Annotated in this window: 38 protein-coding genes, 6 tRNA genes, 1 rRNA gene, 1 pseudogene and 1 riboswitch; of the genes and pseudogenes, 41 read left to right on the forward strand and 5 right to left on the reverse strand. The window is 36.8% G+C overall.

Going from position 1 to position 43,798, the window contains the following annotated elements; all coding sequences use genetic code 11:
• Positions 1–158 precede the first annotated feature (158 nt).
• The 9 genes from rrf (at position 159) to CD152_RS00715 (ending at position 3,058) form a co-directional block, all read left to right on the forward strand.
• Positions 159–273, forward strand: a 5S ribosomal RNA gene (rrf, locus tag CD152_RS00675).
• Between the two features lie 12 nt (positions 274–285).
• Positions 286–360: transfer RNA gene (locus CD152_RS00680), tRNA-Asn, on the forward strand.
• 4 nt (positions 361–364) lie between these two features.
• Positions 365–439: transfer RNA gene (locus CD152_RS00685), tRNA-Glu, on the forward strand.
• Between the two features lie 3 nt (positions 440–442).
• A tRNA-Val gene (locus CD152_RS00690) sits at positions 443–518 on the forward strand.
• 28 nt (positions 519–546) lie between these two features.
• Positions 547–630, forward strand: a tRNA-Tyr gene (locus tag CD152_RS00695).
• Positions 631–635: 5 nt separating this feature from the next.
• Positions 636–710, forward strand: a tRNA-Gln gene (locus CD152_RS00700).
• A gap of 6 nt (positions 711–716) precedes the next feature.
• A tRNA-Lys gene (locus CD152_RS00705) sits at positions 717–789 on the forward strand.
• A 263-nt stretch (positions 790–1,052) separates the two neighbouring features.
• Positions 1,053–1,958, forward strand: a complete 906-nt coding sequence (gene rocF, locus CD152_RS00710) for an arginase (RefSeq protein WP_086038052.1) — start codon at positions 1,053–1,055, stop codon at positions 1,956–1,958.
• A gap of 143 nt (positions 1,959–2,101) precedes the next feature.
• Positions 2,102–3,058 carry a cation diffusion facilitator family transporter gene (locus CD152_RS00715; RefSeq protein WP_086038054.1) on the forward strand — a complete coding sequence of 319 codons (957 nt, stop codon included), beginning with the start codon at positions 2,102–2,104 and terminating at the stop codon, positions 3,056–3,058.
• Between the two features lie 7 nt (positions 3,059–3,065).
• On the opposite strand, the gene CD152_RS00720 is transcribed toward CD152_RS00715, so the two are convergent.
• Positions 3,066–3,512, reverse strand: coding sequence for an ArsR/SmtB family transcription factor (locus CD152_RS00720; RefSeq protein ID WP_086038057.1), 447 nt, complete (start codon positions 3,510–3,512; stop codon positions 3,066–3,068).
• A gap of 338 nt (positions 3,513–3,850) precedes the next feature.
• Here CD152_RS00720 and cdaA point away from each other — a divergent pair, with 338 nt between their 5' ends.
• From cdaA to CD152_RS00750, 6 genes are all read left to right on the forward strand, one after another.
• Complete coding sequence (cdaA, locus tag CD152_RS00725) at positions 3,851–4,660, forward strand: diadenylate cyclase CdaA (RefSeq protein ID WP_012656229.1); 810 nt, start codon at positions 3,851–3,853, stop codon at positions 4,658–4,660.
• Positions 4,660–5,595, forward strand: coding sequence for a CdaR family protein (locus CD152_RS00730; protein WP_103214221.1), 936 nt, complete (start codon positions 4,660–4,662; stop codon positions 5,593–5,595). Before cdaA ends, CD152_RS00730 begins: the two co-directional genes overlap by 1 nt.
• Before the next feature lie 12 nt (positions 5,596–5,607).
• Entirely contained in the window at positions 5,608–6,954 is a 1,347-nt protein-coding gene (glmM, locus tag CD152_RS00735) for a phosphoglucosamine mutase (protein WP_101039707.1), read from the forward strand.
• A gap of 417 nt (positions 6,955–7,371) precedes the next feature.
• Positions 7,372–9,174, forward strand: coding sequence for a glutamine--fructose-6-phosphate transaminase (isomerizing) (gene glmS, locus CD152_RS00740; RefSeq protein WP_103214222.1), 1,803 nt, complete (start codon positions 7,372–7,374; stop codon positions 9,172–9,174).
• Between the two features lie 206 nt (positions 9,175–9,380).
• Entirely contained in the window at positions 9,381–10,118 is a 738-nt protein-coding gene (locus tag CD152_RS00745) for an alpha/beta hydrolase (RefSeq protein WP_103214223.1), read from the forward strand.
• A gap of 72 nt (positions 10,119–10,190) precedes the next feature.
• On the forward strand, positions 10,191–10,823 hold the full coding sequence (locus CD152_RS00750) for an endonuclease III domain-containing protein (RefSeq protein WP_103214224.1): 633 nt from the start codon (positions 10,191–10,193) through the stop codon (positions 10,821–10,823).
• On the opposite strand, the gene CD152_RS00755 is transcribed toward CD152_RS00750, so the two are convergent.
• Positions 10,818–12,905, reverse strand: coding sequence for a Z1 domain-containing protein (locus CD152_RS00755; protein ID WP_103214225.1), 2,088 nt, complete (start codon positions 12,903–12,905; stop codon positions 10,818–10,820). The genes CD152_RS00750 and CD152_RS00755 overlap by 6 nt on opposite strands.
• A gap of 73 nt (positions 12,906–12,978) precedes the next feature.
• Between CD152_RS00755 and CD152_RS00760 the strand changes: the two genes are divergently transcribed.
• The 14 genes from CD152_RS00760 to CD152_RS00825 all read left to right on the forward strand — a co-directional run bounded on the left by CD152_RS00760 (position 12,979) and on the right by CD152_RS00825 (position 27,349).
• Entirely contained in the window at positions 12,979–13,359 is a 381-nt protein-coding gene (locus CD152_RS00760; protein WP_101037239.1) for a hypothetical protein, read from the forward strand.
• 12 nt (positions 13,360–13,371) lie between these two features.
• Positions 13,372–13,656 (forward strand): DUF3784 domain-containing protein, encoded by a 285-nt coding sequence (locus CD152_RS00765; protein ID WP_101141485.1) that lies wholly within the window; start codon positions 13,372–13,374, stop codon positions 13,654–13,656.
• A 140-nt stretch (positions 13,657–13,796) separates the two neighbouring features.
• Positions 13,797–14,021 carry a hypothetical protein gene (locus CD152_RS00770; RefSeq protein ID WP_101037243.1) on the forward strand — a complete coding sequence of 75 codons (225 nt, stop codon included), beginning with the start codon at positions 13,797–13,799 and terminating at the stop codon, positions 14,019–14,021.
• Between the two features lie 67 nt (positions 14,022–14,088).
• Positions 14,089–14,187: riboswitch (SAM riboswitch) on the forward strand.
• Between the two features lie 53 nt (positions 14,188–14,240).
• A complete protein-coding gene (locus CD152_RS00775) occupies positions 14,241–15,581 on the forward strand; it encodes an amino acid permease (RefSeq protein ID WP_103214226.1) in 1,341 nt (446 codons plus the stop codon).
• Positions 15,565–16,452 carry a homocysteine S-methyltransferase gene (gene mmuM, locus CD152_RS00780; RefSeq protein WP_101144275.1) on the forward strand — a complete coding sequence of 296 codons (888 nt, stop codon included), beginning with the start codon at positions 15,565–15,567 and terminating at the stop codon, positions 16,450–16,452. The genes CD152_RS00775 and mmuM overlap by 17 nt, the downstream gene beginning before the upstream one ends.
• A gap of 107 nt (positions 16,453–16,559) precedes the next feature.
• Complete coding sequence (gene isaB, locus CD152_RS00785; protein WP_103214227.1) at positions 16,560–17,138, forward strand: immunodominant staphylococcal antigen IsaB family protein; 579 nt, start codon at positions 16,560–16,562, stop codon at positions 17,136–17,138.
• A 118-nt stretch (positions 17,139–17,256) separates the two neighbouring features.
• On the forward strand, positions 17,257–18,147 hold the full coding sequence (locus CD152_RS00790; RefSeq protein WP_103214228.1) for a carbohydrate kinase family protein: 891 nt from the start codon (positions 17,257–17,259) through the stop codon (positions 18,145–18,147).
• A 122-nt stretch (positions 18,148–18,269) separates the two neighbouring features.
• Entirely contained in the window at positions 18,270–19,913 is a 1,644-nt protein-coding gene (locus tag CD152_RS00795; RefSeq protein WP_103214229.1) for an N-6 DNA methylase, read from the forward strand.
• Positions 19,913–20,443: a hypothetical protein gene (locus tag CD152_RS00800; protein ID WP_101045052.1), complete on the forward strand. Its 531-nt coding sequence runs from the start codon at positions 19,913–19,915 to the stop codon at positions 20,441–20,443. Before CD152_RS00795 ends, CD152_RS00800 begins: the two co-directional genes overlap by 1 nt.
• A 92-nt stretch (positions 20,444–20,535) precedes the next feature.
• A complete protein-coding gene (locus tag CD152_RS00805) occupies positions 20,536–21,750 on the forward strand; it encodes a sigma-70 family RNA polymerase sigma factor (protein ID WP_101045054.1) in 1,215 nt (404 codons plus the stop codon).
• The gene (locus CD152_RS00810) at positions 21,750–24,968 is read left to right on the forward strand and encodes a DEAD/DEAH box helicase (RefSeq protein ID WP_103214230.1); all 3,219 of its coding nucleotides are present in this window, start codon (positions 21,750–21,752) and stop codon (positions 24,966–24,968) included. The genes CD152_RS00805 and CD152_RS00810 overlap by 1 nt, the downstream gene beginning before the upstream one ends.
• A 201-nt stretch (positions 24,969–25,169) precedes the next feature.
• The gene (locus tag CD152_RS00815) at positions 25,170–25,433 is read left to right on the forward strand and encodes a hypothetical protein (protein WP_103214231.1); all 264 of its coding nucleotides are present in this window, start codon (positions 25,170–25,172) and stop codon (positions 25,431–25,433) included.
• Positions 25,434–25,554: 121 nt separating this feature from the next.
• A complete protein-coding gene (locus CD152_RS00820) occupies positions 25,555–26,157 on the forward strand; it encodes a DUF6339 family protein (RefSeq protein WP_103214232.1) in 603 nt (200 codons plus the stop codon).
• A 397-nt stretch (positions 26,158–26,554) separates the two neighbouring features.
• A complete protein-coding gene (locus CD152_RS00825; protein WP_103214233.1) occupies positions 26,555–27,349 on the forward strand; it encodes a hypothetical protein in 795 nt (264 codons plus the stop codon).
• Here CD152_RS00825 and CD152_RS12220 read toward each other — a convergent pair.
• On the reverse strand, positions 27,290–27,496 hold the full coding sequence (locus tag CD152_RS12220; RefSeq protein WP_111626106.1) for an IS3 family transposase: 207 nt from the start codon (positions 27,494–27,496) through the stop codon (positions 27,290–27,292). The genes CD152_RS00825 and CD152_RS12220 overlap by 60 nt on opposite strands.
• A 140-nt stretch (positions 27,497–27,636) precedes the next feature.
• Here CD152_RS12220 and CD152_RS00830 point away from each other — a divergent pair, with 140 nt between their 5' ends.
• From CD152_RS00830 to CD152_RS00860, 7 genes are all read left to right on the forward strand, one after another.
• Entirely contained in the window at positions 27,637–27,969 is a 333-nt protein-coding gene (locus CD152_RS00830; protein WP_232237405.1) for a hypothetical protein, read from the forward strand.
• Positions 27,970–28,244: 275 nt separating this feature from the next.
• Positions 28,245–29,213, forward strand: a complete 969-nt coding sequence (locus CD152_RS00835; RefSeq protein ID WP_103214234.1) for a LacI family DNA-binding transcriptional regulator — start codon at positions 28,245–28,247, stop codon at positions 29,211–29,213.
• Between the two features lies 1 nt (position 29,214).
• Positions 29,215–30,084 (forward strand): ribokinase, encoded by an 870-nt coding sequence (gene rbsK / locus CD152_RS00840; RefSeq protein WP_101141609.1) that lies wholly within the window; start codon positions 29,215–29,217, stop codon positions 30,082–30,084.
• Positions 30,077–30,472: a D-ribose pyranase gene (rbsD, locus tag CD152_RS00845; protein WP_086038094.1), complete on the forward strand. Its 396-nt coding sequence runs from the start codon at positions 30,077–30,079 to the stop codon at positions 30,470–30,472. Before rbsK ends, rbsD begins: the two co-directional genes overlap by 8 nt.
• Before the next feature lie 14 nt (positions 30,473–30,486).
• Positions 30,487–31,971 (forward strand): sugar ABC transporter ATP-binding protein, encoded by a 1,485-nt coding sequence (locus CD152_RS00850; protein WP_103214235.1) that lies wholly within the window; start codon positions 30,487–30,489, stop codon positions 31,969–31,971.
• Positions 31,964–32,905 carry an ABC transporter permease gene (locus CD152_RS00855; RefSeq protein WP_099483868.1) on the forward strand — a complete coding sequence of 314 codons (942 nt, stop codon included), beginning with the start codon at positions 31,964–31,966 and terminating at the stop codon, positions 32,903–32,905. The genes CD152_RS00850 and CD152_RS00855 overlap by 8 nt, the downstream gene beginning before the upstream one ends.
• Before the next feature lie 18 nt (positions 32,906–32,923).
• Positions 32,924–33,832 carry a D-ribose ABC transporter substrate-binding protein gene (locus CD152_RS00860; RefSeq protein ID WP_103214236.1) on the forward strand — a complete coding sequence of 303 codons (909 nt, stop codon included), beginning with the start codon at positions 32,924–32,926 and terminating at the stop codon, positions 33,830–33,832.
• 383 nt (positions 33,833–34,215) lie between these two features.
• Here the strand turns inward: CD152_RS00860 and CD152_RS00865 are convergent, their stop codons facing one another.
• A complete protein-coding gene (locus tag CD152_RS00865; protein WP_083754247.1) occupies positions 34,216–34,317 on the reverse strand; it encodes an SE2200 family small protein in 102 nt (33 codons plus the stop codon).
• Between the two features lie 22 nt (positions 34,318–34,339).
• Positions 34,340–35,839 (reverse strand): L-lactate dehydrogenase (quinone), encoded by a 1,500-nt coding sequence (gene lqo, locus CD152_RS00870; RefSeq protein WP_103214237.1) that lies wholly within the window; start codon positions 35,837–35,839, stop codon positions 34,340–34,342.
• Between the two features lie 174 nt (positions 35,840–36,013).
• On the opposite strand from lqo, the pseudogene CD152_RS00875 reads away from it, so the two are divergent.
• From CD152_RS00875 to CD152_RS00895, 5 genes and pseudogenes are all read left to right on the forward strand, one after another.
• A pseudogene (locus CD152_RS00875) lies at positions 36,014–36,154 on the forward strand (PfkB family carbohydrate kinase); the annotation flags it as partial.
• A gap of 525 nt (positions 36,155–36,679) precedes the next feature.
• A complete protein-coding gene (locus CD152_RS00880) occupies positions 36,680–39,982 on the forward strand; it encodes a SpaA isopeptide-forming pilin-related protein (protein ID WP_169926139.1) in 3,303 nt (1,100 codons plus the stop codon).
• 51 nt (positions 39,983–40,033) lie between these two features.
• Positions 40,034–41,509 (forward strand): SpaH/EbpB family LPXTG-anchored major pilin, encoded by a 1,476-nt coding sequence (locus CD152_RS00885; RefSeq protein ID WP_101142982.1) that lies wholly within the window; start codon positions 40,034–40,036, stop codon positions 41,507–41,509.
• A 58-nt stretch (positions 41,510–41,567) separates the two neighbouring features.
• Positions 41,568–42,437, forward strand: a complete 870-nt coding sequence (locus CD152_RS00890; RefSeq protein ID WP_101152274.1) for a class C sortase — start codon at positions 41,568–41,570, stop codon at positions 42,435–42,437.
• Positions 42,434–43,246 (forward strand): class C sortase, encoded by an 813-nt coding sequence (locus CD152_RS00895; RefSeq protein ID WP_103214239.1) that lies wholly within the window; start codon positions 42,434–42,436, stop codon positions 43,244–43,246. Before CD152_RS00890 ends, CD152_RS00895 begins: the two co-directional genes overlap by 4 nt.
• Positions 43,247–43,798: the final 552 nt, after the last annotated feature.

The raw sequence follows: 43,798 nt of genomic DNA on the forward strand, positions 1-43,798 counted from the left end.
AGGTGGAAGTGCAGTAATGTATGGAGCTGACGAATACTAATCGATCGAAGACTTAATCAATTTTATAGATTTTTTATCCGGGATTGCCGGGTAGAACCTGATATATCTTACTTACTTTATCTAGTTTTGAAAGTATAATCTATTTATTCTTTCATTTGTCTGGTGACGATGGCAGAGAGGTCACACCTGTTCCCATACCGAACACAGAAGTTAAGCTCTCTAGCGCCGATGGTAGTTGGTCTTACGATCCGCGAGAGTAGGACGTTGCCGGGCAATATTTATTTATCCACAGTAGCTCAGTGGTAGAGCTATCGGCTGTTAACCGATCGGTCGTAGGTTCGAGTCCTACCTGTGGAGCCATTTAGGCCCCTTGGTCAAGCGGTTAAGACACCGCCCTTTCACGGCGGTAACACGGGTTCGAATCCCGTAGGGGTCACCATTTGGAGGATTAGCTCAGCTGGGAGAGCATCTGCCTTACAAGCAGAGGGTCGGCGGTTCGAGCCCGTCATCCTCCACCATTTATTCTAATAATGAACTTAATATAGCGGAGGGGTAGCGAAGTGGCTAAACGCGGCGGACTGTAAATCCGCTCCTTCGGGTTCGGCAGTTCGAATCTGCCCCCCTCCACCATCTATTGGGCTATAGCCAAGCGGTAAGGCAACGGACTTTGACTCCGTCACTCGTTGGTTCGAATCCAGCTAGCCCAGCCATTTTTAGAGCCATTAGCTCAGTTGGTAGAGCATTTGACTTTTAATCAAAGGGTCAGAGGTTCGAATCCTCTATGGCTCATCTGAAAGCATCCTGTATAGGATGCTTTTTTTGTTGTGTTTTTAATTTTTAATAAAGCTTCTATTAATAGATTATTAGTATTATACATAAATATCCATTTTATTCATTTATGCATAAAAATATTGAATATTCACTTTATAAACAGTAAACTATATTAGAGATAGATTTCTAAATAATCTGAAATTAATTCCACTATTTTTGTAAATTTTAATTTCGTTGATTTAGATATATTGATATATGAATTTTTTAAAGGGGAATGAATGATGAACAAGACAATTGAAATTATTGGTGCGCCAAGTGCGTTCGGGCAACGTAAGTTAGGGGTAAATATGGGACCGGATGCAATGCGTTATGCTGGTTTAGTAGAGCGCATAGAAGCAATTGGACATAAGGTAGTAGACAATGGAAATATTGAATCACCTGTAATTGATATGAAAGTATACAAAAGCGAACAGGACGGTGGTTTAAGAAATTTACCAGAAGTTACTACTTTTTGTGAGACTTTATGTGAGGCCGTTGATACATCAGTGCAAAATGGACATTATCCATTAGTTATTGGTGGCGATCATTCTATTGCGATGGGTACGATATCAGGGATTGCAAAGCATTATGATAATCTAGGAGTAATCTGGTATGATGCCCATGGTGACCTGAATGTCGCGGATTCATCACCTTCTGGCAATATTCACGGAATGCCGTTACGTGCATTAATTGGCGACGGCCATGAAGATTTAGTGAATATCGGTGGTTATGACAAGAAAGTTAAAGTTGAAAATATTGTCCTTATCGGTATGCGTGATCTTGATGAGGGAGAAAAGGCGTATATTAAAGAGGTAGGTATAAAAACCTATACGATGGCAGATATCGATCAACTCGGTATGAAGACAGTGATCGAACAGACATTAGAGCACTTATCAAATTGTGATGGTATCCATTTATCACTTGATGTAGATGCACTGGATCCAAATGAAACACCAGGGACAGGTACTACAGTTCCAGGTGGTATTACGTATCGCGAAAGTCACCTTGCAATGGAAATGCTAAATGACAGTGACAGAGTGACTTCGTTTGAAATCGTAGAAGTGAATCCATTGATAGATATTAATAATCAAACAGCAGAACAAGCGGTAGGGCTAACGGGTTCATTTTTTGGAGAGAAGTTGTTATAAGTTATACTGTGAATTAAAATATTCAAATACCAGACTTTTAAGGTCTGGTATTTTCTTTTTTTAATATAATTCATATTTTAAATTATATACTGATTTATAGTGTACAATACTTATATGAAAATAATTGATAGGAGAGATATTATATGAGAAGCATTAATTCCCCAGAATATTTCCATCACGTAGAGCATTTAAAGAAACAGAATCAATCGAGAAGAACGCTATGGGCGTCATTGCTGATTACGTTATTCTTCACGGTTGTAGAGGTCGTAGGGGGAATCCTGTCAAATTCACTTGCATTGCTTTCTGATTCAATGCATATGCTAAGTGATGTTCTTGCTCTTGGATTATCGATGATTGCGATATATTTTGCGAGTAAGAAACCAACTTCAAATCACACATTCGGCTTTTTAAGGCTGGAAATATTAGCTGCATTTCTAAATGGTCTTGCTTTAGTGGTCATTTCAATCGGCATCTGTTATGAAGGGATTATGCGTATGATTCATCCGCAAGCGGTAGATGTCAAGCTTATGCTTATCATCTCTACGATCGGTTTAATTGTCAATATCATCCTTACATTTATCTTGATGCGCTCACTTAAAGGTGAAGATAATATTAATGTGCAAAGCGCACTATGGCATTTTATTGGCGATCTACTGAATTCGGTAGGAGTAATTGTAGCTGTTGCAGTTATTTACTTTACAGGCTGGGTTTTGATAGACCCAATTTTAAGTATACTGATTTCGATCATCATCTTCCGTGGTGGATATAAGATTGTACGTAATGCCTGGGTCATCTTAATGGAGCGTGTACCAGAAGGGTATGATTCAGATGCGATTATTGCAGATATTAAAGCGTTTGACGGTGTACTGGATGTGCACGAATTCCATCTATGGGCTATTACGACAGAACATTACTCGATTACAGCACACATTGTTGTAGATAATTTAGACGGTGTACGAAACTATGAACTGATCAATGCAATTAGTAACATGCTTAAAGACAAATACAAACTTGGCCATAGTACGTTGCAAGTAGAACATTTACAGAAGAATCATCTCGATGATCCTTACTTTGATGATATTAAGAAAGAGATGGAATAAGCATTGCTTATTCTATCTCCTTCTTAATTGTCACCCTATAAGTTGTATTGCCATTTTTATCTGATGCTTTCTTAATATATTTCTTAAGTTCTTTTTTGAATTCTGTGAAAGATTTTTGGTCAAGCTTTAGATTAAACGTGTGTTCTTTTGACTGCTTTAAAGAATAATCACTGAATTTAAGTAAATCAGGGGAGGGTATTAATGTCTTTGCTACCGGTGCATAGAACTTCTGAATGATGCTATGTTTTTGTTCTGTTTTAACGATTTCAATTATTCCGTTCTTTTCAAGTTCTGCGAGATGATAGTGAATCTTTGCGCGAGGAATGTCCAGTTCATCAGCTAATTGCTGGCCTGTCTTAGGTTTAACTGCGATTAATTCAAGGAGTTTAATACGGAATGGATCGCTTACACATTTCAACTGAGGCAAATTATCAATCATTAAAGTTTCTAACATACGGTTGCTCCTTCATATGAATTCTTTTTTGAGATGATATCTTTTATTACATCATGCTGAAATCCATTACAAATGATGGTAAAATAATTAACTTTATTTTACCATCATTTATTTAATAAATAGCAACTTTATAACAATCTTTACATATACTTAATAGATTGTTTACAATAAATAATTTATACTAATAAACGTAGCTCCAGGTAAGAACGCAAAGATTTATCTGCTAAAAGGAAGTTATTAATAATCGAATGAATATTGAAAAAATGTATTAAACTATACGAGGAATTGCGCCTTAACATGATATAATATAGGTTAGTATGAATTATGGAGGAGATACAATGCAATTGACGCATGTTTTTGATAACTTAAGTACAATAAAAGTTATCACAGGCATCATTGACCTCTTAATTGTATGGTACGTTATCTACCTTATGATCAATGCAATCAAGGGTACGAAAGCAATACAATTATTAAAGGGTATCTTCTTTATTCTGATTGGTAAATTAATCAGTGACTCTTTAGGTTTAACAACCACTTCTAAGATATTTGATATGGTAATCGACTGGGGATTCCTGGCCATTATCGTTATTTTTCAGCCAGAATTAAGAAGAGCGCTCGAGCAGTTAGGTCGAGGAAGTTTGTTTAAACGTAACGCCGCAAATTTAAAGGTGAGTCAGGCTAAGCTGACAGATGCGATGGTGAAATCCATTCAGTATATGGCAAAGCGTCGTATAGGTGCTTTAATTGTCTTTGAAAAGGAAACAGGGCTACAAGATTACATAGAAACAGGGATACCAATTTATGCAGATATCTCTACAGAATTAATGATTAATATCTTTATTCCGAATACGCCGCTCCATGATGGTGCGATGATCATTAGAGGCGATAAGATTGCAGTTGCTGCGAGTTACCTGCCGTTATCAGATAGTCCTAAGATACAAAAGAGTCTTGGAACGAGACACCGTGCAGCTGTTGGTATATCAGAAGTATCTGATGCATTTACAGTTGTTGTCTCTGAGGAAACAGGCGATATATCTGTTACTTATAATGGTAGACTGCGCAAAGATGTATCTCTTGAAGTGCTGGAAGCACTGCTTACAGAACATTGGTTCGGCGCCCACTTATCTAAGAAAGGTGTGGTGAAATAATGTTAGAGAATAAATGGGGATTAAGACTCGTTGCATTTTTACTTGCACTCGGCATCTTTTTACAAGTGAATAATGTATTTGAAGTTATCAGCAATGATCAATTCTCACAGACACAGCAGACGGTCATTACCGATGTTCCCGTGAAAACAGTCTATGACGATGAAAACTTATATTTATCAGGAGCGCCGAAGACTGTCAACGTTAAAATAAGTGGTCCTCAATCTATCGTTAAGAAGACTCAGAGTTTAATGGACTTTACGGTTGAGCTGGATTTGTCTAACTCTAAAGTTGGGGATTACAAGAAGGCATTTAAAGTGACAGGCATCTCTGATAAATTAAAATACGAAGTTATTCCGAAAGAAGCAAACGTATCCTTGTCTGAAAAGATCAAAGATACGAGAAAAGTAGAAGCAGAAATTAGTTCTTCACGTATTGCCTCAGGATATGAGCTTGTCGGGCAGGAGGTTGATCCTTCACAAGTGACGATTATCGGAGGAGAAGATGAGATAAACAAGATTGCTTATGTAAAAGCGACGTTATCAGAATCTGAGAAATTAACAAAATCAACAACTTCTCAAGCTGAAGTTAACGTATTTGATGCAAACTTGAATAAACTTGATGTTACAGTAAAACCTAGCAAGGTTAAAGTTAACACAAAAGTTGTGCCGACATCAAAAGTAGTAGACATAGAAGCACAAGAGATAGGTAAGCTTTCTTCAGGGCTTAAGTTAAAGTCGCTGAAGCTATCTGAAGATAAAGTAGAACTCTTTGGTAAGCGTTCTGTTCTAGATGGGATAGGCAGTTTAACAATTGATGTAGACTTATCTAAAGTTACTGAAAGTACAACGATCAAGCAGAAACTAGCGTTACCTAAAGACGTTACAAGTTCTAATCCAGAAACTGTTGAAATTAAAATTGAAGTAACTAAAAATTAAAGGAGATTTATTATGGGTAAATATTTTGGGACAGATGGTGTAAGAGGCGTTGCAAACAGCGAATTAACACCAGAGCTAGCATTTAAACTAGGACGTTTTGGGGGATATGTACTTGCGCATAACGGTACAGAAAAACCGACTGTCGTTGTCGGTAGAGATACACGTATCTCAGGAGTGATGTTAGAGTCAGCACTTGTTGCAGGATTATTATCAACAGGAGCTGAAGTCATGCGTTTAGGCATTATTACAACGCCTGGAGTTGCGTACTTAACACGTGAGATGAATGCACAAGCAGGTGTTATGATCTCAGCGAGTCATAACCCTGTACAAGATAATGGTATCAAGTTCTTCGGTGCAGATGGGTTTAAGCTTAGTGATGCACAGGAAGCGGAGATTGAAGCACTGCTTGATGCTGAAGAAGACACGTTACCACGACCTGTCGGTGTAGAACTTGGACATACTTCAGATTATTTTGAAGGTGGACACCGTTATTTAAGCTACTTGAAATCAACGATTGAAGGTGACCTTGAAGGATTGAGGATCGCACTTGATGGTGCACATGGTTCTACGTATTCACTTGCACCATACTTATTTGGGGATCTAGAAGCGGATACAGTAACAATCGGATGTAATCCAGATGGTAATAATATCAATGACGGCGTTGGATCAACGCACCCAGAAAAACTAGCAGAATTAGTGTTAGATACTGATAGCGACTTTGGACTGGCATTCGATGGTGATGGTGACCGTCTTATTGCGGTTGATGAGAAAGGTCAGATCGTCGATGGTGACCAGATTATGTTCATCTTAGCACAGGATATGGATGCTAGAGGAGAACTTAAAGACCATATGGTCGTATCAACTGTTATGAGTAATCTAGGATTCTATAAAGGGTTAGAATCTTTAAATATTAAATCGGATAAGACGAAAGTCGGTGACCGTTACGTCGTAGAAGAAATGCGTCGTAGCTCATACAACTTAGGTGGCGAGCAGTCAGGACATATCGTAATGATGGATCATAATACGACAGGAGATGGATTGTTAACTGGAATTCATCTCGCAAGTATTGTGAAACGTTCTGGAAAGACTTTAAGTGAACTTGCAGGTCAAATGACAAAGTATCCACAACGTCTTGTAAATATTAAAGTATCAGATAAGCATGCTGTTGAACAAAACGAACACGTAGCAGCAGTGATTAAGGAAGTAGAAGACGAGATGAACGGAGAAGGTCGTGTATTAGTACGTCCATCTGGAACTGAGCCGTTAGTACGTGTAATGGTTGAAGCGAAGACAGATGAAGATGCAGAGCGCTTTGTTAATAAAATTAGTGATGTTGTAAGAGCACATATGGGATTATAAAAGGTCGTGACACGAGCGTTAACTCACGAATAAAATCATGAAAAGACGGACGAAATATTTTTGTTTCAACATCGTCGGTAAAGAAACATCTGGTGAAGCCAGGTGTTTCTTTATTGATGTTTGATAGAATACACTTGTATAAACAGACGCCTCTATAGTACAATAGTTTAAGTTTAGTAAACTATTTCATTCAAAAAGGAGGGTTGTAACAACTGAATATACAGCGCCAGAACAGGAAACTGTTGACGAGGACGGATGGTTATCGAATTTTCGGCGGATGCCATCCCGGATAAAGCGATTCGATAGCTGATGAACAAACCACCTGGGCAACTGGGTGAACAAAACGTATCAGCACCGCATAATAAGACTACTAAACAAAAATACAAATTGAATTGGAATTAGCAGGAGGAAATTATTATGTGTGGTATCGTAGGTTATATTGGAACAGAGGATGCAAAAGAGATCCTTTTAAAAGGTTTAGAAAAATTAGAATATCGTGGGTATGATTCAGCAGGGATCGCTGTACGTAACGGAGAAGATGTACGTGTCTACAAAGAGAAAGGCCGTATCGCAGAACTTCGTAAGGTTGTAGATTCAGACTTTGATACAACGACTGGTATTGGACATACACGTTGGGCAACACATGGTGTGCCTAATCACGAAAACTCTCATCCGCATCAATCTGAAAGCGAGCGTTTCACATTAGTGCATAACGGTGTGATTGAGAACTACGAGCAATTAAAGAACGAATATTTGTCAGGTGTGACTTTCAAATCAGATACTGATACAGAAATTATCGTTCAACTTATAGAACACTTCTCTAAGCAAGGATTAGAAACAGAAGCAGCTTTCGTTCAAGTATTAAAATTATTACATGGTTCATATGCTTTAGGTTTATTAGATACAGAGAATCCAGATGTTATCTACGTAGCGAAGAATAAATCACCTTTACTTGTAGGTTTAGGGGAAGGGTTCAACGTTATCGCATCAGACGCGATGGCGATGTTACAAGTAACAGACACTTATACAGAATTACACGATGGTGAAGTTGTTCTTATAACGAAAGAAAGCATCGAGATTAAAGACCTAGAAGGTAAGAAAGTGAAACGTAAACCTTACAAAGCTGAAATTGATGCATCAGATATCGAAAAAGGAACATACGCTCACTACATGCTTAAAGAAATTAACGAGCAGCCTGCTGCGATGCGTAACATCATCCAGGAATATCAAGATGAAAAAGGCAACTTAAAGATCGATAAAGATATCGTTAAAGCAGTACGTAAAGCGGATCGTATCCATATCATTGCCTGTGGTACATCTTATAATGCTGGTCTTGTTGGTAAAGAATACTTAGAGAAATGGGCAGGTATTCCAACAGAAGTACATGTTGCCTCTGAGTTTGTCTACAACATGCCATTACTTTCTAAGAAACCATTATTCATCTTTATCTCACAATCAGGTGAGACAGCGGATAGCCGTGCAGTATTAGTTGAAACGAAGAAATTAGGACATCCTGCACTGACAATTACAAACGTAGCAGGTTCAACATTATCACGTGAAGCGGATTATACATTGATTCTTCATGCAGGACCTGAGATTGCAGTGGCGTCTACAAAGGCTTACACTGCACAGATCGCAGTATTATCAATCTTAGCGCAAGTCGCTGCAGCAGATGCAGGTATTGATACTGGTATTGATCTATTACCAGAACTTGCAAAAGTGACTTCAGCGATTACAACAGTGATCGATGATGCTGAATTAATGGAGAAAATTGCAACGGACTTCTTAGCAACTACACGTAACTGCTTCTTCATCGGACGTACGATGGATTATTATGTAGGTGTTGAAGGTGCGTTAAAGCTTAAAGAGATCTCTTACATCCAAACAGAAGGATTTGCAGGTGGAGAGTTAAAGCACGGTACAATCGCATTAATTGAAGAAGGGACACCAGTTATCGCATTAGCAACTCAGGAACGTGTGAACCTATCAATTCGCGGTAACGTGAAAGAAGTTGTAGCACGTGGTGCACATCCATGTATCATTTCAATGGATGGATTAAACCAGGAAGGCGACACTTATGTGATTCCTCATGTGCATGAAATGCTAGCACCGTTAGTATCGGTTGTAACAACGCAGTTAATCGCATACTATGCAGCATTACACCGTGGAGCAGATGTAGATAAACCACGTAACTTAGCAAAATCTGTAACAGTTGAATAGAATAATGAAGCAGCAGTGAAACGCATTTGCGTTTCACTGTTTTTTTGTTTAGAAACAAGTAATATTGGATAGCGTTAAATAACGAATATTATTGTGTAAGGATTGCTGGACTACTATGCCCTTCAGGTCTTAACATTTTTTATAATTTTAATTGCTTAACATAAGATGATAAGATAGATATATTGATTATTGAAAGGAGTCTATGTATGACTGAAATAATGAAAGGTGCAGAAAGTTATTATCACCAGGGAAATAATATAGGGATATTGTTATCCCACGGTTTCACCGGGGCAACGTTCAGTATGTTGCCACTTGCAGAAGCGTACAGTGAGGCAGGATATACGGTATGTTTACCTCGACTTGCCGGTCACGGTACAAACTTAGAGGATATGGCGGCTTCAACATATGAAGACTGGATTGAAAGCATTGAAGAAGGACTAGCAAAGCTTAAAGAAACATGTGACACAATCATTATGTCAGGCTTATCGATGGGAGGGACGCTGACGCTTTATATGGCAGCGAAACATCCGGAGATTAAAGCGATTATTCCGATTAATGCAGCGGTTGTTATCCCGTATATGCACGCGGCAGCACATGTGGATCTCGATATTATACCGGGAAGCGGCAGTGATATTAAAAAGCAGGGTGTACCTGAAATCGGTTATAAAGATACACCGGTGAAAAGCATATTAGAGATTCGTAAGTTAATGCGTACTGTAGAAGAAAGTTTATTCCAGATTAAATGTCCTGCACTGATTTTCGTAAGCCCTGAAGATCATACTGTACCTGCATTTAATGCGGATCTAATCTATACGTCAATTCACAGTGAGTGTAAGCGCATCATTGAAACTCCGAATAGTTATCATATGTCTACACTTGATAACGACAAGGAATTCATTATAGAGCAATCACTTTCATTTGTAGAAACAATTATAAACGGCTGATTATTCAGCTGTTTTTTTGTCTGGAAGATTCATCTGACTGATTACCGGGTAATTTCAAATAGGAGGTAATATATGAAACTTACAGTACAGGAACTTTATGATTGTTTATATGATAATCTCGGGCCACAAGGATGGTGGCCGGCAGAAGATAATTTTGAAATTATCATTGGTGCGATTTTAGTTCAGAATACAAATTGGCGCAATGTAGAGCGCTCCTTATCGAATTTAAGAAACGCGACACAGTTCGATCCAGAACGCATATTAAATCTGCATATTTCTGAATTACAAAGTCTGATCAGACCAAGCGGTTTCTATACGAATAAATCTGCTGCAATTATAGCAGTATTAACTTGGCTGAAAAGTCATGAATACGACTTCAAAGCGATTGATAAGCTATATACAACAGAGCTTCGTAACGAGCTGCTAAAACTTCGTGGTATTGGATTTGAAACGGCAGATGTGTTACTCGTATATGTATTTGAACGCGTCGTATTTATCGCAGATACATATACGAGACGCTTATTCAATGCGCTTGGTGTTCAAAGTAAAAGTTACATGGACCTATATAATAAAGTCACTTTACCAGACACATTTACACCGCTTCATGCGCAGGAATTTCACGGACTACTGGATGAATTCGGTAAACGCTATTTAACTGCGAAAGGTGTGAAGGGTGCGACTTTTTTAGATGACTACTTCTTATGAGAATATCATCGTCTGCATATTACTTTGTGCAACAATCACAGGCCAGTAGAAGGGTGCGTCTTTCCAGCCGGAGTCACTGTGACCGTTCTGTCTGAGCAGTATAACGCTTGGATGTGTTTTACCAAGCTTATATGCCGTCTGCAATTCATCGTGACCCGTATCTGGTCTGTCAGCAAACCTTCCGTCACTACGAAGTCTGCTGATATTGCGATTCGTTCTGACGATGACCCATACGAGGTCATCTTCTAATAAGTATTCAATCATCTCAACGTAGCGTTCCATCTGAAATGGCAAATGTGTATAAATGAGTGTTTCATTGATCGCCATCAATATATCACGTACGTGCTGGACAGGGACGAGTACATTTTGGCCGGTATGACGTACAGCATGTTTTTCTAATGCGCTGACCATTTTATCGATGCGTTTCATCGCCTGGTTTAACTTCGTTTTGCTGACTGTTTCAAAACCAACTGGTAAGAATCGTTTACGAGGTCTCACTGTAATTAGTTCAGACATTAACAATTTATTAGGGTTACAAGGGATGATCTCTCCTTGTGCATCTTTCGTTAAGAATTTCACGGTATGATCCTGTTTCATAATTGCTTCGCGTAACCCTTCATCAAAGAAATGCATACGCTGCATCGCACTATAAATTCGGGGTGTCGTATAGAAACGAGTGACCTCGATATCTTCCATCGGACGAGCACCATACATACGTGAATGCTGCAGCACAGTGTCCTGCTGGAACTTACGTGGATCACGGCCATAATAGAAACCGATTAAGTTGCCGACAGTGATACCGCGATCTAATATTTGACCGCCGATGAAGAAGGTCATCGGCGTACGTAGTCTCAGCTCACCATTATAATCGAGCAGCTGAGTGACATCTTGTTCAGAATTGACGATTTCAATTAACAGCTCTTCATCAATTAGTGACGACTTCACAGATTCCAGAACATCAGTAAAATCTGGCATATGATTTACAGAATGCTTTAAATCTTCATAAGCGGTATGAACTAAATCACGAAATAATTGAGGGTTTTCTGTAATGCTTTCCTTTAACTTCGACTCCATACGACTGGCGACATCATATTGCCACACGTGTGCTTTTTTCGTCGTAATCGTATGCATGACAAAGCTGTATTTCGTAATGTGATCATTACTTAGATGTCTTACTTTCGCACCGACGATAAAGTTCATCAGTGCATGACGCAACCCTTCTAGGTTCTTCGATGTTAACAGATAATCATCTTTCACCCGTCTATTATCTGACTTACGTAATACTTCGAGTTCACTTTCATCGATTGCGTGATATAGGCTGCGCGCTCGAGGTGATTGTTCCTCAAAGTAAAACTTGCCACCAACATACTTATTATGCGTCGGGACGAGGACTGTAAACGCCGGACGCTTCGGCTGATAGCCACGTTCTGCAAGCACGTCAGCATCCGGCTGTAAGTATAACGAGTAAGGCGTTGCTGTAACTTGTAAGTATGCAGCAGTCGGTAACATCGCTTTAATATCATCCAGCTTTGTCGCGATTTTCTTCAGTTCTATTAAATTACGATCCTTATCTTCACTATAAACAACCGACGCATAATCCGCTTCATCATCGATAAACATTACTTTACGCATCTTCATCTCAGGATAACCGATAAAAAACTGTTCAAGTCGCGCGACATTCTTAATTTCTTTCTTCACGATGATGATCTGTTTCTGCTTCAGTTCATACTTACGTAGCTTCGGCAAACGTATAATATCGTGCACAATGACTTTATCCTCATCCATCGCACGTCGAAACTCTGCTGCGACACGCGCATACGTCTGACGGGCAAGCGCATTTGAATTCTTCGTTAATATTACGATACAGTCGAACACATCATCCAGCCCAAGTGCCATCGTACCGATGTAACTACGCGTCTTACCCGACTGGATACGCCCGAGCAGCATACCCGGACGAAACGTCTCCGTAGAATGCACCTTTAACTGTTCTTTCGTACGCTGCATAACTTCAATTTCTTCTTCGCTGTAATGATTCAGCTGATTTACACACCCAAAAAAATACCCATCTAATTTCAACTGCACTCAATCTCCTGTTTATTGTATAATTGTATATTCTACTATAAACTTAAACTAAAGACATGAAAGGAGTGTAATTATGAACAGAAAACCATTTTTCTATATTATGATATTCTTCCTGACATTCATATTTGCGAATGTCATTCGAAATATTATAAGCGGTGAACCGTTAGAAAACTATTTAATCTATGCACTCGTCGGACTGTTCATATTAGCTTCAATTATCTCAGACTTTATTAAGATCTTTATGGATGGAACAACGCGCACGCTTACAATGGGCAGCAGGATAATGGCACTTATGTATGCAGTTATCATCGCACTATCAATTAAAGGACTCACAATGTCTCACGAATCATTCGACCGTGCAATTTATATTGCATATATTATCTTCAGTGCGATCCTGCTCGTCTTAACACTTTATATGGACCGTGTGAGAAGAAAGTCAGAAACACTTAAATAAGGAGAGAGTCTTATGATCATCGTTATATTATTCTTACTGATTGGTATTTATATGTTAACCGGACGTGGAGGATTCCTGATTGCAGGCTATAATATGTTACCTAAAGAACAGAAACAGAAGTATGATGAGAAACGTCTATGTAGATTTGCAGGTGCTGTGTTCATTATAGCTACTATGTGCTTAGTACTTATCGAATATACAGAAGTCAATGAAGTGTTTGGTATCGCAGGATTTATCACTATAATATTGGCATTTGTCATCTTAGTGAATACATCTGATTATTTCAAAAAACGATAGTATGGTGGTTCAAATGAGATATTATTGGCACTGAAAATGGCACTCAAACTAAATTTGAGTGCCATTTTTTTAAGGATTCTTCGATTTAGCCATGAAATTGGCACTGAAACCTAAAGTAGGGAACTGTCATTAGAACATATATGTCTAACAGTTTCTTTACAGTGAAACAGCTACTGATAGAAGACCATTATGAATATACGAAACAACAGGACTATACATTGATGAGCGTGCTATCAGGCGAAGGAACGCTAACTGCTGACGGACAAGTCTATACAATCAGAAAAGGCAATCATTTTATTCTGACGACTGAAGATAAGGAAATTGAGTTCCAAGGTAAACTCGATATTATTGAGAGTTATGTATAGTAATTAGGCGTATAAATAATGCGTTGACCTTTTGAAAACACTAATGTATGATTAATATCAACTAAATAACTTATACAGAGAGATGGAGGGAATTGGCCCTGTGAAATCTCAGCAACCGGCGTTTGCACGGTGCTAAATCCAACAGGTGATTCCTGAAATATGAGTGTAGACTTTATACCCTTCTTTTTCAGAAGGGTATTTTTTTATGGAGGGATAGATATGTCAAATGGTTTCAGAAGAGGAATGGAAGCACGTCATGTGATGATGCTGAGTTTCGGAGGTGTCATCGGCACAGGGTTATTCTTAAGTACAGGGTACACATTACAGCAGGCAGGGCCTATCGGAACAGTGGTGAGCTATGTTATTGGTGCACTGCTTGTTTACATCGTGATGAAATGCATGGGTGCTCTAGCAGTAGCACACCCCGATGTTGGAGGGTTTCATACGTATGCGAATATTTATATTCATCAGTCGATAGGGCATGTCGTTGCCTGGAGCTACTGGCTATGCTGGACGATTGCACTGGGATCCGAAATAACTGCGGGTGGTATCTTATTTCAGAAATGGTTTCCGGATTTTCCGGTATGGTTGTTCAGTCTGATATTCATCCTCGTGATTGTCGGGATAAACTTTACGACAAGTAAGATGTATGGTGAAACAGAGTTCTGGCTATCACTGATTAAAGTAATTGCCATCATTGCATTTATTATTATTGGCTTATTAATATTATTCAATGTCGTACCGTCTGACTTAAAGCCGGTCACTTCAAGTGAGAAGCTATTTGACGTACCGAATGGATTATTCGGCATCTTTATTACGATGCTTGCGGTAAACTATGCGTTCAGTGGGACGGAACTCATTGCGATAGCAGCGGGAGAGACGAAGCATCCCGAGAACGTGATACCGAAAACCATTCGCTCGACAGTATGGAGACTCGGGTTACTATTTATCGGGACCATCGTGATCATGGTCTTACTCTTACCAACGGATCAAGCGAGCTTACTCGAAAGTCCATTTGTTTCGATACTGGATAGCGTCGGAATGCCTTACGCCGGAGATATTATGAACTTCGTTATATTGACGGCATTGCTGTCAGCAGCAAATTCAGGACTTTATGCATCCAGCAGAATGTTATGGAGCCTATCAAAGCAAGATAATGTATTACCAATCGCAAGAAAGCTGAACAAGAACGGTATGCCGGTTAACGCAACAATCATTAGTTTAGCTGGAGCGCTACTCAGCCTGCTATCAAGTGTGATTGCACCGACGACTGTCTATTTAGTACTAGTATCTGTTGCAGGATTTGCCGTAGTCGTTGTATGGATGAGCATCTGTGTGGCGAGGTTCAATCAATTAAGAAGAGAAGGTGTTACACAACGTACAGCATATATCCTACCGGTAGTAGGATTTACGTTATGTCTTATTTCTACAATCGGCGTACTCTTTGACCCGAACCAAAGACTTGCGACACTGTTTGGATTACCATTCTGTATTATCGTTGGATTAATTCATTATTTCCTGAAGAAGAAAGGAGCACATATTCATGCAGCTACGAGATAAGTTACAGCGAGACATCGTAATATTAGACGGAGGCTTTGGAACGACTGTAGAACAATTCGGATATGACGTGAAACACGAACTATGGTCATCGAATTTAATCCAGTCCAATCCGGAAGCGGTGTATAAGGTCCATAAAGCATTCGTTGATAGCGGTGCAGAGATTATACTGACCAATACGTATCAGGCATCTGTACAATCATTCTTAAATATTGGCATTGATAGAGCAACTGCACGCACATATTTAGCGACAGCGGTGGAACTCGCAACGCGCGCAGCAGGCAATCAAGCAATCGTTGCAGGATCACTTGGACCGTATGGTGCGATGCTCGGTAATGGCTCAGAGTATACAGGGGACTATGAAGAAACTGAAGCTGATTATATTCAGTATCATAAAGAGCGACTGGATATACTAATCGAAGCAGGTGTAAGTGTCTTTGCATTTGAGACAATCCCTAACATAGAAGAAATTAAAGCAGTGAGAACACTGCTGCTTGATTATCCACATATTGAGGCATGGATTTCAGTGACACTGAAAGATCATGATCATCTGTCAGATGGCACACCACTTGAAGCAGTGATTGAAGTAGTGAATGAAATTGAAAATGTATTAGCATTCGGTGTGAACTGTACGAGCGTGAACGTCATCGATGCAGCAGTGGATAAGTTGATCGCACTAAGTGCCAAGCCGTTAATACTCTACCCTAATAGTGGACGTCAATATGATGCGGTTCACAAAGTATGGATTGATCAGGAGGATGCATCGCTTGTTGAAGCGGCACCACGCTGGAAAGAAAAAGGAGTGAAGATCATCGGCGGATGCTGTCAGGTCGGGCCGGGGGAGATAAAGGAACTCGGAACTGCTTTAAAATAGAAGTTAATATATAAACAATTAAATATAATAAAGAAATAATAATAATGTATCTTGATAACCTTATTTTGTATATAATAATACAAAATATACAAAATAAGGAGAATGTCATGAAACGTTTGAGAAATTTATTCATTGCACTGATTGCTGTACTTTCAATAATCAGTATTTCAACACCGGCAAATGCTGCAGGATACTACTATAAGTACAATGGGTATAGTGGTAATAACTATCAATTTGTAAAGTCTAAGGCAATTATTAATGCGGTGAAGAAGGGGAAAGTCACTGTTAATGGAAAGACAGTTGTCAATAAGGTACCTATGGAATCAGTCGACAAATCATCAGAGACAATAATGACGTATAGTCTTGAGAACAAAAAGATTAAATCGAAATATATTCAAAGAAAGTATGATAGCGTATTCTTCCTGAATGATCATCTAAAGACGTACGCAATTATAATGCCCGTTAAAAAAGGTAAGATTACGAAACAACAATTTATCAAAATGTATGGTAAAAACTATGCGGAAGTGCAAGTAATCGATAATGAAATAAGTGTATATTATAAATTCAAAAATCATTACTTTGAAGGTGCTTTTAATAAAAAGAATCAACTGATTGCTGTCTCGATGAGTTCGCATATTGGCGGACAATTCGGCAAAGAATTTGAACAAATGATATTTGGGAAATAATATGAAAATGCTGCAGTGTCTATGCTATAGATCTGCAGCATTTTCACTATATCATTTGCAGACACCATCTTAAAATTTGATAAGTAGTATAATGAAAGAAAAACTTATGAGGTGTGCTATGGACAAATGCTTAATTATTGGATCAACAGTCTGTGACGTAGTGATTAATGTAGATCAGCTACCAACGACAGCAGGTGACGTACATATATCAAATCAGACGATGGCACTTGGTGGATGTGCATACAATGTAGTGTCAGTATTACATCATCTAGGTGTGCCTTATACATTTGTATCCCCTGTGGGCACAGGAATGTACGGGGAGTTTGTCGCATGTGAACTGGAGAAGCAAGGGATACAAACTGAAGTACGCGTTGATGGAGAGAACGGATGCTGCTATTGTTTCGTTGAACATCACGGCGAACGTACATTTATGTCACATCACGGTGTAGAGTATACGTTTAATCCACAGTGGTTAGATGGTTTGAATTTAGACGATTACAAGTATGTTTATATATGCGGGCTAGAAATTGAAGAACGTGATGGAGAACAGTTGATTGATACGTTAAGCGATGTTGATGCAACAATCATCTTCGCACCAGGACCACGCGGGAACTTGATTCCTCAAGAACGTATGGAACGCGTGTATCAACTCTCACCGATCGTACACTTGAATGAACAGGAGATTAAGGAGCAGACAGGTTGTGACACGGTTGAAGCGGCACTTGAAGTGTTGTATGAGAAGACACACAACAAGATTGTCGTAACACAAGGAGCGCAAGGTGCATTGATATATGATGGTGTGATTACAAATGTGCCGGGAGAAAGCGTGAGAGTTAAAGATACGATTGGTGCTGGAGACAGCCATGCAGGTGCATTTATATCTAGCCTTGCTAAAGGAATGGATGACAAATCTGCACTGACATTCGCAAACAAAGTCGCAGGGGAAGTAGTACAGGTGAGTGGGGTTAATTTAAGTTCAAATAAGTGGGCACTGTTGAAACAGCTATGACTTAGGCAAATTTAACTAAAAAATAAAAAGGTTAAAATAAACCAAATTCATTGACATTCAAAATATGCTGTATTATAGTTGTATTATAAAAGGTTAAAGTTAACCAAAAAGGAGTGTCTTATTTGAAATACGTAAATGAAGTTTGGTCTATATTGGACAGTACTAGAGGGGCTTCATCTATTAATTCGCTTGATATTATTGATATTTACGATAGATGGCTAAGCGATGGAGTATTTGATGTATCTAATCTCAATATTCGTGATGAAGCGACGAAAGAGAAACTCATCGGATTATTAAAACAAATGTCTAACCAAGAGTTAATTGACTTATTCTATATTGTTAAACAAAATGAACGCGTTTCTGATACGTACGAGTTTAGAGCGGGAGATAGATTAGCACTTGCTATTTTTAAACGATATGCGAATACAAAAGGGACTGTATTAGACATTGCTTCAGGGAGTGCGCAATTTATACGTACCCTGTATCAAGAAGAGGTTGGTAAATCTTATAGTGGCGAAGAGATAAATCCACATGTCGTCAAGATGGCCAGAGTTCTAACACAACTCAGTGGAATTAATAACATAGAGCTTCAGACGATGGACTCGCTTATTAACTGGAATAGCAAGAAGTATGACATGGTCTATTGTAATATGCCGTTTCTTGGCAACATCAAAAGAGAGCTACGTCAAAATTTAAATATTAAAACCGAATATAATCTTGAACGTATCTCGATTTCTGACTGGATCTTCACTTTGCGAGTATTGGAAGCGCTGAAAGAAGATGGCGTCGGTATCAGCATTGTCAGAGGAGCGGCATTGAATGCCATACGTGATAAAGAGATTAGAAAGCAACTTGTTCATAAGAAGTGTTTGAAGGCCGTTATTCAATTACCAGCTGGGTTGATGGAACATATACAGATGCCGACATACATGTTAGTGATGACGACAGAACAAAACGAAAAAATTCGTATTATAGATGCCAGCGAAGAATATATTGAAGGTACGAAGCGTAACAAAAAATCACTTAGTAACGATAATATCAATCGTATTGTTGAAGCTTTGGAGACCCATTCAGATATTGGAATTGATATTACAGAACAAGATTTAGAAAAAGTGGAATATAACCTGCACCCGCTTATACATTTAAAAAATGGAGAAAATATGCTTATTAATCCACAGCCTCTTTCTAAGTTAACATCTACATTATTGCGTGGAAGAGATATCAATAAGACAACACTTGATGAAGATAAAGACAAAGTCCCTGCAGGATACTTGTTAAACTTAAGTGATCTAAATGATATCTATATTGATGAGTTAAACCAACCGATCAGCCAGGAACTCTTAGATACTCATAGTAAGATGCTCGTACAAGAAAATGACCTTGTAATTACAAGCCGTGGATCTAAGATTAAAGTTGCTATTATTGAAAAAGCAGTTGCTGAGAAACAAGTCATTGTAAGCTCAAATATTACGATTATCAGACCAAATATGAATAAAATCAATCCTTACTATCTGTTAGCGTATATGAATAGTGAAACGGGAATGAACATGATTGAACGTATGAATACAGGAAGTGTCATCTTTACTATTACTAATAAGAAACTTGCAGATTACCTCATTCCAGTATTATCAGATGATGAGATGGAAATGATTGCAGATGAGATGAAATTAGAGTTAGCTGACTATAAAAGAATGGTAAAAAATATAAAGCGATTTAAAGAAAAACTGCCGACTATCTTTAATAAATTTAATAAGGAGGAATATTAATGCAACTGGAATATGACATGCTGATGGATATGCTGGATGGACTCTTCGAGAGAATTAAGCGTGAAGCCATCATGGAGAACCGTATTGGGAATATAGAATCATTCAAAATGAAATATGAACTTGAAACTGAGAAGGCACGAAATATCAGCTTTAATGAAAAATCTAAGATACTCATTATAGGTCTTAGCAATGGCTCCATTAAGAAGAAGGACATTGATGGTATATTCAAGGCAGCAAGTATTCCAGGACAATTTGAAGTCGTGGCATATGAAGAAGCTACAAACTTTGACCTAAGATTATTGGAGTATTCAACAAAATACTCCGATATCTTTATAGGTGCGATGCCGCATTCAGTTAAAGGCATGGGGGATGAGAGTAGTGGATTGAAGAAATTAAAGGATGGATCGGAAGTTATATATCCAAAGGTACATATCTTAAGAAAAGAAAATAAAGAGCTCGGTATCAATAAAACAAATCTAAAAACAGCGATACAAAAATCAGCATTATTTGAACTGGTGAATGTTGGATAACTTATTATAAATGCGCCAATTTTCTGGATAAAAAAGTGTATAATCAATGTAAGCGGATACATAAAGGAATTAATTGAATCGAGGAATATGATATGAATAAACATGAACTGAAATTGATTGAATTCTTAAATGGTAAATTTCCTGAAAAAAGTATTGATTTAACTTACGAAGAACTGAAAGCTGACTTGGATAAAAACGTTGTTGTAACTGCCTCCTATCTTTATGATAAATTATTCTCTGATTATGATAAAGGTAAAGAATTTATTAACAAATTTGGGTTTCAATTTATCGTTACGGATAATTGTGATATAGAGGAAGATAATACTAAGGAATTATACGTCGAAAAGCCAAATAAAGATCAAAATGAGAATTTTGATTTAGCTGCTGCTTTATTAGCAGAGGGTTATATCGCTGAAGATAGCGCTGAATTTATACATAGTAAAACCTTTGAAGATGATTTTAATAAACATAGTATTATATCTTTTGAAAATAATGAAGAATATTTTTCTCAACTTAAAGAGGATGGTGACGATGAAGCATTCGAAAGAATTGTCATCGCCAATCAGCAACTCGTAAAAAAGATAGCACTACAATATTATAATGCTATGCCTAAAGGAGGACTTGAACTAGACGATTTTATATCATTAGGACAGAAAGGACTTCTGAAGGCTATAGAAAGATTTGATATAGAGAGAGGCTATCAATTTTCAACATATGCGACACACTGGATTAAACAAGCGATTAGCCGCGGTTATGCCAATGAGAGTCGTATTATCCGTTTACCGGTACATGTTCATGATTCTTTGAATAAGATACGTAAATTGATACGTAAAAAAGACTATGATTCTATGCAGCTAATGATAGAAGATATTAAAGCACAAAGTGACTTGTCAGAAGAACAAATAGAAAAGCTTTTATTATATGACCATCTATTTAATAAAGCACAAGTGTCTTTATCTACAAATATAGGTGAAGATCAGGATTCTGAAATAGGGGATTTTATAATAGAACCTACTGAAGAAAATCATGCAATGTTTGGTGATGATCTAGTGGAAAATGAGATATTCCGAAAATCATTAACGCAATATATTGATGATTTAATACATAAAGATTTAAAGCCACGTGAGGCAGATGTTATTATCAAGAGATTTGGACTTAATGGAACGAACGTCATGACGCTAGAAGAAATCGGCGAAGAACATGGGGTTACACGTGAAAGAATAAGACAAATTGAGAAAAATGTTCTGAGAAAATTGAGCAGACATCAAGTGATAAATAATTTTAGAGATTATTGGGAGGCAAATTAATGATTAACCACGATTCTAGTTTAAAAAGTTTATACATATTAGAAGGATTTAGTATAAGTGATTTAGAGAAAGAAAGTAATAAGTTATTTGATTTTGAACTCAATGGTTTTTTAGATGAGCATTACGCGGTAGGTAGTGCTGAGAAAAGAAAAATCGTCAGAGAAGTTAGAAACTACGATAAAGAATATGCTTGGGTAACGCCAGAGGAATTCTTTATCTATGGAGAAGTAATACAATATGAATTTGATGAAATCATCATCTTAAAAAATAATATTTATCCTGGAATATATCCACATAACTACGCACTTAAAGATATACATAAGTTCTATGAAAATAATTTTACCAATCCTAAATATAGCGCCACAGATTTTGATGAATTTATTAATGCAATCTATGGTATGGTAATCGAGTTTAACCATCAATACTACGTAATCTATAACGAATTTCTAAGCGAGATTGAAGAGATGACAATTCGCACTGTCTATCATGGTCAACAACCCCTTGAAGTTACAGAAGATGTTAATGCAATCGAATCAAATCAACTCATTGATATTAGTACGGAGCAGTCGAAAGTAATAGAATTAATTGAGAAACTAAGAAATACTACACCAAATTATTATATCATGTTCGCAAATATGGATGAGTATAGTCAAATCCAAGATTACCTTGAAACATTGAATAATGAATTCGATGGACGTATTAAAGTTGTGATTAGTTCTTCTCAAAAGAGAATTATTGCGAGAGAAAATGATTATACACGAATCCTGAAACAATACTGGGGTTATGATGGATTCAAAGAACTGCCATTCTATAAAAATACTACAGCATCTAGAGAAGTAGTTAACATAAGCCAGGCTCAAATTATCGATGATATCGTGAGCCAAGCAGAAAAGGGTATGAATGGAGAACTGCCACGCGACATCTTTATTACGGCATCTACCGGAGCAGGAAAATCATTGATGTTCCAGATTCCAGCTCTGTATTTAGCCGAGCAGTATAAAGATAAAAATCCGATTACAATCGTCATTTCACCACTCATCGGTTTAATGAATGATCAGACAGAAAGCTTAAAGCGAAGAAATATCAAGAATGCTAAGACGATTAACTCTGGTATTTCTCCATTAGAAAAAGAAAAAATTAAAGCAGAGATTAAAGCGGGTAGTATTGACCTTCTTTACATTTCTTCTGAAACATTATTAAGTCGTGGTGATATCGCAAATTTAATAGGTGAACGACCAATTGGACTATTTATTGTAGATGAAGCGCATATTGTAACGACATGGGGTAAAAGTTTTAGACCTGATTATTGGTATATGGGTAGCTATGTATCAAAACTGAGAGCGAATCAGACCTTTCCGATTGTAACGTTTACTGCAACAGCGATAGTCGAAGGTAAAAACAGTATGTTAGATGAAATTAAATCTACATTAAACCTTACATCTGTCATTAAATATATCGGAAGCGTTAAGAAGGATAACCTGTTATTGCAGATATCGAATATTGAAAAAGAAGATAAGACGAAATTTAAAAATGATGCAATGAAGATAAAAACAGAGTTAACACTTAAAACAGTCAAGGATGCTTTAAAAAAGAATGAAAAACTACTTATTTACTTCCCAACGATTAAACAAATTCACAGCTTCTTAAAATATGTAGATACGAATGCCGAAAGAACAAAAGATAAGATAGCAGTTTATTATGGAAGACTTGCACCTCATGAAAAGGAACTGAATTTCAATGCTTTCTTAAATGGTGAAAAACCCGTTATTTTAGCGACCAAAGCATTTGGTATGGGAATTGATGTACCTGATATTAAAAAAGTCTATCATTATGGTATGACGGGAAATGTGCTAGATTTCGTACAAGAAATAGGTCGTGCAGCGCGTGATCCTAAGATGATAGGTCATGCTAAAGTAGATTACCTGCAAAAAGACTTCAATGAAGTGAAGAAGATGTATGCCATGTCCTCAATCAAAAAATCAGAATTACTCGCAGTGATGGATAAATTAATTAAAATTTATAAAGCGAATCGTTATAAGCGTAACTTAGTAATCAATCCGAAAGAATTTGCACATATATTTGCTAAAGGTGAGACAGAATCATCTAACGATGACCCAGAGAATAAAGTGAAGCTCGCACTTCTTACAATCGAGAATGATTTTAAGAATAACATTAAATATCCACCTATTGTAACACGTCCTGGAGAAGTAAATGGTGAAGATTATATCCTCGTAAACCAGGACTTATTATCTACCATAGAACTTAAGAAGTATGCACCATTCTTTGAATTTGTAGAACATACAAACGGTGAGTACTATAAACAAGTATATAAATTTAAGACAGGCGAATACTGGAAAAAATATTATGCGGATAGATATTCATATCCTCAGTTTAAGTTCTTTATGGCAATCGGTGATGAAGAACTTCAATTTGATAAACTACTTAAGAAGCTTCCGATTGCATACAACATTACGATTAAAGAAGAAGAAGAAACAAAAGATTTAAAAAGAGATGCTCTTGAGATATTGGATCAATGTGAAGAGGCATTTAGAACATTTGCTGTTAAAGGGAATCATTTTGACGAAAAACAACTGGCTTATCAATTAAGAACGATACTAAAATCCAAGTTTAACGAGCAATTCAGTATGTTATTGATAAATAGTTTGTTAAAGGCAAGCGAAGTAAATAAAGTAAGCGGCATCACAGTATTAGCTGATGATAAGTTTAAGATATCAAATACTTATAATGATATATTTGATAAATTACGCTACTATGTAGACAAATTATTTAACAAAGAAATATCAGTTGCAATGCCACCACAACAATATAGTTATTACATCGTAAGAAGTCAGCAAGAAGAGATTAATAACTATACTATAATTCTTGGCTTATTAGAAGGCCTCGGAAAATTAAGCTATCACCTTTCAAGTGGAGAAACACCGACATTATCACTTCGCATCAACTCAGTGTATCCGCTTGAAAACGCCGTAGCTAAGCCGAAGAAGTATACGAATGAAATCTTAAATCATCAATACACTTCTCATAAAATAGGGTTAGCAATGTTGAAATATTTATTTACTAAAGAATTTGATGGGAATAGTCTTCAAGATAAGCAGTTGAAACATACAAAATGGTTCTGGGAGCAGATAGAGAATTATTTCTTCGGAATTATTCCAGATGAAGTTAGAAACGAAGTGTTTGTGAAGAAAGTGGATTAAAAATAAAGCAGTAATGGTTAATATACAAACTTGAAGCATCGCTTGGTTTTAGGCGATGCTATTTATGGTTAAACTATGCGTTTCATCTATCTAACGATAGCAGTTGTAAAAATGTCTGAAGTAGTATTAAGCGAGAATGAAGATGGCTTTAAGAATATACAATCAACCATCAATATTAGATGTTCAAAGTAATCGTCTTATATGACGATTGATTATAGTTCAGATAAAATCATTATCCCATTGCCAGTAGAAAGTTATGACATTTACGCACAGTATGCAAAAACAGATTTCAAAGAAGTAATTATTACAAACATAGTATTTCCACCACTAGTGCATGTGTTTGCGAAGATAGAACATCAATATGAAGAGTTCGAAGGTAACAGATGGTATCAAGTTATTAAACACATATTAGAAGTTTCTGGGGACGATATCATAATGATGGGTGACCGAGGAGCAGAGAGTTAAGTCATTGTACAGAATTTGCTACGAGATTCTGTATTTAAGGCATTAAGCGCGATTAAAATGTTTAGCGAAGGAGTGAAGAACTAATGGAACAATTATTAGATATGTAATAGAAGAGAAGGTTATGAACTTAAAAGCGAAATTTGAAGATTTTAGTAAAGGGTTTATTACAAGGTATAACGCGAAGGTTAGGGAATATATAAAAGAAGCCAATATATTAGAAGATAATATGATATTTGATTATCAGTCTTTACTGATTGAAGAGGATTATAAAGAGGCGGTCAGGAAGAATTTTGAAATTATGTATGAGATTTTGAAACGTATCACACCGGTGCAGACGAGTCAGGAGAAATTCTGGGTGGCAACGGCATTTAGTTACTATCTTGACTGTATTCAATATAGGTTGAAGAAGGATTTGGATAAAGCGAATAAAAAGTGTGTTAAATCTGCATCAGTTTATGTGAACGAGGTGCAACATTTGCTGTTTGTTAATATGCTTTCGAGGTTATGGTGGGTAGGATATTTGACGTATGAAGAAACGCCTGAAACCCCATATACGTTAACAAAATTTTTCTGCGAGAATGATTTCATTGCGAGAGCTGTTGTGTTCTTCTTAAGTAACTTTACGACGAATAAAGAACTAGAACTGGTTATACTATCAACGCTATATAAATTAAAGCAGCAAGGTGTAGGAAGTAAGCGATTGCACTTTGTAGAAGCGAATTGATATTTGAATTTATTAGGTGGAGGAGCTGTGCTTGATTTGATGAGTAGGGAGGAGGTTATAAAGTTGTTAGAAGAATAAATAGTTATAATTGATAAGATTTTTTTATCTCCAAGAAAAATGATATAATTGATTGGGATTTATTTCTTATGAATCGTGCTTATTTAAAAATTTTCCTTTAAATTTATAATATGGATTGGAATATTTGTTAGTAGAAAAAAGTCAGGAGGTTATGATCTCATATTTATTGAGTTAGAACATCCTTTTCTTAAACCTTTCATTAATAAGAATCCAAATAAAACGTGATCGATAAAGTGCTAATCAATGTCAGGCTATATTCTAATATCATAATACTTTTAGATGTATTAATGAATTAAATCAAAGACATAAGGAGAAAATAATGAGAATATTAAGTGTAAATGTAAATAATTTTGGGGGGACTAATAATAAACCTATATTATATGACTATAAATCTGGAAAAAAATATAATTGGGGTAGCTTTAATAAAGATGTCGATAATTGGAGAAGTAACAACGAAACGACTATTTTAAAGAATGTTAAATATATTTCTGATTTTTCTAAAGTGTATGATTTGATTTTCTTTTATGAAGTTGATACTAATTCTCAATCTTGGAACATGTTGTTAGACATAATGAACAAAAATTCTTTTGAAATACTTTTACCTAATCATCAAGAAAAAGAAACATTTAAAAAGGGCAGAAATAGTATTACGTGTGGTTTCATAAAACAAAATATTGATTACACTTATGGAGATAATAACTTTTTTAATGATTATAGAAGTTTAGAAATTATAATAAATGATGTTTATTTCTTAGCATTGCATATGAAACCTTTTAAAAAAGATTTGGATAAATGGGATAAGGTCAAAAATAGATTTGATTTGTTGAAAGACAAAAAATCGGTAATTTTAGGGGATTTAAATGTTTTTGCTACGAACGACACAAATAGAAGAAAATTTGATGGAATATTAGCTAGTGGTGCTATAGATTTGTGGATGAAGCAAGGTGAATCAAATGATAGACCGACTCATAAACAAAGTAGAATAGACTATATTCTATCAACAGAAAAATTATATGACATGGGTGTGAAGCAATCAATAATTGATAAGCCTCGTTTAGAAAAATGGACAGATCACTCTGCGGTTGCATTGGATATAGTTGACTATAAAAAGTAACTGTAATGAAGAATGTGGCCAAAAATTGTGATACCAATTTATATAATCAAATAATTCTATTTCTAATTGATTCAAACTTTCAAATTTCATTTGTTTGAATAATGTTCTACAAGTGATGTACATATCAATAAGCAAAAGCAGGGTCATCAATATTTTGAATGGTGGATTATCTACACTTAATTGGACAACACTCCTGAGGGGATATATTGTTAAATTGAGAAAGTAGGCGATTTTTGGTAGCTAAATATAATGGCTATAGATAAATCGATAAAAGTTTTAAGAAGAAAATGGAGAAAATAAAAACTGACTACGTTTATGTTTTATTACGTTCAGATGGTATGGTTGTCTGCGTTGGTGAATCTACTTATACTTATAAGAGCCAAGGAGATTTATTTAAAGCAATATATTTATCAGGTGCATCTGGTAATGAAAAAATTATTTTAAGCACGGTATACGGAGAAGAAATTTATGATACATTAAGGAACTACTATGACTATGCATTTATTATTCCTGTTGAAGAAAATGCAAGAGATATAGAAAAAGGATTAGGAAATTATTTAATTGAAAATAAAGTGCCTATATTAAACTACTTCTCACATATGATTAATAACAACAAATAAAATTAATATAGCTTTTATACAATTATCAATTTTTAATTTGAGTTGTAACTTAACTATGTTCAATTCTTTGCTCCATCAATATGTATGACATTGAATATTTTTCTCATTATTTTTAAGCAGCCGAATCAATCGATGATTCGGTTGCTTTTTTAGACAATGAAGTTGCCAATCTATTTGACTAGATAAATAGATAAAAACATAAACTAATCATTGTAATCGATTTCATTTCGTGATATATTTTATGTAATCGGTTACACAACGTGAGGAGAGTTAGGATGGCGACGATAAAAGATGTAGCGAAAGAAGCGGGTGTGTCCGTTGCTACGGTATCTAGAGCGATGAATAGCTCGGGGTATGTGCACGAGGATACCTTAAAGAAGATTAATAGAGCGATTGAGTCTTTAAAGTATAAGCCTAATGAGACGGCACGTACGCTGTATAAGAAACAGTCGAAGATTATCGGTTTATTGCTGCCGGATATTAGCAATCCATTTTTCACTGTCGTGGCGCGTGGGGTTGAGGATGCGGCGCTGGAGCGAGGGTTTCATGTTGTTATCGGTAACAGTGATCAGAATCGGGATAAGGAGCGTCAATATATTGATACGTTCCGGATGCATAACTGTGTCGGTTTAATTTCTTCTGCGCTCGTATGGGAGGATGCGTTACAGTATATTCAATCTTCACAGATGCTGCATGTGATGTTAGACCGTATCGGTGAGACAGAGTATTCTGTTGAAGCGGATCATTATAAAGGTGGCGTGTTACAGGCGGAATGTTTGCTGGATAATGGCTGTAAAAACATTTTAGTGATCAATGGTAATATGAAGTTTAGTTCTTTTAAGCATCGTCTAGAGGGTGCGATCCACACGCTTGAAGAGAGTGGTGCTGTCTTTGAGACTCTTGAGCTGAATGGTGAGGGTGTCGGTCATGCGTTGCTGGATCAAGTCCGATATAAGACGTATGACGGAATCATCTGCTATAACGATTTAATCGCAATTCAGGTCATGGGACTGCTACAGCATAATGGTGTGAACGTTCCGGGTGATGTTCAGGTGGTGGGTTATGACGACATACAAATCAGTGCGTCGTATTTCCCGAGTCTAACGACGGTAAGGCAGCCTTCGTATTTACTAGGGAGACTCGCGTGTGAGCAGTTGATTGATCTGCTGAATGGTAAGCAAGTAAGAAAAGAGATAAAGATAGATGTAAGCTTAGTTGAAAGAAAAAGTACAAGGAGTGAATAAAATGCGTGAGATTTATGTGATAGGTAGTGCTTCGATTGATTTAGTGGTTAAGAGTGACAGAAGACCGCTGAAGGGTGAAACAATATTAGGTGAATCATTCTTTATGACAACCGGCGGGAAGGGATCTAACCAGGCGGTAAGTGCAAGTCGTCTGGGTGGTAAGGTTAAGATGGTCGGTGCTGTAGGAGCGGATGACTTTGGGCAACAAATATTAGCGAACTTTAGAGAGAATAGCGTTGATGTATCCAATGTGGAATCGGTTACACATGTATCAAGTGGTACAGCACATATTACGTTATCAGAAGATGATAACTCAATTATCGTCGTGCCGGGTGCAAACTTTGCAGTGACAACTCATCAAGTCGCACAAGTTCTGAGTGAGGCTGCAGAAGATGCGATAGTGGTGCTTCAAAATGAGATTCCTAAAGACGTCATATTGTTCACCATTGATAAGTGCAATGAACTCGGGTTAACGACAATTTATAATCCAGCACCATTTATAGAGATTGAACTGGATTATTTGAAGAAGGTGACTTACTTCACGCCTAATGAAACGGAAGTGAAAGAGTTGTTTGGTGAAGAGTATGAGGAGGTCATCCAAGATTATCCGAACAAGATGATCGTAACACTAGGAGACAAAGGTGCCGTATTTTATAATGGTCAGCTTGTCAATGTGCCGGGTATTAAAGCAGATGTAGTGGATACAACAGGTGCCGGTGATACATTTAACGGTGCACTTGCGGTGGCATTAAGCGAAGGGATGACACTTGATGATGCGATCTTATTTGCAAATAAGGCGGCGAGTATTTCTGTAACAGGCTTAGGTGCACAAGGCGGTATGCCGTATAGAGCGGTGATGACAGATGTATAAGACAGGGACGTTAAACAGTGAGATCTCTAAAGTGTTAAGTGACTTAGGACATACAGATACGATTGTCATCGCTGACTGTGGGTTGCCTGTTCCAAAGGGTGTACAGAAGATTGATCTCGCAGTCAGACAAGGCTTACCTTCATTTATTGATGTCGTTGATGAGATGGCACGACACATGGTCATTGAACACGTCACTTTAGCTGAGGAGATAAAGGATAGCAACCCAGCAGTGTTGAAAGAGGTTGACAGCATAGTGAAAGGTATACCGAATGACTTTGTGACTCATGAACAATTTAAGACGCTGACAGAAAACTCGAAGGTCATCATAAGAACAGGAGAAGCCACGCCGTATGCAAATATTATTTTAAGAAGTGGTGTTAATTTCTAAGAGGGGGTGCTTTCATGATTAAAATGACGAATATCCATAAAGCATTTGGTGATAATAAAGTCTTACAAGGTGTAGATTTTGTGCTCAATGATCAGACCGTACATGCTTTGATGGGAGAGAATGGTGCCGGTAAATCAACATTGATGAATATCTTATCCGGTATTCATTCGAAAGATCAAGGAGAGGTCACTGTAGACGGCACGACAGTGAATTACAAGTCGCCGAAAGAATCTGAAGCAGCAGGGATTCAGTTTATTCACCAGGAACTTAATATATGGCCCGAGATGACGGTGCTTGAGAATTTATTTATCGGCAAAGAGATTACAAATAAGTTTGGCAAGATTGATGAAAAGAAAATGAAGCAAGAAGCATTACAAGTATTTGAACATCTTGACTTCAGCTTGCCGCTCAATAAATTAGCAGGTGAATGTTCGATCGGTGAGCAGCAGATGATTGAAATCTCAAAAGCACTGATGACAGATGCTAAAGTCATCATTATGGATGAACCTACTGCAGCCCTTACAGATAAAGAGATTGATAAATTATTCATCCTTATCGATAAATTAAAGTCTGAAGGCGTCAGCTTCGTCTATATTAGTCATCGTATGGATGAGATATTTAAGATATCAGATGAGATTACCGTCATGCGTGATGGTGTAACAGTGTTGCGTAAACGCACGGATGCAACGAGTTATAACGAACTTGTTCATGCGATGGTGGGACGTAGTCTGGATCAGCAGTTCCCAGACAGAACAGTGGAGCCAGGAGAAGTGATACTGGAAGTCGATCATTTATCCAATGATGCATTTGGAATGGATAATATTTCATTCAATCTAAGGGAAGGTGAAATACTAGGTTTCAGTGGATTGATGGGGGCAGGGCGAACAGAAATCATGCGTAGCTTATTCGGCATCGATAAAGGTGATAAAGCCGTTAAGATACTAGGGAAGAATGTTTCCATCAACAATCCGGGAGACGCAATAAGACACGGTCTTGCATTTATCACGGAAGACCGAAAAGATGAAGGCCTCGTACTCGATGCATCTATTAAAGACAATATGACCATGGCTAACATTAGAAGTTTTAGTCAATCTGGAGTTATTAAAAATGACCCTTTAGAATTATTTGTCAAACAAATGCAAGATAGATTGTCCATAAAATCTAACAAAGAATTACCGGTATCTTCGCTTTCAGGAGGGAACCAGCAGAAAGTCGTGATCGCAAAATGGGTAGGAAATGGACCGAAAGTATTAATATTAGATGAACCTACTCGCGGGATTGATGTTGGGGCTAAACGTGAGATATATAATCTCATGAATGAGCTTACTGAACGTGGCATATCAATCATCATGGTATCTTCAGAAATGCCTGAGATCATCGGATTAAGTGATCGCGTATATGTACTACAAGAAGGCGTAATTCGTGGAGAATTAACTGGAGATAACATCACGCAAGAGAAAATAATGACGCTCGCTACAGGAGGCGAATTAAATGAATAGTAAATCATTGCAAAAGAGAGGTTTAATTGAACGCTTAGGACCATTATTAGGATTGCTTATTTTAGTAGTGATTATCACAATACTTAATAACGGCTTTATTGCACCGAATAATATTTTAAACTTATTAAGACAAGTTTCAATCAATGGATTAATTGCATTTGGGATGACATTTGTAATCTTAACAGGTGGGATTGATTTAAGTGTCGGTTCTATTCTCGCGCTATCCAGTGCACTGACTGCAATACTGATCACAAGCGGTGTGGATCCAGTGTTAGCATTGTGTCTTGGTGCATTGATCGGGACACTGTTAGGTGCCGTCAATGGTGTGCTTGTTACTTTTGGTAAGATGGCACCATTCATTGCAACGTTAGCGACGATGACAATCTTCAGAGGACTGACACTGGTTGTAACGAACGGTAACCCTATTACAAACTTGGGAGACAATTTCTGGTTCCAGGTATTCGGTAAAGGGTATTTCTTCGGGATCCCAGTACCTGCAGTTACGATGTTACTCGCATTTGGCGTGCTATATTTCTTGTTACATAAAACTGTATTTGGTAAAAACACATACGCAATCGGTGGTAATGAGAAAGCAGCATTTATTTCCGGTATTAAAGTCGATAAAGTCAAAATATTGATCTACTCTATTTCAGGATTAATGGCAGCACTGGCAGGCGGCATACTGACATCACGTTTAAATTCTGCACAACCAACAGCGGGTACATCATATGAACTTGATGCCATTGCAGCAGTGGTGCTAGGTGGTACATCACTAACAGGAGGAAAGGGTCGAATATTCGGGACATTAATCGGTGTATTGATCATTGGTGTGCTGAACAACGGCTTAAACTTATTAGGCGTCTCTTCTTTCTACCAGCAAGTGATTAAAGGTATCGTAATTCTAATTGCCGTATTGATTGATCGCAAAAAATAAAACTAAAGAGGTGTAGCAATGAAAAGGATATTACCATTATTACTTGTCGCTCTGTTAACTTTATCAGCATGCAGCCTAGAACCCCCAGCATATCTAAAAGAAGATAAAACAAATAAATCAAACAAAGATATTACGATTGGCGTAAGTTTATCAACATTGAATAATCCGTTCTTCGTCTCCATTAAAGAAGCGATACAAAAAGAAGCCAAGAACAATAACTTCAAAATTAAAGTAGTCGATGCGCAAGATGATTCAGCGAAACAATCCAACGATATCGATGACTTGATTCAGCAGCAGGTGGACTATTTAATCATTAATCCAACTGACTCAGCAGCCATCTCTTCAGCAGTTCAAAATGCAAACGCTCAAGATATCCCTGTAATTACGTTAGACAGATCCGTTGAACAAGGAAAAGTAACGCAGTTTATAGCATCTGATAACGTCGCAGGGGGTAAGATGGCAGGGGAATATATCGTTAAACAAGTAGGAGAAAAAGCAAGTGTCGGCGAACTTGAAGGCGTGCCCGGTGCCAGTGCAACGCGTGAAAGAGGAAAGGGATTCCATATTGTTGCTGACAAACAATTAGAGGTAGCATCAAAACAAACAGCTAAATTCAATAGAGCAGAAGGTTTGAATGTCACTCAAAATATGATCCAGTCACACCCTGACATTAAAGCGATCTTTGCCCATAATGATGAAATGGCACTAGGTGCGATCGAGGCAATTGGTACAAAAGACATACTCGTCGTAGGCTTCGATGGCAATGACGATGCGATGAAATCTATCAAAAATAAAAAACTAGATGCAACCATTGCACAACAACCCGCACTGATGGGTGAAGATGCAGTTAAAGCAATATTAGATTTAAAAGATGGAAAGAAAATTAAATCAGAAGTAAAAGTACCGCTAAAACTTGTGGAACAATAAAGAAGGGAAAGACCTGTAAAATATATGAAAGTGGTTTGAGTCGTCTACACTTAATTGAACAACTCCCCTAGGGGGATATATTGTTAAATTAAGAAAGTAGGCGATTTATTTATGGCTAGAACAAGAAGAACATCTACGCCGAAATTTAAACTTCAAATGGTACGTTTATTTGAAAACGGGAAATCTAAATATAATATTGTTAGATAAATGGATTAAAAATCATCAAAATAGCGGTTCATTTAATCAAATTAAAAAGCAAGATTTCTATATGTAGAAATCTTGCTTTAAAATACGTAACTTAACTAAAAGTTTCAACTTTTGTGTTCACTCTAGACAGGTGAACTTTTTTATCACTAAAAGGTTTTACAAAATATTTTTTAATATTAATATTCTATATTTGGCATTGCGTTTACATGTTTTTGATAACGCTTAAGCGCATAAAAACCAGCACCACCAATAATTGTTACGATTAATAATTTTTTCAAGCTCATCATTCCTTTATTTTGTCTATTTATTATTTTGGTAATAATTTAGTTCTAAATCTTTTGATGTTTGTTGACGAATTTTTTTCATCAATTCTGTGTCATCAATAAGTGATTGACCATATGACGGTATCATTTCTTTAATTTTAGGTGTCCATTCAGATTCATATTCAGGGAAGTTTCTCTCAAGTACTTCTAATGCTACTGAAACTGAAGTTGATGCTCCTGGAGATTCTCCTAATAGTGCAATCACTGTATGATCTTTAGAGTTAACAACTTCTGTACCGAATTGAATAAATCCTTTACCATATTCAGGTGTGTCTTTAATGACCTGTACACGTTTACCTGCTGTATATAATTCCCAATCTTCGTCACGTGCTTCTGGGTAGAATGTACGTAAATGGTTCATACAACCTTCTTTAGTCATTAAGATTTGGTCGATAGAATATTTGATTAAAGGTAAATTCTTAACTGCAGAAGATAATAATGTTGCAATATTATATGGTTTAACAGATTTAAATAAATCTAAATTAGAACCATTTTTTAAGAATTTAGGGCCAATACTTGCGAATGGACCGAATAGTAATGTACGTTCACCATCAATATAACGTGTATCTAAGTGTGGTACAGTCATTGGTGGTGTCCCATGTGGCTCTTTACCATAGACTTTCGCGTCATGTTGCGCGATGATGTCTGGGTTAGTACAAATTAAGAATTGACCTGTAATCGGGAAGCCGCCTAGATTTTTACTTTCAGGAATACCTGTTTTTTGTAATAGTGGGATTGCACCGCCACCAGCACCGATAAATACATAATCAGCAATTTCAGTTTGAACGTCATCACTATTAAGTTGACGTACTTTTACTTCCCATTTACCATCTTGTCTTTGATTAAAATCGATAACTTCATGATTGTACTGAACATCAGCATTTGGGTGTTGTTCAATATTTTGAGCCATTTTACGTGTTAGCTCTCCAAAGTTCACATCCGTACCTTCATTGATTTTACTAGCGGCCATAATATCACTTGGACTGTGACCTTGCATCATTAATGGAATCCATTTTCTCATTTCTTCGATATCTTCTGTAAATTCGATATTGTCGAACATTGGAGATTCTTTCATCACATGATAACGGTCTTTTAAGAATTGGACGTTATTTTTACCTCTAACAAAACTGATGTGTGGTAATGGTTGTATGAAGTCTTTAGGGTCTGAAATATTTTTACTTTTGACTAAATGTCCCCAAAACTGTTTTGAAATTTCAAACTGTTCGTTAATTTCTTTTGCTTTTTCAATGTCGATTGATCCATCAGGTTGTTTCACTGTATAGTTCAATTCACATAAAGCAGCGTGACCTGTTCCTGCGTTATGACGCTCATTTGAACTTTCGAGACCAGGGCGGTCTAAACGTTCATAAAGTTTTATATTCCAACTTGGTTCTAATTCTTTAAGCATAGAACTAAACGTTGTGCTTAAAACCCCAGCGCCAATAACAACAACTGTTTTTGATTCTTGTTTACTCATATTGATCTCCTTCCTATTGCATATAAGTGATAGTATAGTACAATCGATTTGAAATTTAAAATACTTAGCTCGAGATAAAGAAATAAATTTTATTTCATAAAATTAGTACTTGATGATTGTCGTATAGATACCTTGTGAGTAGTAACGATAAAAATTTTAACGAGATAGTGAGCTATTGTAACATTTGGAGACAAAGGTGCAGTATTTTATAATGGTCAGCTTGTCAATGTACCGGGTATTAAAGCAGACGTAGTGGATACAACCGGCATCGATGATACATTTAACGGTGCACTTGCAGTGGCATTGAGTGATGGGATGGCAATGACAATGCAATGAAATCTATCAAAATTTATAAAGAAAAGCAATTGAACCTTCTAATTTTTTCCTTTTTAATAATTGGAAATTAGGTTTCGTCAGTTGATATTAAATTGAAATTAACATATGACAATAAGCATTTTCTATCCGTCTTATATTCTAGTATAGTATGTTAATACTTTTATTAACCATTCTTTTAAAAGGTGACGTCATTAATTAACTCAATATACATGAATTTAAATAATTTTCATTTAATAAGATATTTATAATCTGCTTGAATGTCATATTTGTTCTAGTATTTAGTCTAGCACTACTTCAATTAGATAGTGTAAGGCTTTATTTTTTTGCAATATTGGTTGTTCAAAATAAAAAATGTAAAAAATTAAAAATAGTACTAGTATTATATTGAAAAAATGTATATAATGAATTGGGTTTAAGACTTACACAATATTTTATGGTAATGCTTGAAATAATAGTTATAGTTGCATGATAATATTGCACAATATAAAGAATAAGAGAGTGGTGATGAGCATTAAAAAATTATTAAATTTGCTGACGAGCCTTATAATTGTAATTACTTTCTGCTTGAGCCCGAGCATTGTTTCAGCACAAGACATTGACAGCGTTCCTGAAACTAGCAATCCGAATATGTTGTATGTGGAACAGAAGGGTGAAAGTAATAATAAGGTAAAGTGGCATCTGAAGGTAAATGAAGCGAATTCAAGATTGAAGGACGTAGTCATTAAAATGGAACTGCAAGGTGGGCATGATATCCGTCTTGCGGAATTAAATATGTTACTGAATGCCAAAGGTGTAACAGTAACGCAACCTGATCCAGAAAAGAAAGTATTTCTACTGAGCATCAAAGCATTAGAGGAACCATTAAATGTTGAGTTTTCTTCTGTAATTACGGATAATCAGCAGTCTAACTACAAGGTGTCGTTATCAGCAGACATAAATCAGCACGTGACAGCAAGCGATATCTACTTTGTTAAAACACAACTAAGTGGAAAGGTTCAATATAAAGATGTGCCTGATAAAGTAACCCCTCCGGCACTAGAAGTTGAACTGATTGATAAGCAGCATCAGACAGTTGTCGACCGCACTGTTGTAAACGCTGATCATCTCGAATATACATTTGATCACCTCAACAAATTTAACATTGATAATCAGCTGATAGAGTATGAAGTGCGCCCTAAGGCAACTGGCAACTACAAAGTTGATGTAAAGGCAAACGATATCTTACTGCAGTATCTTTCCACAAAGATAGAAGGAAATATTCGTAACGAGTCGGACAAACCGCTAAATATAAAGATTATCAATAGAGCAACAGGATCAATCGTGGATGAAGTGCTGGTAGACGGAACACAATCTCACTATACGAAAGAGAACCTACCGCTTAACGATGATCAAGGGAATAGAATCGATTACGATATTAAAGTAGAGGACACAGAAGGATTTAAGGCTACAACGTCAAACTTTGATATTGAAGTCACTAAAGAAAAAGCAGAAAATACTCATCCTGAGAATAGTGTAGAAACAAAACAAGACGACCAGCCTAAAGCAGCTGTTAAAGTAGCGAAGAAAGATGAAGCTTCAGCCGAGCCTACAGCACAACCAAAGGTAGAGGATAAGGCAAAGGCAGAGAATAAGGTAAATGAAATATCTGCAAAGCAAGATATAAATAAAAGTACTGGGAATAATTCATTGAAAAGATTGAAAAGATCGTTAGTCTATGCAGCACCTAAAGAAATCCCGCTGCTTAGCACATTCAGCCTTGCAAACGTCAACTTACTAGGCTTTGCACCAATGAACAATGTAGCTGGAGTAGCTGACGACCCATATCCTACATATAAAGGGCAAATCAGCAACATGGCTTGGGACGAAAAAGGACTGTATCGCAATAGAACCCCACAGCCTGTTGAGTATAATGAATCATTTCAGTGGAAACAAGCACAACCGACATCAACTGAAAATGAATATGCAATTGATTTAAAGACGCAAGGCCGTGCATCTGTTACACAAGAAACGGTAGATATCGTTCTTGTGGTAGATAATTCAGCAAGTATGGGCGCTATTATAGGAAATGGAAAGACACGCTGGCAGAGTATGAAAGATGATGTGTTCAAATTCATAGATGAGGTAACCCAGGCTAATACAGGGACTAACACTAAAGTAAGGATTGGTGTCGTTAACTTTGCTTCAGCATTGAGACCGTCGATTAATCCAGGATTTTCAGGGAATCCTGCAGATATTAAATCTAAGTTCTACTCAAGTTATGTTCCAAGTGGTCAAGGGGGTGGAACATTTACTCAAGAAGGTCTAAGAAGTGGTTCTGAGCTACTCAGTACATCCAGGGCTTCAAAGAAAGTGATGGTTGTGCTTACAGACGGTGCACCGACTTTGAGTTACAAAGGGATTAGTGCTACGGGCAGTGAGAACATCACATCGTTTAGCAGCGTCGTTAAAGGGAATGGAACAAACTTTAACTTGAATGGCTATTTGGGATATAATGGCATACACGATCCTTATTTGATAGGTCTATATACAAAAATTACCAATCATGGTCAGCCAACGATTTCACAGGCGAAGTTAATTAAGAACTCAAGACCAGATTTTGATATCTTCTCTATTGGATTAGATACAACCGTTGCAAGCGGAGGTGCAACCGAAGAGGATATGAATAAAGTACTCAGTAACATTGCATCAAGAACGGAATATGCATTTACAACAAAGGACTCTGCATCAGAATTGTCAAAAAAATTATCAAAGATTTCACAAAGTGTATCGAATAGTATTTCTAATGGTGTTGTAACTGATCCGATAGGGCCTATGTATGATCTCAATTTAGGTAGTGACAATATATTTGATAAGTCCGATTATACATTAACCGCCTCCAACCCAGATCTAGAGAATGTACCGGTTGATTATGATCCAGACACAAAGACATTAAAGATGGAGGGATTAAATTTAGGAAAAGGTGAATGGGTTAATCTCAACTACAAAGTAAAGCTGAGAGTAACAGACGACAACTTTGTGGAAAATCAGTGGTATCCGATGAATGGTACTACAACACTGAAACCTTCTAGTGCCTCTATCAATTTAAGAGAGTATCCGGTTCCTGAAGCTAAAGCGAAAAGTCCATCTTATAACTTTGTATTTAATAAGGTAGATGATAATGAAAAACCATTACAAGGAGCGGTTTTTGAACTGAAAGATGTCAGTGGGAATACATTGAGCCGAACTTCCAGCTCTGGTGGACAAGTGCTATTTGATAACTTAAAAAAGGGACGATATAGTCTCACAGAAAAAAGTGCACCGAATGGCTTCATAAAAGACTCTAAAGTTTACACTGTCGTTATTGCTAGTAACGGTGAAATTAGAATAGATAATGTACTTTATACTGATACAAATAAATTTAAGATAATTAATAAAAAGTTATTAGGTTCAATAGAGGTGATCAAACATAAGACTGGTAATGAAAATGAATTGTTACCTGGTGCGAAGTTTGAACTGAGAAATTCAGCAGGTGACCTAATTGGTACACTGACGACTGGAACTGATGGAAAGGTATTATTTAAAGCATTACCCCTAGGTAACTACATACTGAAAGAAGTTCAAGCGCCAAAGAATTATCAGTTAAATAGTGAGCCTATTAATATTACAGTTAAAAACGATGAAAAAGTAATCGTTAAAGTTCCTAACAAAAGCAACAGTGATATCTTACCGAATACAGGGGGAACAGGAACCATATTCTATACTTTATTAGGCCTGCTTATCATGGGAATTGCCGTATGGAGCAGAAAGAAAGTATTTATTCGACAGTAATAATCCTGCATTAGCAGTTTATTATAGAAATTAAAAAATTAGGAGGACTATATGTCTAAATTTACACAGCGTTTGTCAATATTTTTAATAGTTACACTTGTATTAGGATTAGTATTACCTGTAAAAGCATCAGCAGCAACGGGGAAAGTAACGGATTTAACAATTCATAAAATAACAGGTTCTGAAGAAACAACTGCCACTTATGATCAGTTAGTAAATGGTACTGCGCCTGCAGGATCAAAGCCGATTTCTAATATTTCATTTACTTACTGGAAAGTAACATCAGAACAATTAAAGCAGTTGAAAGCGAATCCTCAGAATTATGATACGTTAGAAAAAGTACGTACTTTACTGTCAGAACCTACAGGAACGACTCCGAAAACAGCAGCAGACGGAACAACTAAAGTACCAAATTTAGCAGAAGGTTACTACTGGTTCATCGAAGATAAATCAACAGCAATTAAAGATGCTAAAGCAGTACCATTTGGACTTGAGCTTCCAATCACTAATGAGGCAAGAACAGGTTACATTAATGATCTGCACGTATTCCCGAAGAATACATTACAAGATTTGCCGACAATCGATAAGGATGTTAAATCTGATAATACAAAGTCTGCATCATTTGCAGTAGGTGAATCATTCAACTGGATCATTCAACCCTCTGTACCAAAAGGTATCGAAGAGTATGAAAAGTTTGAAGTTACAGATACAATCGATTCAAGATTGACATTTCAAGGTACGGAAAAAGTAAAAGTTACGATTAACGGTAACGTACTTTCATCAGGAGACTATACAGCAACTTATAGTAATAATAAATTAGTAGTCAGCTTTACAAAAGCAGGGCTAGGTAAATTAAATGTAGAAAATCCTAAACTAGAAATCTTCGTGCCAACAATGATCAATGACACAGCGGTTATGGGATTACCTATCAGTAATGATGCGACTTTAAACTTTGATAATGGTCACGGTGTGACAACTCAACCTGGTAAAGACACACCACCACCAACTGTACCTCCTACAGATATTCCGAAAGTCTATACTGGAGGAAAGAAATTTGTTAAGACAAATGGTCAAGGAACTAATCTAGGTGAAGCAGAATTTGTTATCATGAATGATGCAGGAGACTACCTTGTTCAAGACGGCAACCTTAAAGTTTCATGGACGAAATCTGAAAACGATGCGACGAAATTTATCTCATCAGCAGATGGTAAATTTGAAGTCAAAGGATTAGCGTATGGTGATGACAACGCTAACAACACAGGTGCAACAACTTATAAGATTAAAGAGGTAAAAGCACCTAAAGGTTACTCATTACCAACAAATCCAGTTACAGAATTTACTGTAAACTCAACATCTTACCATGCTGACCCATCAGCTACAGTATTAGCAGATGCAGCAGCACAAGAAATCATCAATAAGAAGACTGAAATACCGAACACTGGTGGAATCGGTACAGTTATCTTCACAATAATAGGTATTGGACTAATGGCGCTAGCTTTAGTATTCTTTAGAAGAAAGCAAGCATAACTTTGTTAAATGTGGTGGACGCTGTCCACCTCATTTTTTTAATAAGGAAGGCGATTTTTTGAAACCCGAAAAGAAAACAAAGAAAAATAGGATCTCTAATGTGATATTCGGCTTGATATTCTTCGCTGGGTTCGGCATATTGATCTATCCTATGATCAGTGCGGTATATTATGATTATGAAGCGAGTAACGAAGTTAATGATTTCAATAAAGAAGTTGAACTGCTGTCAGATCAGCAGATTAAAGCACGTATCGATAAGGCGAAAGCATATAATCAGTTGTTAACAGGAAATGAAGCATTACACGACGCATATAGTAAAGCACAAGAACAAGAAGGTCAACGTGAATATGCGAAGATGCTGGAAGTACATGAGAAGATAGGTCATGTTGAGATACCTGCTATTCATCAGGATATCCCTTTATTTGCCGGAACAACGGAAAGAGTGCTTCAACAAGGACTTGGACATCTTGAGAATACTTCCTTACCTGTAGGCGGAAAGAACACCCATAGTATCATCACAGGACATAGAGGGCTGCCTGATAAGAAGTTGTTTACCGATCTTGATAAAATGAAGATAGGGGACATGATATATGTTCATAATATTCAAGGGATACTGGCCTACAAAGTTGAACGTATCAAGGTGATAAAACCGGATGATTTCAGAGATTTGAAAATAAAGAAAGGTACAGACAGATTAACACTACTGACATGTACACCGTACATGATAAATTCACATCGGCTGATAGTAACTGGTCATCGCGTTCCATATACGCCCGAAGCGACGAGCCATCAATCGACTCAGGAACCATGGTGGTATAAATTTCTATACGTCTATAAGAACTATTTGATAGGTATCGGGTTATCTATTGTAATCTACCTGCTCTATCGATATTTCAAAAAGCATGGAAAGAAAAAAGTGGATCGATGAGCAAGAAGACGGCAATTATTGTCTTTGTTGCAGGATTGCTTATCTGTCTGTATCCTCTGATGGCAAAAGTCTATTATAATTACGACATGTCCCATCAATCCAAAGTACTGGATAGACAATTTCAAGTGAACGCTACACATCAGAAAGTGAAGTATACACAGTTTGAAGCCTATAATCGTGATATGCTATCATCTCAAAATATTGAAACACCTAAAGTTAAAGTTCAAACCAATAATCAATATGATGAACAACTTGGCACAGATGATACAATAGCAACCATAAAAATTCCGAAGCTCAATCTGCATTATCCAGTATACGATCAAGCTACCCCTGAGAACTTAAATAGAGGCGTATCTAGAGTCATTGGCACAAGTTTTCCGGTAGGTGGGCGTTCAACTAATAGTGTCTTAGCAGCACACAGCTACTCACCCTATCATGAATGGTTCACACATATCGACAAGCTTGATAATGGAGATAATATTATTATCAATAACTTCAAGGAGACGCTCTACTATAAAGTATATGACAAAAAGGTAGTCCGCCCCGATCAGGTAGAGGCATTATCGATTATTAAAGGAAAAGATATTATTACGTTATTAACATGTACGCCTTCTGGAGCAGATAGAATATTAATCTATGCAGAGAGAACAACAAAGGATGGCAATAAGATAAAGCATCCTAAAACAAAGCCGCTTTCTCAGGAGCAATCGTTGATGGAAAGATTGAAAGTGCTTTCGGAGTCATGGTTTGTGATAGTCGTAATTCTCTTGTTGTCATTAGCTTTTATAAAAAAGATTATGCATCATTAACATGAATATATAATTTATTAAAAACAATAAGTTAAAATTTAGAGCGTATTAGATAATATGAGTTTCTTTGAATCGTCTACGCTTAATTGGACAACTTACCTGAGGGGATGTAATGTTAAATTAAGAAAGTAGGCGATTTATTTATGGCTAGAACAAGAAGAACATTTAAACCAGAATTTAAACTTTAAATGGTACGCTTATTTGAAAATATGACACCAAGCAGTAATGCGATGGTTTTGTGATTGTAAATGAAAAACATGTTATTACTCTTAGGAAGAAGAGTCCTAGTCACTATGCAAGTATGATGTACCTTCTCTAAGCTTGTAGCCAATCAAAACTACTTATATGAATAATATCAGTCCCCGCGTTTCGATTGAAGCGCGGGATTTTATTGTTGTGTAGATTACGCATGGGGTAACGATAGAGAATAAAAGAATATATTTTATTATTAAAAAAACTTTTAGGTTTACCTAAAGTTATGGTATATTATTGTATAAGGAGATGATAATATGAATAAAAGTCTGGAAGAAATAAATGGTAAGGTGTCTTTTG

Source organism: Macrococcoides caseolyticum (assembly GCF_002902665.1).
Taxonomy (GTDB): domain Bacteria; phylum Bacillota; class Bacilli; order Staphylococcales; family Staphylococcaceae; genus Macrococcoides; species Macrococcoides caseolyticum.

Coding starts and splice junctions, on each gene's coding strand:
- rocF (WP_086038052.1), top strand. CDS start 1,053: ATGAACAAGACAATTGAAATTATTGGTGCGCCAAGTGCGTTCGGGCAA.
- CD152_RS00715 (WP_086038054.1), top strand. CDS start 2,102: ATGAGAAGCATTAATTCCCCAGAATATTTCCATCACGTAGAGCATTTA.
- CD152_RS00720 (WP_086038057.1), bottom strand. CDS start 3,512: ATGTTAGAAACTTTAATGATTGATAATTTGCCTCAGTTGAAATGTGTA.
- cdaA (WP_012656229.1), top strand. CDS start 3,851: ATGCAATTGACGCATGTTTTTGATAACTTAAGTACAATAAAAGTTATC.
- CD152_RS00730 (WP_103214221.1), top strand. CDS start 4,660: ATGTTAGAGAATAAATGGGGATTAAGACTCGTTGCATTTTTACTTGCA.
- glmM (WP_101039707.1), top strand. CDS start 5,608: ATGGGTAAATATTTTGGGACAGATGGTGTAAGAGGCGTTGCAAACAGC.
- glmS (WP_103214222.1), top strand. CDS start 7,372: ATGTGTGGTATCGTAGGTTATATTGGAACAGAGGATGCAAAAGAGATC.
- CD152_RS00745 (WP_103214223.1), top strand. CDS start 9,381: ATGACTGAAATAATGAAAGGTGCAGAAAGTTATTATCACCAGGGAAAT.
- CD152_RS00750 (WP_103214224.1), top strand. CDS start 10,191: ATGAAACTTACAGTACAGGAACTTTATGATTGTTTATATGATAATCTC.
- CD152_RS00760 (WP_101037239.1), top strand. CDS start 12,979: ATGAACAGAAAACCATTTTTCTATATTATGATATTCTTCCTGACATTC.
- CD152_RS00765 (WP_101141485.1), top strand. CDS start 13,372: ATGATCATCGTTATATTATTCTTACTGATTGGTATTTATATGTTAACC.
- CD152_RS00770 (WP_101037243.1), top strand. CDS start 13,797: ATGTCTAACAGTTTCTTTACAGTGAAACAGCTACTGATAGAAGACCAT.
- CD152_RS00775 (WP_103214226.1), top strand. CDS start 14,241: ATGTCAAATGGTTTCAGAAGAGGAATGGAAGCACGTCATGTGATGATG.
- mmuM (WP_101144275.1), top strand. CDS start 15,565: ATGCAGCTACGAGATAAGTTACAGCGAGACATCGTAATATTAGACGGA.
- isaB (WP_103214227.1), top strand. CDS start 16,560: ATGAAACGTTTGAGAAATTTATTCATTGCACTGATTGCTGTACTTTCA.
- CD152_RS00790 (WP_103214228.1), top strand. CDS start 17,257: ATGGACAAATGCTTAATTATTGGATCAACAGTCTGTGACGTAGTGATT.
- CD152_RS00800 (WP_101045052.1), top strand. CDS start 19,913: ATGCAACTGGAATATGACATGCTGATGGATATGCTGGATGGACTCTTC.
- CD152_RS00805 (WP_101045054.1), top strand. CDS start 20,536: ATGAATAAACATGAACTGAAATTGATTGAATTCTTAAATGGTAAATTT.
- CD152_RS00810 (WP_103214230.1), top strand. CDS start 21,750: ATGATTAACCACGATTCTAGTTTAAAAAGTTTATACATATTAGAAGGA.
- CD152_RS00815 (WP_103214231.1), top strand. CDS start 25,170: ATGACGATTGATTATAGTTCAGATAAAATCATTATCCCATTGCCAGTA.
- CD152_RS00820 (WP_103214232.1), top strand. CDS start 25,555: ATGAACTTAAAAGCGAAATTTGAAGATTTTAGTAAAGGGTTTATTACA.
- CD152_RS00825 (WP_103214233.1), top strand. CDS start 26,555: ATGAGAATATTAAGTGTAAATGTAAATAATTTTGGGGGGACTAATAAT.
- CD152_RS12220 (WP_111626106.1), bottom strand. CDS start 27,496: ATGACCCTGCTTTTGCTTATTGATATGTACATCACTTGTAGAACATTA.
- CD152_RS00830 (WP_232237405.1), top strand. CDS start 27,637: ATGGAGAAAATAAAAACTGACTACGTTTATGTTTTATTACGTTCAGAT.
- CD152_RS00835 (WP_103214234.1), top strand. CDS start 28,245: ATGGCGACGATAAAAGATGTAGCGAAAGAAGCGGGTGTGTCCGTTGCT.
- rbsK (WP_101141609.1), top strand. CDS start 29,215: ATGCGTGAGATTTATGTGATAGGTAGTGCTTCGATTGATTTAGTGGTT.
- rbsD (WP_086038094.1), top strand. CDS start 30,077: ATGTATAAGACAGGGACGTTAAACAGTGAGATCTCTAAAGTGTTAAGT.
- CD152_RS00850 (WP_103214235.1), top strand. CDS start 30,487: ATGATTAAAATGACGAATATCCATAAAGCATTTGGTGATAATAAAGTC.
- CD152_RS00855 (WP_099483868.1), top strand. CDS start 31,964: ATGAATAGTAAATCATTGCAAAAGAGAGGTTTAATTGAACGCTTAGGA.
- CD152_RS00860 (WP_103214236.1), top strand. CDS start 32,924: ATGAAAAGGATATTACCATTATTACTTGTCGCTCTGTTAACTTTATCA.
- lqo (WP_103214237.1), bottom strand. CDS start 35,839: ATGAGTAAACAAGAATCAAAAACAGTTGTTGTTATTGGCGCTGGGGTT.
- CD152_RS00880 (WP_169926139.1), top strand. CDS start 36,680: ATGAGCATTAAAAAATTATTAAATTTGCTGACGAGCCTTATAATTGTA.
- CD152_RS00885 (WP_101142982.1), top strand. CDS start 40,034: ATGTCTAAATTTACACAGCGTTTGTCAATATTTTTAATAGTTACACTT.
- CD152_RS00895 (WP_103214239.1), top strand. CDS start 42,434: ATGAGCAAGAAGACGGCAATTATTGTCTTTGTTGCAGGATTGCTTATC.